The organism is Streptomyces sp. NPDC127106, from assembly GCF_042677605.1.
Classification (GTDB): domain Bacteria; phylum Actinomycetota; class Actinomycetes; order Streptomycetales; family Streptomycetaceae; genus Streptomyces.
Map to the genome: position 1 here is coordinate 34,826 of NZ_JBHXTC010000001.1, position 56,914 is coordinate 91,739.

General features: G+C 73.5%; 51 protein-coding genes and 1 pseudogene (1 of these 52 only partly in view). 35 read left to right on the top strand and 17 right to left on the bottom strand.

Annotated features, from left to right (window positions below):
- Positions 1-142 precede the first annotated feature (142 nt).
- Positions 143-1,210 (bottom strand): M12 family metallopeptidase, encoded by a 1,068-nt coding sequence (locus ACFVGY_RS00150; RefSeq protein ID WP_385668447.1) that lies wholly within the window; start codon positions 1,208-1,210, stop codon positions 143-145.
- Positions 1,211-1,572: 362 nt separating this feature from the next.
- Here ACFVGY_RS00150 and ACFVGY_RS00155 point away from each other — a divergent pair, with 362 nt between their 5' ends.
- Positions 1,573-2,415 (top strand): NAD(P)H-binding protein, encoded by an 843-nt coding sequence (locus ACFVGY_RS00155; protein ID WP_385668450.1) that lies wholly within the window; start codon positions 1,573-1,575, stop codon positions 2,413-2,415.
- A 40-nt stretch (positions 2,416-2,455) separates the two neighbouring features.
- On the opposite strand, the gene ACFVGY_RS00160 is transcribed toward ACFVGY_RS00155, so the two are convergent.
- Positions 2,456-4,840, bottom strand: coding sequence for a phosphoketolase (locus ACFVGY_RS00160; RefSeq protein WP_385668453.1), 2,385 nt, complete (start codon positions 4,838-4,840; stop codon positions 2,456-2,458).
- A 570-nt stretch (positions 4,841-5,410) separates the two neighbouring features.
- Here ACFVGY_RS00160 and ACFVGY_RS00165 point away from each other — a divergent pair.
- The 7 genes from ACFVGY_RS00165 to ACFVGY_RS00195 all read left to right on the top strand — a co-directional run bounded on the left by ACFVGY_RS00165 (position 5,411) and on the right by ACFVGY_RS00195 (position 13,475).
- Positions 5,411-5,770, top strand: coding sequence for a peptidoglycan-binding protein (locus ACFVGY_RS00165; protein WP_385668456.1), 360 nt, complete (start codon positions 5,411-5,413; stop codon positions 5,768-5,770).
- Between the two features lie 304 nt (positions 5,771-6,074).
- Positions 6,075-7,136 (top strand): sugar ABC transporter substrate-binding protein, encoded by a 1,062-nt coding sequence (locus ACFVGY_RS00170; RefSeq protein ID WP_385669811.1) that lies wholly within the window; start codon positions 6,075-6,077, stop codon positions 7,134-7,136.
- A 232-nt stretch (positions 7,137-7,368) separates the two neighbouring features.
- Positions 7,369-8,307: an NUDIX domain-containing protein gene (locus ACFVGY_RS00175; protein ID WP_385668459.1), complete on the top strand. Its 939-nt coding sequence runs from the start codon at positions 7,369-7,371 to the stop codon at positions 8,305-8,307.
- 124 nt (positions 8,308-8,431) lie between these two features.
- Complete coding sequence (locus ACFVGY_RS00180) at positions 8,432-10,909, top strand: NUDIX domain-containing protein (RefSeq protein WP_385668462.1); 2,478 nt, start codon at positions 8,432-8,434, stop codon at positions 10,907-10,909.
- 11 nt (positions 10,910-10,920) lie between these two features.
- Positions 10,921-11,691: a PIG-L deacetylase family protein gene (locus tag ACFVGY_RS00185; RefSeq protein WP_385669814.1), complete on the top strand. Its 771-nt coding sequence runs from the start codon at positions 10,921-10,923 to the stop codon at positions 11,689-11,691.
- Positions 11,692-11,776: 85 nt separating this feature from the next.
- Positions 11,777-12,772 carry a GlxA family transcriptional regulator gene (locus tag ACFVGY_RS00190; RefSeq protein WP_385668465.1) on the top strand — a complete coding sequence of 332 codons (996 nt, stop codon included), beginning with the start codon at positions 11,777-11,779 and terminating at the stop codon, positions 12,770-12,772.
- Positions 12,773-12,866: 94 nt separating this feature from the next.
- Positions 12,867-13,475, top strand: coding sequence for an isochorismatase family protein (locus ACFVGY_RS00195; protein WP_385668468.1), 609 nt, complete (start codon positions 12,867-12,869; stop codon positions 13,473-13,475).
- A 101-nt stretch (positions 13,476-13,576) separates the two neighbouring features.
- Here the strand turns inward: ACFVGY_RS00195 and ACFVGY_RS00200 are convergent, their stop codons facing one another.
- On the bottom strand, positions 13,577-14,263 hold the full coding sequence (locus ACFVGY_RS00200) for an esterase/lipase family protein (protein ID WP_385668471.1): 687 nt from the start codon (positions 14,261-14,263) through the stop codon (positions 13,577-13,579).
- A 138-nt stretch (positions 14,264-14,401) separates the two neighbouring features.
- The gene (locus ACFVGY_RS00205) at positions 14,402-14,848 is read right to left on the bottom strand and encodes a PPOX class F420-dependent oxidoreductase (protein ID WP_385668474.1); all 447 of its coding nucleotides are present in this window, start codon (positions 14,846-14,848) and stop codon (positions 14,402-14,404) included.
- 276 nt (positions 14,849-15,124) lie between these two features.
- Between ACFVGY_RS00205 and ACFVGY_RS00210 the strand changes: the two genes are divergently transcribed.
- Entirely contained in the window at positions 15,125-17,887 is a 2,763-nt protein-coding gene (locus ACFVGY_RS00210; protein WP_385668477.1) for an ATP-binding protein, read from the top strand.
- On the opposite strand, the gene ACFVGY_RS00215 is transcribed toward ACFVGY_RS00210, so the two are convergent.
- Entirely contained in the window at positions 17,839-18,393 is a 555-nt protein-coding gene (locus tag ACFVGY_RS00215) for a GNAT family N-acetyltransferase (protein ID WP_385668480.1), read from the bottom strand. The two genes, ACFVGY_RS00210 and ACFVGY_RS00215, sit on opposite strands and share 49 nt — an antisense overlap.
- Positions 18,394-18,699: 306 nt before the next feature.
- On the opposite strand from ACFVGY_RS00215, the gene ACFVGY_RS00220 reads away from it, so the two are divergent.
- From ACFVGY_RS00220 to ACFVGY_RS00230, 3 genes are all read left to right on the top strand, one after another.
- Entirely contained in the window at positions 18,700-19,242 is a 543-nt protein-coding gene (locus ACFVGY_RS00220) for an EF-hand domain-containing protein (protein WP_385668482.1), read from the top strand.
- Positions 19,243-19,355: 113 nt separating this feature from the next.
- Positions 19,356-20,273 carry a class A beta-lactamase gene (bla, locus tag ACFVGY_RS00225; RefSeq protein WP_385668485.1) on the top strand — a complete coding sequence of 306 codons (918 nt, stop codon included), beginning with the start codon at positions 19,356-19,358 and terminating at the stop codon, positions 20,271-20,273.
- 52 nt (positions 20,274-20,325) lie between these two features.
- Positions 20,326-21,246, top strand: coding sequence for a DUF6891 domain-containing protein (locus tag ACFVGY_RS00230; RefSeq protein ID WP_385668488.1), 921 nt, complete (start codon positions 20,326-20,328; stop codon positions 21,244-21,246).
- A gap of 89 nt (positions 21,247-21,335) precedes the next feature.
- Here the strand turns inward: ACFVGY_RS00230 and ACFVGY_RS00235 are convergent, their stop codons facing one another.
- A complete protein-coding gene (locus ACFVGY_RS00235) occupies positions 21,336-23,060 on the bottom strand; it encodes an acyl-CoA dehydrogenase family protein (RefSeq protein ID WP_385668491.1) in 1,725 nt (574 codons plus the stop codon).
- Positions 23,061-23,097: 37 nt separating this feature from the next.
- On the bottom strand, positions 23,098-23,670 hold the full coding sequence (locus ACFVGY_RS00240) for a PadR family transcriptional regulator (protein ID WP_385668494.1): 573 nt from the start codon (positions 23,668-23,670) through the stop codon (positions 23,098-23,100).
- 229 nt (positions 23,671-23,899) lie between these two features.
- On the opposite strand from ACFVGY_RS00240, the gene ACFVGY_RS00245 reads away from it, so the two are divergent.
- Positions 23,900-24,790: an alpha/beta fold hydrolase gene (locus ACFVGY_RS00245; protein WP_385668496.1), complete on the top strand. Its 891-nt coding sequence runs from the start codon at positions 23,900-23,902 to the stop codon at positions 24,788-24,790.
- Positions 24,791-24,810: 20 nt separating this feature from the next.
- Here ACFVGY_RS00245 and ACFVGY_RS00250 read toward each other — a convergent pair whose 3' ends face one another.
- Positions 24,811-26,304 carry a hypothetical protein gene (locus tag ACFVGY_RS00250; protein ID WP_385668499.1) on the bottom strand — a complete coding sequence of 498 codons (1,494 nt, stop codon included), beginning with the start codon at positions 26,302-26,304 and terminating at the stop codon, positions 24,811-24,813.
- 231 nt (positions 26,305-26,535) lie between these two features.
- On the opposite strand from ACFVGY_RS00250, the gene ACFVGY_RS00255 reads away from it, so the two are divergent.
- Complete coding sequence (locus tag ACFVGY_RS00255) at positions 26,536-27,510, top strand: tyrosine-type recombinase/integrase (protein WP_385668502.1); 975 nt, start codon at positions 26,536-26,538, stop codon at positions 27,508-27,510.
- A 76-nt stretch (positions 27,511-27,586) separates the two neighbouring features.
- On the opposite strand, the gene ACFVGY_RS00260 is transcribed toward ACFVGY_RS00255, so the two are convergent.
- Positions 27,587-28,156 (bottom strand): TetR/AcrR family transcriptional regulator, encoded by a 570-nt coding sequence (locus ACFVGY_RS00260; protein ID WP_385668505.1) that lies wholly within the window; start codon positions 28,154-28,156, stop codon positions 27,587-27,589.
- Positions 28,157-28,398: 242 nt separating this feature from the next.
- Here ACFVGY_RS00260 and ACFVGY_RS00265 point away from each other — a divergent pair, with 242 nt between their 5' ends.
- The gene (locus ACFVGY_RS00265; RefSeq protein ID WP_385668508.1) at positions 28,399-28,950 is read left to right on the top strand and encodes a hypothetical protein; all 552 of its coding nucleotides are present in this window, start codon (positions 28,399-28,401) and stop codon (positions 28,948-28,950) included.
- A 139-nt stretch (positions 28,951-29,089) separates the two neighbouring features.
- On the opposite strand, the gene ACFVGY_RS00270 is transcribed toward ACFVGY_RS00265, so the two are convergent.
- The gene (locus ACFVGY_RS00270; protein WP_385668511.1) at positions 29,090-32,146 is read right to left on the bottom strand and encodes a Tn3 family transposase; all 3,057 of its coding nucleotides are present in this window, start codon (positions 32,144-32,146) and stop codon (positions 29,090-29,092) included.
- A gap of 457 nt (positions 32,147-32,603) precedes the next feature.
- Between ACFVGY_RS00270 and ACFVGY_RS00275 the strand changes: the two genes are divergently transcribed.
- Positions 32,604-32,981 (top strand): VOC family protein, encoded by a 378-nt coding sequence (locus tag ACFVGY_RS00275; protein WP_385668514.1) that lies wholly within the window; start codon positions 32,604-32,606, stop codon positions 32,979-32,981.
- Between the two features lie 107 nt (positions 32,982-33,088).
- Positions 33,089-33,244 (top strand): DUF6131 family protein, encoded by a 156-nt coding sequence (locus ACFVGY_RS00280; protein WP_385668517.1) that lies wholly within the window; start codon positions 33,089-33,091, stop codon positions 33,242-33,244.
- Positions 33,245-33,443: 199 nt separating this feature from the next.
- Here the strand turns inward: ACFVGY_RS00280 and ACFVGY_RS00285 are convergent, their stop codons facing one another.
- Positions 33,444-33,869 (bottom strand): subtilase-type protease inhibitor, encoded by a 426-nt coding sequence (locus ACFVGY_RS00285; RefSeq protein ID WP_385668520.1) that lies wholly within the window; start codon positions 33,867-33,869, stop codon positions 33,444-33,446.
- A gap of 474 nt (positions 33,870-34,343) precedes the next feature.
- Between ACFVGY_RS00285 and ACFVGY_RS00290 the strand changes: the two genes are divergently transcribed.
- The 5 genes from ACFVGY_RS00290 (at position 34,344) to ACFVGY_RS00310 (ending at position 38,677) form a co-directional block, all read left to right on the top strand.
- Entirely contained in the window at positions 34,344-34,844 is a 501-nt protein-coding gene (locus ACFVGY_RS00290; protein WP_385668523.1) for a hypothetical protein, read from the top strand.
- A 226-nt stretch (positions 34,845-35,070) separates the two neighbouring features.
- Positions 35,071-35,721, top strand: coding sequence for a hypothetical protein (locus ACFVGY_RS00295; RefSeq protein WP_385668526.1), 651 nt, complete (start codon positions 35,071-35,073; stop codon positions 35,719-35,721).
- 72 nt (positions 35,722-35,793) lie between these two features.
- A complete protein-coding gene (locus ACFVGY_RS00300; protein ID WP_385669817.1) occupies positions 35,794-36,000 on the top strand; it encodes a ferredoxin in 207 nt (68 codons plus the stop codon).
- On the top strand, positions 35,993-37,384 hold the full coding sequence (locus ACFVGY_RS00305; protein WP_385668528.1) for an NAD(P)/FAD-dependent oxidoreductase: 1,392 nt from the start codon (positions 35,993-35,995) through the stop codon (positions 37,382-37,384). The genes ACFVGY_RS00300 and ACFVGY_RS00305 overlap by 8 nt, the downstream gene beginning before the upstream one ends.
- A 30-nt stretch (positions 37,385-37,414) precedes the next feature.
- Complete coding sequence (locus tag ACFVGY_RS00310; protein WP_385668531.1) at positions 37,415-38,677, top strand: cytochrome P450; 1,263 nt, start codon at positions 37,415-37,417, stop codon at positions 38,675-38,677.
- Positions 38,678-38,727: 50 nt separating this feature from the next.
- Here ACFVGY_RS00310 and ACFVGY_RS00315 read toward each other — a convergent pair whose 3' ends face one another.
- Positions 38,728-39,843, bottom strand: a complete 1,116-nt coding sequence (locus ACFVGY_RS00315; protein WP_385668534.1) for an oxygenase MpaB family protein — start codon at positions 39,841-39,843, stop codon at positions 38,728-38,730.
- Between the two features lie 202 nt (positions 39,844-40,045).
- Positions 40,046-40,885, bottom strand: coding sequence for an alpha/beta fold hydrolase (locus tag ACFVGY_RS00320; protein WP_385668537.1), 840 nt, complete (start codon positions 40,883-40,885; stop codon positions 40,046-40,048).
- Between the two features lie 278 nt (positions 40,886-41,163).
- On the opposite strand from ACFVGY_RS00320, the gene ACFVGY_RS00325 reads away from it, so the two are divergent.
- Positions 41,164-41,622, top strand: coding sequence for a GNAT family N-acetyltransferase (locus tag ACFVGY_RS00325; RefSeq protein ID WP_385668540.1), 459 nt, complete (start codon positions 41,164-41,166; stop codon positions 41,620-41,622).
- A gap of 203 nt (positions 41,623-41,825) precedes the next feature.
- Entirely contained in the window at positions 41,826-43,007 is a 1,182-nt protein-coding gene (locus ACFVGY_RS00330; RefSeq protein ID WP_385668543.1) for an MFS transporter, read from the top strand.
- A 43-nt stretch (positions 43,008-43,050) separates the two neighbouring features.
- Here ACFVGY_RS00330 and ACFVGY_RS00335 read toward each other — a convergent pair whose 3' ends face one another.
- On the bottom strand, positions 43,051-43,587 hold the full coding sequence (locus tag ACFVGY_RS00335) for a DUF2165 domain-containing protein (protein WP_385668546.1): 537 nt from the start codon (positions 43,585-43,587) through the stop codon (positions 43,051-43,053).
- Between the two features lie 183 nt (positions 43,588-43,770).
- Between ACFVGY_RS00335 and ACFVGY_RS00340 the strand changes: the two genes are divergently transcribed.
- Positions 43,771-44,052 (top strand): DUF6400 family protein, encoded by a 282-nt coding sequence (locus ACFVGY_RS00340; protein WP_385668549.1) that lies wholly within the window; start codon positions 43,771-43,773, stop codon positions 44,050-44,052.
- A complete protein-coding gene (locus ACFVGY_RS00345) occupies positions 44,039-44,281 on the top strand; it encodes a hypothetical protein (RefSeq protein WP_385668552.1) in 243 nt (80 codons plus the stop codon). The genes ACFVGY_RS00340 and ACFVGY_RS00345 overlap by 14 nt, the downstream gene beginning before the upstream one ends.
- Before the next feature lie 57 nt (positions 44,282-44,338).
- Here the strand turns inward: ACFVGY_RS00345 and hemC are convergent, their stop codons facing one another.
- Positions 44,339-45,274, bottom strand: coding sequence for a hydroxymethylbilane synthase (hemC, locus tag ACFVGY_RS00350; RefSeq protein ID WP_385668555.1), 936 nt, complete (start codon positions 45,272-45,274; stop codon positions 44,339-44,341).
- 169 nt (positions 45,275-45,443) lie between these two features.
- On the opposite strand from hemC, the gene ACFVGY_RS00355 reads away from it, so the two are divergent.
- The 6 genes and pseudogenes from ACFVGY_RS00355 (at position 45,444) to ACFVGY_RS00380 (ending at position 52,691) form a co-directional block, all read left to right on the top strand.
- On the top strand, positions 45,444-46,895 hold the full coding sequence (locus ACFVGY_RS00355; RefSeq protein ID WP_385668558.1) for a hypothetical protein: 1,452 nt from the start codon (positions 45,444-45,446) through the stop codon (positions 46,893-46,895).
- Between the two features lie 109 nt (positions 46,896-47,004).
- On the top strand, positions 47,005-48,267 hold the full coding sequence (locus ACFVGY_RS00360; protein WP_385668561.1) for an AAA family ATPase: 1,263 nt from the start codon (positions 47,005-47,007) through the stop codon (positions 48,265-48,267).
- The gene (locus tag ACFVGY_RS00365) at positions 48,264-49,562 is read left to right on the top strand and encodes a VWA-like domain-containing protein (RefSeq protein ID WP_385668564.1); all 1,299 of its coding nucleotides are present in this window, start codon (positions 48,264-48,266) and stop codon (positions 49,560-49,562) included. The genes ACFVGY_RS00360 and ACFVGY_RS00365 overlap by 4 nt, the downstream gene beginning before the upstream one ends.
- A 129-nt stretch (positions 49,563-49,691) precedes the next feature.
- A complete protein-coding gene (locus ACFVGY_RS00370) occupies positions 49,692-50,105 on the top strand; it encodes a rodlin (protein ID WP_385669819.1) in 414 nt (137 codons plus the stop codon).
- A gap of 157 nt (positions 50,106-50,262) precedes the next feature.
- Positions 50,263-51,899 (top strand): annotated as a pseudogene (locus ACFVGY_RS00375) (FAD-dependent monooxygenase).
- A 54-nt stretch (positions 51,900-51,953) separates the two neighbouring features.
- A complete protein-coding gene (locus ACFVGY_RS00380) occupies positions 51,954-52,691 on the top strand; it encodes a glucose 1-dehydrogenase (RefSeq protein ID WP_385668567.1) in 738 nt (245 codons plus the stop codon).
- Between the two features lie 34 nt (positions 52,692-52,725).
- On the opposite strand, the gene ACFVGY_RS00385 is transcribed toward ACFVGY_RS00380, so the two are convergent.
- Positions 52,726-53,634, bottom strand: a complete 909-nt coding sequence (locus tag ACFVGY_RS00385) for an aminoglycoside phosphotransferase family protein (protein WP_385669822.1) — start codon at positions 53,632-53,634, stop codon at positions 52,726-52,728.
- 131 nt (positions 53,635-53,765) lie between these two features.
- Positions 53,766-54,080 carry a hypothetical protein gene (locus ACFVGY_RS00390; RefSeq protein ID WP_385668570.1) on the bottom strand — a complete coding sequence of 105 codons (315 nt, stop codon included), beginning with the start codon at positions 54,078-54,080 and terminating at the stop codon, positions 53,766-53,768.
- 274 nt (positions 54,081-54,354) lie between these two features.
- Here ACFVGY_RS00390 and ACFVGY_RS00395 point away from each other — a divergent pair, with 274 nt between their 5' ends.
- From ACFVGY_RS00395 to ACFVGY_RS00405, 3 genes are all read left to right on the top strand, one after another.
- Entirely contained in the window at positions 54,355-54,972 is a 618-nt protein-coding gene (locus ACFVGY_RS00395; protein WP_385668573.1) for an acyltransferase, read from the top strand.
- 516 nt (positions 54,973-55,488) lie between these two features.
- Positions 55,489-56,664 carry a hypothetical protein gene (locus tag ACFVGY_RS00400; RefSeq protein ID WP_385668576.1) on the top strand — a complete coding sequence of 392 codons (1,176 nt, stop codon included), beginning with the start codon at positions 55,489-55,491 and terminating at the stop codon, positions 56,662-56,664.
- Positions 56,661-56,914 carry the beginning of a WecB/TagA/CpsF family glycosyltransferase gene (locus tag ACFVGY_RS00405; protein ID WP_385668579.1) on the top strand. It continues 520 nt past the right edge of the window, so only the first 254 of its 774 coding nucleotides appear in the window; its start codon is at positions 56,661-56,663; the stop codon falls past the right edge of the window. The genes ACFVGY_RS00400 and ACFVGY_RS00405 overlap by 4 nt, the downstream gene beginning before the upstream one ends.

Genomic DNA, 56,914 nt, shown 5'->3' on the forward strand with positions numbered 1-56,914 from the left:
CCCGCCACACATTCCCGGACGCCGTTGTGGGGCGGCCCCCGGCGCCCCCCGGGGGGGGGGGGCCCCGCGGCGGGGGGGGGGGGGGGGCGGCCCCCCCCCCCCCCCCACACCCATATGCGCAGCGGCTGCGAGCGGTTCACCGTCACCAGCACATGAGGGCCGCCTTGCCCGGGCCCCAGGTGGAATACAGCCGGGCGCGGACCACGTAGGTGCGCCCCTGGAAGAGACGTACCTTCAGGCGGCCGTTGCGGTCGCTTCCGCTGTCGTCCGTTCCCGTGTGGTAGCGCAGTTCGCCGTTGACGTCCTCGAACAGGACCATCACGAAGTCGTGGCTGCCGAACGTGCCGATCTCGTACGTCCGCGTCTCCGCGGGCGCGAGCGTGAAGTCGGCCTGCTCCCCCGGTGAGAGGCCCAGCTCGACCGACTGCAGGGGGTGGAGCTCCGGCGGCTTCGCGTCGATGGCCGGGTACCACTGGCGGACGTACTTCTTGTCCTGCTCGGAGATCCGCACGGGCCCCGGAATTCCGCCCCGGTACTGCTCCGGGCGGACGATCAGGCCCGCCGGGAACGGGTATTCCATGACGGAGAGCGGGTCCCACGTCGAACCCTCGACCTCGTTCGCGGACAGTTTGCGCAGGATGTTGTGGAAGGTCTTGTCCCGTGACCAGAAGTTGGGCGGGCCGCCCAGCGAGGCGTAGACCTTCTCCTCGTCCCATTCGATGCCGGCGAACGGGTTCTGGTGCTCGTGGGCGAAGCCGAGGGTGTGCCCGATCTCGTGCCGCGCGGTCGCCTTGCCGTGCGGCGTGTCGGTCAGGCTCCAGCCGAACCTCATCGTGGGCTGCGGCGGCGGGATGGCCAGGACGTCCCGGCCGACGTACGACCACGAGCCGTCGCCCCTGCGGAGGCTGATGCGGACCTCGGCCTCGGAGAACCGCGTCACCTCGCGGAACTCCAGCCCGATGCCCGCGTCCTTCCACTCCTTGAAGGCGCTCCGGATCTCGTCGAGCTGGTTCGCATCGAGGGCGACGCCGGGCTCGTTGAGGAAGCAGTAGTGCAGAACGGTGCCGTTCACCCACTTGGCCCGGCCGACCACGATGGCACGCAGCCTGTCGGGGCCGAGGTCGGGGGGCAGAACGGGTTCGATGCGCGGAGGTTGTGAGCAGTACGGCGGGACGTCCGCGACGGACGCCTCGGCGAGGTTCTCTGCCATGACCGTTCACTCCTCGGTGATGTGCGGTGTGAGGTTCCGGTCGGCGTTGTCGAGGGGTGTTCAGATGGTGCGGGTCAGCCGGCACGGGGGAGGCTGTCCGCAACGGAGAGCGGACAGCAACCCACCTGGCTGCCTCAGATTTGAGGCTACTCCTCGACATGGGCAATCTCAATCAAAGGCGTTCACGGGCGCATGGTTGCACTTTCAAGGGGAAACGCGTCGAACGGTTCAAGCGCACACCACTGCCGCCGCTCCCTGCGGAGGGCCCCCGCACACACGACGACTGCGCTCCTTGACCTGAAGTGCGGTTGGGTTTCTAGCGTTTACTCCGACGGATCATCTGATGACGACAGGAGATGCTCGTGATGCTCGTGACGGGAGCCACCGGAAACATCGGCCGTGCCCTGGTGGACGAACTTCGTTCCCACGGTGCCGGGCCGGTCAGGGCGCTCACGCGTGATGCGGCCCGGGCTTCGTTCCCGGAGGGCGTCGAGGCGGTACGGGGCGACCTGGCCGACGCGGCCTCGGTGAGGCCCGCGCTGGAGGGCGTGCGCTCGCTGTTCCTCATACCGGGCCTCGGCGGCCCGGATTCGGACGCCGCAGTCCTCCACTCCGCCCGCGAGGCCGGTGTGGAGCACGTGGTGCTGGTGTCGTCCATCACCGTGCAGACCCATCCGCACCTGGGCCCCGCCGCTCAGCACGCGGCCGGCGAACGGCTGCTCCAGGACAGCGGGATGGCCTGGACCGTCCTGCGCCCCACGCAGTTCGCCTCCAACGCCCTGTGGTGGGCGCCGTCGATCCGCGACCGGCACCCGGTCCGGGTGGCCTACCCGGACGTCGGGCTGCCCACCATCCACCCCGCGGACATCGCATCGGTGGCGCGGGCGGCGTTGACCGACGCCCGCCACCGGGGCCGGACGTACGCCCTGACCGGCCCGGAGCGGGTGACGGCGCGGCAGCAGGTGGCCGCCGTCTCGGCCGTGCTGGGGCGGGAGGTGGCCGTGACCGGGATCGGCCGGGAGGAGGCCCGCCGTGAGATGGCCGCGTTCCTGGGGGACGAGGTCGCGGACGCGGTCCTCGACGTGACGGGCGGCGACGTCAACGAGGAGCTGCTGAGGGTCCGCGACACCGTCGCGCGGGTCACCGGTTCCCCGGCGAGGCCGTTCCACCGGTGGGTCGCGGAGAACGCCGCCGCCTTCCGCTGAGCCCGGGCCCGCGGCGCCCGCCGGCGCCCGCCCCGCCCCCTCAGCCGTCCCAGGACCAGTCGGCGACCTCGGGCAGGTCCGTGCCGTGCTCGCGGATCCAGTCGTGGTGGCGCTGCCGGATCTCCTCCATGCGCTGGCGTACCGCCGCGGCGCGCACCGCGAGGCCGGGGACCCGGTCGACGACGTCCATGACCAGGCGGTAGCGGTCCAGGTCGTTGCGGACGACCATGTCGAACGGCGTGGTCGTCGTGCCGATCTCCTGGTAGCCGCGCACGTGCAGGTTGCGGTGGCCGGTGCGCCGGTAGGCCAGCCGGTGCACGAGCCACGGGTAGCCGTGGTAGGCGAAGATCACCGGCCGCTGCGTGGTGAAGAGCCCGTCGTACTCGGCGTCGCCCATACCGTGCGGGTGCTCCCCGGCGGGCAGGAGACGGGCGATGTCCACGACGTTGACCACGCGTACGGCCAGGTCGGGCAGGTGCCTGCGCAGCAGTTGGGCCGCGGCCATCACCTCCTGGGTGGGGACGTCCCCGGCACAGGCGAGCACCACGTCCGGCTCCCGGGAGCCGTCCTCGGTGCCGGCCCACTCCCAGATGCCGGCGCCCCGCGCGCAGTGGGCCTTGGCCTGGTCCATCGACAGCCAGTCGAAGCAGGGCTGCTTGCCCGCGACGACCACGTTGACGTAGTCACGGCTGCGCAGCACGTGGTCGGCGACGGACAGCAGGGTGTTGGCGTCCGGCGGCAGGTAGACGCGGACCGCTTCGGGGCTCTTGTTGAGGACGTGGTCGACGAAGCCGGGGTCCTGGTGGGAGAAGCCGTTGTGGTCCTGCCGCCACACGTGCGAGGTGAGCAGGTAGTTGAGCGAGGAGATCGGGGCGCGCCAGGGCAGCCGGCGGCTGGTGCGCAGCCACTTGACGTGCTGGTTGACCATCGAGTCGACGATGTGGACGAAGGCCTCGTAGCAGGAGAACAGTCCGTGCCGGCCGGTGAGCAGGTAGCCCTCCAGCCAGCCCTGGCAGGTGTGCTCGGACAGGATCTCCATCACCCGGCCGTGCCGTTCCAGGTGTTCGTCCACGTCGAGGACCTCGGCCTGCCAGGCCTTGCCGCTGGCCGCGTAGACGGCCTGGAGGCGGTTGGAGGCGGTCTCGTCGGGGCCCACGAGGCGGAAGTCGCGCCGGTCGGCGGTGGCCCGCATCACGTCCTGGAGCATGTCCCCGAGGACACGGGTGGGTTCGTGCTGCGTCGCGCCGGGCTTGTCGACCGCCACGGCGTGGCGCTCCAGCGGCGGCAGGGGCAGCTCGCGCAGCAGGAGTCCGCCGTTGGCGTGCGGGGTCGCGCCGAGCCGGCGCGTGCCCTGCGGGATCCCGGCCAGTACCTCGGGGAGCGGGGCGCCGTTCGCGTCGAACAGCTCCTCGGGCCGGTAGGAGCGCATCCACTCCTCCAGCTGCCGCAGGTGCTCCGGGTTGTCCCGTACGGCGGCCAGCGGGACCTGGTGGGCGCGCCAGGTGCCCTCCACGGGCAGGCCGTCCACCTCGGCGGGGCCGGTCCAGCCCTTCGGTGTGCGCAGCACGATCACGGGCCAACGGGGCCGGTCGGTGCTGCCCCCGGTGCGGGCGGCCTCCTGCGCGGCGGCGATGCGGTCCAGGGCCGTGTCCACGGCGCGTGCCATCGCACGGTGTACGGCGGCGGGTTCGTCGCCGGTCACGTGGATCGGGTCGTGGCCGTAGCCGTGCATGAGGGCGTCGAGTTCGGCGCGGGGCAGCCGGGACAGCACCGTCGGATTGGCGATCTTGTAGCCGTTGAGGTGCAGGATCGGCAGGACGGCCCCGTCGTGGACCGGGTCGAGGAACTTGTTGGAGTGCCAGGCGGCGGCCAAGGGGCCGGTTTCCGCCTCGCCGTCGCCGATCACACAGGCGACCAGCAGGTCCGGGTTGTCGAGGGCGGCGCCGTAGGCGTGGGAGAGCGCGTAGCCGAGTTCGCCGCCCTCGTGGATGGAGCCCGGGGTCTCCGGGGCGACGTGGCTCGGCACGCCGCCGGGGAAGGAGAACTGCCTGAAGAGCCGCGCCATACCGGCCGCGTCCCGCGTGACGTCCGGGTAGACCTCGGTGTACGAGCCCTCCAGCCAGGAGTTGGCGAGGACGGCCGGACCGCCGTGGCCGGGGCCCCAGACGCACAGGGCGTTCAGGTCACGGGCCTTGATGACCCGGTTGAGGTGGGTGTGGACCAGGTTGAGTCCGGGCGAGGTGCCCCAGTGGCCGAGCAGGCGCGGTTTGATGTGCTCAGGGCGCAGCGGCTCGGTCAGCAGGGGGTTGGCCATGAGGTAGATCTGACCGACGGCGAGGTAGTTCGCCGCGCGCCAGTGGGCGTTCAGGGCGGCGAGCTCTTCTTCGGTGGGCTCGGCGGTCTCCGGCTGCGTGTCGGCGGACATCACGACTCCTCACGGTGTCGGGGCGGCGGCGGTGACGGTGGCGGTCGGCGGTGACGGCCCACGGTGTCGGTCGGCGGTGGCCGTCGTGCCGTCCTGCTGTGGACCGACTACCACCTTGTGCGGCCGGCGGCGTGCCCGACAGGGCCGTTCGGGCCACACCACCGGACGGAGTGGACCCGCACGGCCGTGCACGCCACCCGTGCTCCGCCGGTCGCCGGCGGCAGCGACGGTGGTGGTGCAGCGGCGGCGGCGGCAGCAGCAGCAGCAGCAGCAGCGAACGACAGAAGGCCCCGGTCTCCACGAGGAGACCGGGGCCTTGATCGAGCGCTGGGCAGGCCTTGCACCTGCATCCCCCCACAGGAAGTGGGGTGCCTTTCCTTGGACCACCAACGCCAGTCCCACCACCGCGTCGTGCGGCGGCGAGCTCGAGATCGATCATAGCGCACCCCGGACCTGCCCGGACACCGCCGGTGGCTGCTCCTGCGGATCGGGCGTCCGCGACCAACAATGGGACTACGCCCCGTCCGCAGCGACGGCCGTCGGGGCCGAGGCCTGGCGAGAGGAGCCGCTTTGAACCGCCGGATCGCTTCCGCCCTCAGCATTGCCGCGCTCGCCGCCGGAGCCCTGGGCGTCACGGCGCCGTCGGCGAGTGCGGCGCCCGGAGGATGCGCGTACACATCGTCGCCCCATCGGCCGACCCTGACGCACGGCAGCACGGGAGCGGCGGTGAAGCAGGCGCAGTGCCTGTCGAACATCTGGGGCGGAGTCCCCAAGCTGGCCGTCGACGGTGTTTTCGACCGCCGCACCCAGGCCAAGATGAAGTGGATCCAGGGCTGTCACGGCCTCGCCAGGCAGGGCACCGTCGGCCCGAAGACCTGGGCCGTCCTCTACGACCCCGTTCCGGACTGCTACGACCCTTACCCCGGGTAGCGCCCGGGCCCCGCGGCACCTTTCGGACCAGCCAGTTCCGTTTTCCGGCAAGGCGTTAAGCGCCATTCACAAGTTGAACTTCCCCCTGAACCGCCGATCGATGAAATGCGGGAATCGGACCGAATTGCACGAATCGGTTGCCGATGGCAACGTTGCCATCTCGTTAATAATTCACTTCTTGACGGTGGCCGTTACGCACAGTTGACTGCCTCTACCTCGGCCGCAACGACACGGCCCTGTCATGGAGGTTTATATCGTGAACGCGCATCTGGGCCGTGCCGCCGTTGCCGTCGCCGCTTCTGCAATGGCCGTCTCGCTCACCGCCTGCGGCAGTGCGGAAGACGGTGACGGAAGACCGGGGGACTCCGCCAAGGGCGACGAGATCAAGGTCGGCCTCCTGCTGCCGGAGAACCAGACCGCGCGTTACGAGAAGTTCGACAAGCCGCTGATCGAGAAGGAGGTCGCCAAGTTCACGCGCGGCAAGGGCAAAGTGATCTATGCCAATGCCAAGCAGGACGCGGCCACCCAGAGTTCTCAGGTCGACACCATGATCACCAATAAGGTGGACGTCCTGATCATCGACGCGGTGGATTCCAAGGCCATCGCGGGCGCCGTGAAGAGGGCCAAGGACGCCGGTATCCCGGTCGTCGCCTACGACCGTCTCGCCGAGGGCCCGATCGACGCCTACACCTCCTTCGACAACGAGGACGTCGGCCGGATCCAGGGCAAGGCGCTGCTCGAGGCACTCGGCGACAAGGCCAGGGACGGCCAGATCGTCATGATGAACGGTTCGGTCACCGACCCGAACGCCAAGCAGTTCAAGTCCGGCGCGCACTCCGTCCTCGACGGCAAGGTGAGCATCGGCCGCGAGTACGACACCATCGAGTGGAAGCCGGAGAACGCCAACGCCAACATGGCCGCCGCCCTCACGGCGCTCGGCAAGGGCCGGATCGTCGGCGTCTACTCCGCCAACGACGGAATGGCGGGCGGCATCATCACCGCCCTCAAGGCGGCCGGGGTCACCAACCTGCCCCCGGTCACCGGCCAGGACGCCGAGCTGGCCGGCGTGCAGCGGGTCGTTGCGGGCGACCAGCACATGACCGTCTACAAGCGCTACGCCCCCGAGGCCGCGGCCGCCGCGGAGATGGCCGTCGCCCTGGCCAAGGGCGAGCGGATCGACGACATCATCAACCAGAAGGTCGACAGCCCCACCACCAAGGGCGTGCCCGCGGTGCTCGTCCCGGGCATCGCGCTCACCAGGGACAACGTCAAGTCCACCGTGGTCGACGACGGGGTGTACACGGTGGCCGAGATCTGCACCGACAGGTACAGGGCCGCCTGCGAGGAGATCGGCCTGAAGCTGTAGGCAGGTCCCGCGGGGTTCCGCGCGCGCAGGGTGGCGCGGCCGTCAGCCCTGGTCCGAAGTCCAGGGTGACGCCGCTTCCGGCGGGACGCGCTGGTGGCGGAGCCGGGCGTCACGCCGGATCCGGACAACCGCCGGGCCCCGGCCGCGTTCGGGGCGTTCCGGGGGCTTGTCCGGGGGACGGCTGGGCAGCATGTCCATCGCCCTCCCGGCCCGTTGGAAGGAATCCCGAGCGATGCGTTCTGCTGCCCCAGGCGAACCACGCGGAACCGCTGCCCTGCTGGTCGACTCACGCGGCCGGTACCTGCTGCACCTCCGTGACGCGAACAAGCCGCACATCTGCCATCCCGGCACCTGGTCCCTCCCCGGCGGCGGCCGCGAGGCGGGCGAAGCCTGCCGGGACGCGGTGGAGCGCGAACTTCTGGAGGAGACCGGCCTCGTGCTGCCGCTGGAGCCGTTCGCGGTGGTCGATGCCCACGGCCCCGAGGGGGCCGAGGGCCGTATCGAGGTCTACCTCGGCCACTGGGACGGCGACGCCGACGCACTCCCCCTCACCGAAGGGATCATGTTCCGGCATTTCGACGCCGACCGGATCCCCCACCTGACCATGTGCCCGTGGGCGCAGCAGGTCATCGACCTGCACCAGAGGGCCGAGTCACGGCTACCGGCGGTGGCGAGGACCGACGACCGGACCGGTGGCGGCCGCGGTCGTGGTGGGGCTGGGCGAGCGCGGCCGAACATCATCGGTGTCAACCTCTACCTGGAGCGCAAGGGCACGGTGTTGCTCGGACTGCGGCACCCGGACACCGCGTACCCGGGTGCCGCGCACCACTTCCTCGCCGGACACTGCGAGCAGGAGTCCGCGGTGAGGTGCCTGGTCAGGGAGGCGGAGGAGGAAGTCGCTCTCGTGATCGACCCGGCGGACGTCGAACTGGCCCATGTCGTGCACGTGGTGGACCACCCGGGCGGACAGCCGCGGATGCAGCTCGTCTTCCGCGCCCGCCGGTGGCGGGGAGAGCCCGAGGTGCGCGAGCCGGACCGCTGCGCGTCCTGGGGCTGGTGGCCCGCCGACGCACTCCCGGAGCCGATCGTCCCGTACGCCCGGACCGCGATCGAGGGGATCCGTGCGGGCCGCTCGTACAGCGAGCTCGGTTGGGGCCGAGCATCATCGTGATTCCGTAGGACCGGTACGGGGGGTGCCGTGCCCCGGCGGGAGCGCTGCGCGCTGCCCGTCGACGTCCACCTGACACGAACGGAACACTCATGCGAACACGACCACGGGAACGGAGTGCACCGGCATGAAGTCCAGCCCGACCGCGCAGGACTGGGACGACCACTACGACTCCGGACGTGGCTTCCGGCCGCTGAGCGGAACCGAGAAGGACATCCTCCGCGAACGGCTCCTCCCTCGGCGGCCCCGGCCGGACGGCGCACGGGGCGCGCGGGCCCTGGACGTCGCGTGCGGAACCGGTGAGCTGGCCCGCTTCCTGGCCTCGGCCGGATACCGGGTCGACGCGGTCGACTTCGCCGCGGCCGCGATCCGGCGGGCGCGTGACGCGTCGCCGCCGGGCATCGCCTACCACTGCCTCGACGTGGTGAACGGCGACCTCGCGGCGCTGGCCGAGCCCGGTGGCCCCGCCCCCCGCCACGGCCCGGACTCCGGCCCCGGGCCCGGGTTCGACGTGATCACTGTGCGGCGGGCGCTGGCCCATCTGCCCGACCGCACCCGGGTCACCGCCGCCCTCGGCCGGCTGCTGCGGCCGGACGGCACGCTGTGCGTGATCACCCCGCACGCCGACCGGCAGCCCGCCCGGCTGCGCGGGATCTGCCTGGACGACGCCGAGATCGGCATGCTCACCGACGGGTGGGAGCACGCCGAGCGGACCGAGGCCGACGGCTCCACCGTGCTGCTGCTGCGCGGCCCCGGGGCCCGGACGGTCGGCTACCGGGAGAAGCTGCCGCCCGGGCCGGCGGCGCTGGCCGGGGTGGCGGTGGTGGTCACCAATGCCCACGGGCAGGTCCTGCTCGGCTGGAACCCGGCCCGCGGGGTGTGGGAGCTGCCCGCCGGAAAGGTCGAGCCCGGTGAGGCGTTCGAGGCAACGGCGGTCCGCGAACTGGAGGAGGAGGCCGGGCTGCGCGCGTCCGCGGACCGGGTGGTGCTGCTGGGCACGCTGTGCGACTCCGCGCACGGTCTGGCCCGGGTCACGGAGGTGGCCCGGCTCACGGGGTACGCGGGCGAGCCGATCGTGAGGGAGCGGGAGCCGTTCTCCCGCTGGGAGTGGCACACCCCGGCTGACCTGCGTGGTCTTCCGCAGCCGCTGTTCACTTCGACGGCGCAGGCCCTGAACGTGGTGTGGCCCGGCCTGTTGCCGGGTGTGCCGGGTGCCCACCACACGCCCCGGCCCGCCGGGTCCGCGGTCCTGCGGTTCGGGGAGCCTCCCGCGGCTGCGCGGCTGCGCGCCCTGTTGGTGGCGGGCCTCGTGGAGGAGGGCTGGGCGGACATCCCGGAGCTGCGGGAGGCGTTCGCCCGGGTACCCCGGCACGCGTTCCTTCCCGAGCAGCCGCTGGAACGTGCCTACGCCAACGGGGCCGCCGCCGACGGGGCCGCCGCCAGCGGGGCCGTCGCCACCGTGGGCGTCGAAGAGCCGGGTGACCCGGGCCGCCGGACGGGCCCGGTGTCCCGGCCCGAGATGCTGGCCGTCATGCTCCGGCGCGCCGACCTGCGTCCGGGCCACCGCGTGCTGGAGGTCGGGGGCGGCGGCTACGACGCCTGCCTGATCGCCGAGCTCGTCGGTGAGAGCGGGTCCGTGGTGTCCGTGGAGACCGATCCGTCCGTCCACGCACGGACCGTTCGCTTCCTGGAGGAGACCTGGTACGCCGACCGCGTACGGCCCGTCCTCGGTGACGGCGCGCACGGGGTCCCGGCTCCTGTGCTGCCCCCGGGCGGGTTCGACGCCATCGTGGTCACCGCTGCTGCCGACGACGTGCCGAGTGCGTGGCGCGACCAGCTCGCCGAGGGCGGGCGCCTCGTGCTCCCGCTCCGCCTCGGCGGCCGCACCCGGGCGATCGGGTTCACCAAGCGCCGCGGGGTGCTGTTCGCCGCCGCCGTCGGCCCCTGCGGGTTCGTGCCGGTGCAGGGGGTCGGGCGCCGGGACGAGTCCCCCGTGCCGATCGGGCGGACCGGGTACGGGATCCGCTGGGAGGACACTCCGCCCCTCCCGCTCGACGGAATCGAACGGGCCCTTGCGGGCGGCGAGGCCGTCGAGCAGTGGACCGGCGTGACCGTACGCGACGACGAGTCGCTGGAGGTCCTGCAGCTGTGGCTGGCCACCACCCTGCCCGGGTTCTGCCGGCTCACCGGCGACCACGAGCGGCCCGGCATCCTCCGGCTGCCGGAGGGGCAGGGTGCCGCGGCCGTGGCCACGGCCGGAGCGCTGGCCTGCCTGGTGCAGCGCCGTGTCACACCTGACACGTCCTCGGGCGTGTCACGCCGGGAGTTCGGGGTGCAGGCCGTGGGCCCGGACGGCAAGGCGGCGGGGGACGCCATGGCCGCCGCGGTCCTGGCCTGGGACCGGGAACTCCGCGGGCACGGTGCCGCGGCCCCCGCCGCTGCCCCGCTCCCGGTCCTGACCCCGGTCCTGACCCTGGCCCTGCACCCGGCCGGCACCCCGGACGGCCGGCTGCCCGCCGGGCACGTCGTGGACAAGCCGCGCTGCCGGATCGTGTGCCGGTGGCAGCCTGCCCGCACGGGCGGACCCGAGGAGGTCGGGCCGTGAGCACGGCCGACGTGTCGTTCCCCAGCCTGCTCGCGGTCTTCGCCCATCCCGACGACGAGTCCCTGGTCGCCGGCGGTGTCCTCGCCCAGCACGCCGCAGCCGGAGCCCGGACCGGCGTGGTCACCGCCACGTGGGCGTCGGACAGCCACCGGGCCGCCGAGCTCGGCGAGGCGCTGCGGATCCTCGGGGCGGGCCGGCTCCGGATGCTCGGGTACGCCGACGCCCGCGTTCCGGATTCGGCGCCCGGCAGGCCGCGGTTGCTGGACGTGCCGCTGGACGAGGTCGTGGGGCGCCTCGTCGGGCACCTGAGGGACTTCCGGCCGGACGTCGTCGTCACGCATGACGCGTACGGCCAGCTGACCGGGCACCCCGACCATGTCCACACGCACCGCGCGACCCTGCTGGCCGTACACGCCGCCGGACTCGAGCACCACTACCCGGAGGCGGGCCGGCCGTGGCAGCCGCGCGCGCTCTACCTGGCCACCCATCCCCACTCCGGCGTCGGGGACCTGGGCCCGCTCCTGAGCGGGGTGGGGAAGCCGGTCCGTTCCGTACCGGACGACCACGTCACGGCGGCCGTCGACGTCCGGCCCTGGCTGGAGCGGAAGTGGGCTGCCGTCCTCGCCCACCGGAGCGAAGTGGAACGCACCCGCTCGCTCCCCGGGATCCTCTCCCGCCTCCCCGTCGCGACGCGCCGACGGATCACCGCCACCGAGTACTTCACCCGGCTCGACACCCGTCCCGGGGGCCCTGGACGACGACTCGCGCGACTGGACGCCTGACCGGGGCCGGGCGAGGAACCGGCATGTCCGGATGTGACAGAACACCGTCATTGCGGCCGCATGCGACGGGCGTGACGATGGGTGCATGTCCACGACCCGCCGCGTCGTCATCGCGGTCTTCCCCGATGTCGACCTCCTCGATGTCACCGGCCCGGCCGAGGTGTTCGCCCTGGCCAACCGGGAGACCGGCGGCCGGGCGGGCTACCGGGTCCAGCTGGCCGGCCCGGTCTCCGGGGCGGTCGCCACGTCTGCGGGGGTGCGGCTGGTCACGGACCTGACGTTCGCCGAGGTGGCCGGCGCGCTGGACACGCTGCTGGTGCCCGGCGCCGTGGACCTGCACCCCGGCGGTCCGGTGGCCCGGATCGACCGGGACGTCGTGGCCTGGCTCAAGACGGCCGCACCGCTGGCCCGGCGCGTGGCGTCGGTGTGCGTGGGCGCGCACCTGCTGGCAGCGGCCGGACTGCTGGACGGCAGGACGGCCACCACCCACTGGTCGACGGCCGCGCAACTGGCGGGCGACCACCCGGCGGTGACGGTCGACCCGGACCCCATCTTCGTACGGTCCGGCAACGTGTGGACCGGAGCCGGGATCAGCGCCTGCATGGACCTCGCGCTGGCGATGGTGTCCGAGGACCTGGGCGAGGAGGTGGCCCTGGCGGTCGCGCGCCAACTGGTCATGTACCTCAAACGGCAGGGCGGCCAGAGCCAGTTTTCGGTCCCGTTGAGCCGGCCCGCCGGCTCCCGCAGGGACATCGACGAGCTGCGGACGTTCATCTCCGACCACCCGGACGCGGACCTCTCCGCGGCGGCCCTCGCGGAGCGGATGCGCCTGAGCGAACGCCACTTCGCCCGGGTCTTCCGCCAGGAGACCGGCACCACCCCCGGCGCCTACGTCGAAGCCGCCCGCGTGGAGGCGGCCCGCCGCCTGCTGGAGAGCACCGACCAGCCGCTGGACCGGGTCGCGGCCGCCTGCGGACTGGGCTCGGTGGAGACCCTGCACCGGGCGCTGCGCAAGCAGATCGGCACCACCCCGGCGGTATACCGCCGACGCTTCCGCACCACCACCATCACCCCCCACTGAAGCCCGCCCCTTCCCACGAGCGGACTCGGCCCGGTCTTGCCGCGAGCCCGAACCGCCCGCGATCACCCCTGCCCACCGACAAGGAGAACCTGCCATGACCGCTTCCGCCCGCCTGCGTGACGTGATCGGCCTCGACGACCGGCTGCCCCGGCTCGCCGACACCACCCTCATCCTGATCGACTTCCAGAACACCTACCGCAGCGGCGTGATGGCCCTCGAAGGAGCCGAACCGGCCCTCGCGGCCGGGGCGCGCCTGCTGGCGGCCGCCCGCGCCGCGGGAGCCCCGGTCATCCACGTCGTCAACGACGGCGGGGAGGGCACCCCGTACGACATCCGTGCCGAGATCGGCGCCATCAGTCCGGAGGTCGCACCCCTCGACGGCGAGCCGGTCGTGGTCAAGCAGCTCCCGAACGCCTTCCAGGACACCGCCCTGGAGCGGACCCTGCGCGAGCTGGGCGCGGGCAAGGAGCTGGTACTGGCCGGCTTCATGACCCACATGTGCGTCGCCTCCACCGCCCAGGGCGCGTTCACCCTCGGCTACCGTCCCACCGTGGTCGCCGAGGCCACCGCCACCCGCGCGCTGTCCGCCCCCGACGGTACGGTCCTGCCCGCCGCCACCCTCCAGGCCGCGGCCCTGACCACCATCGCCGACCTCTTCGGCCCCGTTGCCCCGACCGCCGACGCCCTCGTCCCCACCGCGTAACCGGCGGGAGGGGGATCTGCCCTCCGGCCTGCTGCCGCGCCCGGCAGATCACCTTGCACACCGTTGTGGTGGACGGGGCGCTTCCCCCGGGCGGCGGCGGATCAGCTGATGTGCGCCTTGACCTGCTCGTAGACGGTCCTGTCGGTGGGAAACGCGGTGTGCTGCAGGCACGGGGTCACGGTGTTCACCGCGCCGGTGAGGGCGACGGTGCTGTCGGGGTTGACCACGAGGTCGCAGGGCGACCTCCAGGTGGCGTAGCGAGGGGTGCCGGGTGTTTCGTCGCCGGTGTTCAGCGCGGTGAGGAAGGGGGAGCCCGGCCGCATGTCGGCGCAGGCGGCGCCGCCGCACAGGTAGGCGGCGTTCGTACCGTGGTTGGGTCCCGCGAGGGAGACCCAGGCGTCCACCTTCCCGTCGGCCGCCAGGTTCTTGAGGTAGTGACGGGAGGAGAGGGAACCCATGGAGTGGGTGACGAGGTCGACCCTGGCGGCTCCCGTGGCCGCCAGAACGCGGTCGATCTCGGTGGCGAGTCGGGTTGCGGTGGTGGTGTTCGACTGGCTGGTCGGGTAGCTCCACCGGTTCAGGTGGCCGGCCGGCCAGCCGTCGGAGCGGAACCGGTCGGCCATCGTGGCCCAGATCGAGCCGTCGCTGTTCCAGCCGTGTACGAAGACGACGGGATCCGGGGCGGCGGCCGCGGCCGCCGCCGCGGGCGGAACCGGGCAGGCCGCGAGGGCCGTGGCGAGGGCGGCGGCGGTGAGGAGGGCACTGGCGCGGGGCGGGCTCGGCTTCACGGGCAGCGTTGTAGCGAGCCCGCCGGGGCCGTGGCACGGGTCGGGCGGGCACGTCACCCGCCCGGCCGTCCCGAATTCACCCCGGAAAGGTTTCTGCCGGACGGACGGACGGACGTACCGACCGACGGCCGGCGGGGATCAGCCGAGGACGGCGCCGTACAGGTGGTCGACCGTCATCGTCATGAGGACACGGCGGTCGGACACCATCACGGACCGGTACTCCTCCCAGTCCGGGTGTTCGCCGGCGGCGCGGCGGTAGTAGTCCACCAGCGCCTCCACCTCGGGGCCGTACGGGTCGGTGCCCGGGCCGGTGAGGGTCGCCACGCCCTCGGCAGCGGCCCAGGCCCGGCCGTCCGGGCTGGTCACCTCCAGGGTGGCGCGCGGGTCACGGCGCAGGTTCGCGGTCTTGGCGCGGCCCTCGGTCGTCGAGACGTAGAGGGTGTTGGTCTCCCGGTCGTAGCTGGGCATGACCGGGGAGAGCTGCGGGCGGCCGTCGGACTTGATGGTGGCCAGGATGCCGAGCCGGCTCTCGGCGAGGAGGGCGCGCAGGGTGGGCTGGCTGGGTTGCGTGTCGTCCGTGGTCACGGTGAGGCCTCCGGCGGTGTGCGGAACTGCTGGGGTCAGGGCACCGTAACCGCTCCCGCCGGACGGTGCGGGCCGCCGGGGCTGCGCGTCGGCCGTTCGGATAGGACTCGCCCCCCCGGACGGACAGCCGTCGCGACAGGGGCCGTGCGGCGCCCCTGCCTTCGGGTTGGCCCCCTTCCTCCCCCTGGAGCACGTCCGCGCCGTGGGCGGTCGAACCGCGGTGCGCAGATCCGGTGACCGGTCCGCAGCTTCCGCGTCCTGCGGGATACTGCACGGGTGGGAAGCGACTTCGTCGGGCGCGCGGCCGAACTGGCGTGCCTCGCACGGCAGATGGATGCAGCGGGGCAGGGCATCGGATCCGTGGTTCTGGTCACCGGGCCGGCCGGTATCGGCAAGAGCACGCTCGCCGCCGAGGCGCTGCGCCGCCACGCCGGTTCCGCGGGCCTCACCGTCGTACGGGGCCACTGCCCGAGGGGGGCGGTGGCGCCGCCGCTGTGGCCCTGGCGGCGCGCACTGCGGCTCGCCGGAGCGCAACCGTGCCCGCCCGTGCCGGCTCCGGAGGCGGGGACCGCGACCGCGCAGGCCGCCGCGGCCGCGGCCCGGTTCCTCGAACTGGCCGGGATGGCCGAGGCACTGGCCGAAGCGGCTGCGAAGGGGCGCGGCCTGGCCGTCGTCCTGGAGGACCTGCACTGGGCCGACGCCGCCAGCCTCGACCTGCTGCGGCACGTGACCGGCCTGGCCGCCGAGTGCGGGCTGCTCGTGATCGGCACGTTGCGCGAGCCGGTGCCCGAGGACGCCGCCGGGGCGCTCGCGGAGCTGCGCCGGTACGGGGCCTCGGTGCTGCGGCTGGCGCCGTTCACACCGGAGGAGGTCGCCCAGTGCCTCGGCGGGCCGGAAGCCGCCGCGGAGGCGTACCGCCGTACGGGCGGGCTGCCGCTGCTGGTCGCGGCCCTGCGCACGCACGCCGCGGACCTGGGCGCGGTCGTCGGCGGCCTGCTCGCCGGTCTGGGCCCCGACCAGCGCACCGTCGTCCGGGCCGCGGCCGTGCTGGGCGGGCAGCTGGACGCCGGCCGGCTCGCCCCGCTCCTGCCGGAGCTGGGCGAGGGCCCGGTCGGCGAGGCGCTCGCGGCGGCCTGGCATGCCGGGGTGCTCACGGCCGCGCACACCAACGACACCGGACGCACCTACCGGTTCAGCCACGACCTGGTCCGCGACGAGGTGCTCGGGCGGACCGATCCGGCGACCCTGCGCGGCCTGCACCGGGCCGCCGCACGGGCGTTGGAGGCGTCCGGGGACCCCGCCGACGCGGCGCGGATCGCGGCGCACTGGCGCCGGGCCGGCAGCGAGCCCGGCTACCGTGCGGCGGCCGCGCACTGGTCCCGGATCGCCGCGGACCTGGCCCGGGGCCGACACGCCTACGCCGATGCCGCCCGGCATCTCGCCGACGCCGCCGCCGCGTTCGACACCCGGGATCCGGGACGCGCGCCGGCGCTCCTCGCGCTGGCCCGCGGCGAGTACCTCGCCGGCCGCTACGACGTCAGCCTGCGCCACTGCGCGGAAGCGTCGGAGGCCACCGGCGCGGCCACCGCCGCGGACCGTCCGGGCCTGCTCGCCGAGGCCGCGCTGGTGGTGCAGGGGGTCACCTTCCCGCACGCCTCGCAGACGATCGCCCGGCTGTGCGAGGCGGCGCTGGTGCACGCCGGGGCCCTGCCCGACCGCGTGCGGGCCCGGCTCCTCGCCCAGCTCGCCACCGCCTCGGCCGACCTCGGCTCCCCCGCCGCGGCGGCCGCGCACGCCCGCGCCGCCCTCGCCCTGGCCTCGGCCGCCGGGGATCCGCCGGCCGAACTCGACGCGGCCCGCGCGGTGGAGAGCACCCTGGCCCACCCGGACGACACCGCCGAACGCCTCCGTCTGGGCGACCTGGCCGTGGCCCGCGCCGAGCAGCTCGGCGATCCGCTGGCCGCCGTGCTGGGCCACGAGTGGCGCGTGCAGGCCGGGTACCTGCTCGGACGGCCGGGCCTGGTCGACGGCGCGATCCGCGCCATCGGGGCGATCACGGACCGCTGCGGACTGCCGCTGGCCCGCTGGCACCTGCTGCGCGTCCGCGCCGCCCGGGCCGCGCAGGAAGGGCGGTTCGCCACCGCCCGCGCGTGCAACGCGGAGGCCGCCGCGCTGGCCGTGGCCGGCGGGGACCGCACCGCGGCCACCATGGACCACGTACTGCGCCAGCAGCTGGCCCATCTGCGCGGCGACCCCGCCGAAATGGACGAGGCGATGTGGCACGACCTCGACCGCGCACCGCGGAACCCGCTGTTCCTGTCGTTACGGGCGCGGGCCCTGTTCCTCGCCGGACGGCCGGCCGAGGCACGGGAGGCGTACGCCCAACTGCGTCCCCTGCTGCCCGTCCCGATGACGAACCCGACGTGGCCGGCGGTGCTGCTGCACCTGGTCGACCTGATCGCCCTGACGGGCGATGCCGAAGCCGCCCGGACGGTGTTCGCCCAGCTCGTGCTGTTCGCCCCGTACCCCGGGGCGGTGGGCACGCCCACGGCCTGGTTCTCGGGCTCGGTCAGCCGCGAACTGGGCCGTCTCGCCGCGGTCTTCGGCCGGCCGGCGGAGGCGGAGGACCACCTGCGTACGGCGCTGCGCCGCAACCGGGCGCTGGGCGCCCACCCGTACGTGGCGCTGACCTGCCTGGACCTCGCCGCCGTCCTGCGCGACCGCGACGCCCTCGCGGAGGCCGCCGCCCTGGCCGGGGAGGCCCGGGAGATCGCCGACCGGCTCGGCCAGCCCGGCCCGTCCGCGGCGGCCGTACGCCTCGGGGGCGAGATCGGCGTCCTGCGGGCCGGGGCCTCTCCCCTCACGCGCCGCGAGCGCGAGATCGTGGTGCTGGTGGCGCAGGCCTGGTCGAACCGCCGGATCGCCGGAGAGCTGGTGCTCTCCGAACGCACGGTGGAGACCCACGTACGGAGCATCCTCGGCAAGTTGGGCTACGCGAACCGCACCGAACTCGCCGCCCGCTGGACCGCGCCGGACTGACCGATCGCTCGGGGGAGGGTGCGTTCGCCGGGTGACGGGGATCCGCCGGGTGACGGGGATCCGGGCGGGCCCGGCCGCCACATCGCCGTAGTCACCAGCGGGCCGACCGTCAGGCGGCGGAGCGTGGTGAAGCCGAAGCGGCGGTAGAGGCTGGCGTTCGCGTCGTCGGCGGTGGTCAGGAAGATGCCGTCGGGGGCGGGAGTGGTGCGGAGCAACTGGTCGAGGAGCTGCCGTCCGGCGCCGCGCCCCGCGGAGCCCGGCTCCACGCCGATGAACTCCAGCGTCCAGGCCCCCGCAGGAGCCGCGGCCTCCGTGGCGTGCAGGTAGCGCAGCGTCCGGGTCAGGGCGCGGGGGCCGCAGTGCGCCAGGGTGCGGGCCGCGAAGGCCGCCCGGGCGATGGCCGGGGGCACTGCGGCGGGCGGGGTGAGGACATGGGCGACGGGGCGGCCGTCGCCGTCGGTCAGCAGGTGGCGGCGGGCTCCGGGGAGCGTGGCGTGCGTCCGCACGGTGGCGGCGAACCAGGCCCGGCGGGCGCGGGCGGATCCGCCCGCGATCCATGCCGTGGCCGGTTCGCGGGCGAAGGCGGCGGCGAGTACGGGTGCGCACCGCCCGGGCGGCGGGGGCGTCGTCGCATTCCAGGCGGCCGAGGCCGCCGTCGTCTCCGTCCTCGCCCGTGCTCGCGTCAGACATCGCGCCGCCTCTCCAGCGCGGTGTGTGCCACCAGTACACCCACCTGGTTCACCGATGCCGGGACACGCCCCCGAGCGCGTCAATCGGGCGGCTTGCGAGCTGCCGCCACCTACGCTCCCGGCATGAGCGTCAAGAAGGCGGCGGTGGCCGACGAGATCTTCGACCGGTTGGACACGAACGGGGACGGCGTGCTGACCGCGGAGGACTACCGGACCAGCGCGGAGCAGCTGCTGCAGTCGTACGGCATGGGGCCCCACTCGCCGAAGGGGCGCGCCCTGATCGAGGCGAACCAGGCGCTGTGGGAGCGGCAGGCGGAGCTGGTGGACCGCGACCACGACGGGAGGATCGACCGGCAGGAGTACCGGGAGTGGTTCGATTCCCTGCCCGCGTCGGAGGCGACCTCGGGCGCACCCTCCGGCTCGTCCGAGGTGATGGCGGTCCTGCACGCGCAGTTCACCGTGGCCGACCGGGACGGGGACGGGCTGATGGACCTCCACGACTTCACGATGTGGCGGGAACTCAAGGGAGTGCCCGGCCGGGACGCCACCGCCGCGTTCGGACTGATCGACTCGGACGGCGACGGCGCGATCGGCTGGCAGGACTTCACCAGGTCGGCGGCGGCGCACGGGCTGGAGGCACTGCTGTACGGGCCGGGACGGGGATAGGGCGCCAGCAGCGGCCGATCCGCCGGGCCGACCCCGGGAACCGCAATGATCTTGATTGGCGTCCTTCCTGTCACGTGACCGACCACCACGAGCAAGACAGAGGAGACGCTGACGTGAACACACAGGGAGCAACACCGTCCCGTCGTGCGCTGCTGACGGCGGGGGCGGGGGCGGCACTGGCCGTGGCACTGCCGGCGGGCCCCGCCCGTGCCGCCTCGCCGCACGGCTCCGACGGCGTCGTCGCACAGCTGCGGCGGCTGGAGCGCGACCACGGGGCACGGTTGGGGGTGTACGCCCGGGACACCGCCACCGGCCGGACCGTACTCCACCGCGCCGACGAGCTCTTCCCCATGTGCTCGGTGTTCAAGACCGTCGCCGCGGCAGCCGTGATGCGGGACCTCGACCACGACGGCACCTACCTCGCCAAGCGCATCCACTACACGCTGCAGGACGTCCTGGACGCCGACGGCGGTGACATCACGAAGCAGGAGAAGAACATCGCGAACGGCCTGACGGTGGCCGAGCTGTGCTCGGCCGCCATCGCCCAGAGCGACAACGCGGCCGCCAACCTCCTGCTGCGCGAACTCGGCGGCCCCACGGCGATCACCCGCTTCTGCCGTACCCTCGGGGACCGCACGACCCGGCTGGACCGGTGGGAGCCCGCGCTGAATTCGGCCGAGCCCTCGCGGGTCACCGACACCACCAGCCCCCGCGCGATCGGACGGACGTACGCGCGGCTCGCGCTCGGCGACGCTCTGTCCCCGCGGCACCGGGAGCAGCTGAACCGGTGGCTGCTGTCGAACACCACGAGCAGCGAGCGGATGCGCAAGGGCGTGCCCCCGGAGTGGGCCCTCGGGGACAAGACCGGCGCCGGTTCGTACGGGACCAACAACGACGTGGGCATCGCCTGGCCGCCGGGACGGCCGCCGGTGGTGCTGGCCATCCTCACCACCAGGCCGGAGGCGACCGCTCCGCGGGACAACGACCTGATCGTCAAGACCGCGGACCTGCTGACGAGGACCCTGGTCTGACGGAGGCAGGGGCCCGGCGCCGTTGTCAGTGGTGCCTGGCACAGTGGCCACCATGCTCGACATCACGATCCTGACCGAACCCAGCTCCCGGCACGTCCGGCCCACCGAGGGGGAACTCGCGGCGCTCGTCCACCGGATCGGCGGCGAAGACGACCACTTCCTGGTCGTCCAAGCGGTTCCGGACCTGCCCGACCTCTTCATCCAGGTGTGGCACCGCACCGGCGAGGACTACACCCTGGAGCACCGTGCCGGCAGTCCGGACCGGCACTTCCAGACCTCCGTCCGGAGCCCCGAGGTGGTCGTGTCCGCCATCACGGCCTGGGCGGGCGGACGCCGGGACGGCTGGGACGCCGGGCTGTCCTGGGAGGGGCTGGAATTCCCGCCGGTCGAGCCGGCGCCGCCGCTCGACCTCGACGAGGAGGAGCGGCGGCTGCTGGAGGACCAGGTCCGCGACGTGCTCGCGGCCGGCTACGCCACCCGGGCCGAGCTCGCCGAAGCAGCCGAGGAGTACCTGGTGTCCGGGGACCGCCGGCCCGTCTCCCGGGCCCAGGCCGAAGCGCTCGCCGACCGGATGTGGCGGGAGCGGGTCGAGGAACAGGCCGGCTGGGAGGGCGAGACCGACCCGGAGCGGCTGTCCCGGGCCTTCGCCGAGCTGGAGGCGGCGGGGATCACGGCCCGCGAACACTTCAGCTGCTGCCGGACCTGCGGCACCAGCGAGATAGGCGCCGTGGGCAGCCCTGACGCCCGCGGTTTCGTGTACTTCCACATGCAGTGCACGGACGGCGCGGCGGCCGGACACGGCCTGAACCTGCTGTACGGCGGCTTCGACGGCTCGCCCGAGACCACCGCCGCCGTCGGCCGGGAGGTCGTCGCCGCCCTCGCCCGCGCGGGCCTGCCCACCTCGTGGAACGGAGACCCGGGCGAGGCGGTCACGGTCACTCCGCTGACCTGGAACCGACGGCTGATCGGCTGAGCCGGAGGAAGGACCGCGGCAAAGTCCGCGGCGCGGCTGCGGGCGGCCTCCACCGCACGGTGTGGGGAGGCCGCCCGCTTCCCGTGCTGTTACGGGGCCATCTCGTAGGCCCCGGACAGGGCCTCGACACGGGACCAGACGCGAGCCGCGCGCGCCTCGTCGACGACGGGGCGACGGACCGCGCCCAGCGCCCAGGCCTGCTGCTCCGCCGTGGCGGAGTCCTTGCCGTACAGCTCGACGGCGTGGCCGGAGAAGTCGCGGACGAGGACGGAGAACAGCTCGTCGAGGACGTCCTGGTCCAGGCCGGTCAGGCGGGCCTGCTCCAGGATCAGCTGGGCGTGCACGACCAGCGCGAACAGCTGGCCGACGGAGAGCAGGAAGTCGAGGTCGCGGCTCTGGTCCTCGTCGGGGGCCGTGGTGGCGACGAACTCGCACAGGGCGTCGGCCTGCTCGCGGAACCGGGCCACGTTCGGCACCTCGGCGTACCCGTCGAACGCGGGCCGCCAGTCGTGGAAGCGTACGGAGCCGAGGCCGCGGGCCGGGCCCTGCCGGAACAGGAAGTCGTCGTCGGCCGCGTCGAGGCGGGTCGGGACGGCCGGGTACTCGACCGGCTCCAGCAGGTGGTTGCGCATGAACTTGAGGATCAGCGCGAGGTTGACGTGGACCGTGCCCTCCAGCTTGGGCAGGCCGCGGATCTCGACGGCCGCCTGGGCGAAGTAGTTGTCCTTCTCAAAGCCCTTTGCGGCGATGACGTCCCACATGAGGTCGATGACCTTCTCGCCCTCCGTGGTCACCTTCATCTTCGTCATCGGGTTGAAGAGGAGGTAGCGGCGGTCGTCGGGGCCGGCCGTGCGGAAGTAGTCGACGGCGCGGTCGCTGAACAGCTTCATGCCGACGAGGCGGACGTAGGCGTCGGCCAGCTCGCGGCGCACGTGCGGGAAGGCCGTGACGGGGCGCCCGTAGAGGATGCGGTTGTGGGCGTGGGTGACGGCCTCGTACATCGCGTGCTCGCAGATGCCGATGGAGGCGGTGCAGAGGTTGAACTTGCCGACGTTGACGGTGTTGAGGGCGGCGTCGAAGGCGGCTCGGCCGGTGTGCAGGACGTCCTCGGCGGCCACCGGGTAGTCGTCGAGGCGGAACTCGCTGACGTACTTGGAGGAGTCGACGACGTTCTTGACGAGGTGGTAGTTCGGGTGACGGCTGTCGGCCGCGAAGAAGACGTAGGCGTCCGGGCCCTCCATGTCGGTGCGGCGGCCGAAGACGGAGACGAGTCCGGCGGCGTTGCCGTTGCCGATGTAGTACTTGGAGCCGGTGGCCCGGAAGCCGCCGTTGCCGTCCGGCTCCAGCAGCATGTCGGTGGAGTAGATGTCGGCGCCGTGGGACTTCTCGGAGAGGCCGAAGGCGAACACCTCGCCCTGGGAAAGGAGTTCCGCGGCGTGGGCCCGCGCGGCGGCGTTGTCGCTCTGCCAGACCGGGCCGAGGCCGAGGATGGTCACCTGCCAGGCGTACCAGTAGTCGAGGCCGTAGAAGCCGAATATCTCGTTGAGGGCGGCGATGCGGGCGGTGTCCCAGCGCTTGTCGCCCTCGCCGTCGCCGGCCGCGGAAGCCGGCGTGAGGAAGGTCGCGAACAGGCCCTCCTTGGCGGCGAACGCCAGGAAGTCCGCCAGCCAGGCGCGGGAGCGGTAGTCCTCGATCAGCTTGCGCTTGCCCCGCTCCTCGAACCAGTCGACGGTGGCGCGCAGCAGCCTGCGCGTCTCGGGGTCGAAGTGCGCCGGGTCGTAGGTGTGCGGGTTGAACAGCAGCGGATCGGTCATGGAGGTTCGCCTTCCGAAGGGTTGGGTGCGGTGCGGTTCAGTCGGTCGCGGCCGGCGGTGCCGCGCCGAGCCGGCGGAGGGTGCCGAGGACGTCGTCGAGCCAGGCGATGGTCATCCGCTCGTAGGCGATGCCGCCGCGCAGCACGACGTGTTGGAGTTCCCGGCCCGCGTCGAGCGGTGCGGGGGCGTCGGGCCCGGTGAAGTCGCGCTGTTCTCCGGCGAGGTAGTGGGCGAGGCGTTCGCCGTGCGCCCGGCGGTGCCGCTCGACTTCGTCGATCAGCCCGGCGGGGTCGTCGAAGGCCGCTCCGCGGATCTTCACGGCGAGGTCGTGGCGGAGGCTCTCGGGCTCGATCGGATCGTGCAGCCACCGGGAGAGGGCGGCGCGGCCGGGGCCGGCGACGGAGTACTCCTTCTTGTCCGGCCGGCCCTGCTGCGGGACCTCGCGGACGGCGAGCATGCCGTCAGCTTCCATGCGCTTGAGGACGCGGTAGATCTGCTGGTGGGTGGCGGTCCAGAAGTAGCCGATGGACCGGTCGAACCGGCGGGCCAGCTCATAGCCGGAGCCCGGCTTCTCCAGCAGGGAGACGAGGATCGCGTGGTCGAGCGCCATGCGAGGATCCTGCTATGCAACTCGTTGCATAGACAAGCGGGCGGGGTCAGGTGAGACGCGGCTCACCCGGAACCGGGCGGCGGGGCGGGTCACGGGCGACGGTGGGGTGGCCCCGCAACAGCCCGGCCCGTGCTGCGTCCTCCCCGGAAGAACCTTCGCGGAGAGCGATGAGTTCGGGCGGCCTGCTCGGTCTGTCCTTCGTCACTGCACCGACCCGGAGGAGCCCACCATGACCGAGATCGTGACCCGCACCCTGGAATCGACGGGCGCCACGGTCGCGTACGACCTGCGGCACGGCGCGGACGCCGGAGCCGGGCGGGTGGCCGGCCGGCCGCCCGCCCTGTTCCTCATCGGCTCGCCGATGGACGCCGCCGGGTTCGGCACGCTGGCGTCGTACTTCACCGACCGGACCGTCATCACCTACGACCCGCGGGGCGCCGGCCGAAGCCTCCGCACCGACGGCGCGGCGGAGACCCTGCCCGAGGAGCACGCCGAGGACCTGCGGCGGGTGATCGAGGCCGCCGGGACGGGCCCGGTCGACGTGTTCGCCAGCAGCGGCGGCGCCGTCAACGGTCTGGCCCTGGTCGCGCGCCGCCCGGAGCTGGTGCGGACCCTCGTCGCGCACGAGCCGCCGACGGCGCAGGTCCTGCCGGACCGGGAGGCGGCGCTGGCGGTGTGCGAGGACATCCACACCACCTACCTGCGCGACGGGATGGGGCCGGCGATGGCCAAGTTCCTCGCGACGGCCATGCGAACGGGCCCCTTCCAGGAGAACTGGCGGGACGAACCCGTCCCGAACCCGGCGGACTTCGGGCTGCCGTCCGAGGACGACGGCTCGCGCGGGGACCCGCTGCTGGGACAGAACATGCGCGGCTGCACCTCGTACCGGCCGGACTTCCCGGCGCTGCGCGCGGCCGGGACGCGGATCGTCGTCGTGGCGGGCGAGGAGTCGGAGGGGCAGTTCCCCGCCCGGGCCGCGGCGCGGGTCGCGGACGGGCTGGGCATCGGGCTGACGCTGTTCCCGAGCCACCACGGGGGCTTCCTCGGCGGCGAGTACGGCCAGCACGGGGACCCGGAGGCGTTCGCCCGGGCCCTGCGTGACGTACTGGACGGCGGCTGACGGCCGACCCGTGGCCGCCGCTACTGACTGCCGCCCTTGAGGCGGCGGTTGACCTCCTCGTTCACCCGGCGGTTGAGTTCGGCCAGTTGCTCGGGGGTGTAGGCGGTCAGGTCTCCGACGTCCGGCGGCGCGTCCGGAGCCCGTTCCTTCGGTTTGCCGTCCTCGCGGCGCCCCAGTTCCTGCTCCTCCGGCGAGCCGGGGGCCGCGTACGCGCACCGGATGAGGGCGCCGTCGGCGGCCTTCAGGCAGGACACCTCGCGGCCGCCGACCTGGCCCCTGCCTTCCACCCGGTAGCGGATGTTCTGTTCGCTGCCGATGGTGGCGGTCCAGGTGGTGCCGCCGGTGGGCACGACCTCGAACACCTGGTCGTCGTTGTAGCAGCAGACGTCCCGGTACTCGGCCTTGACCAGGGCGACGATCGCCTTCGGCGAGGGCCAGGTGGGGTCGAGCCGGTGGACGGTCAGCGGGGCGAGTCCGGTGCCCCGGTGCCGGGTCGGGACCGTCGCCACGGCCACGACGGAGCTCGCTTCGCCCTGTGGGGTGAGCGGGGTGACGTACGCGCTGCCCCCCGACCCGTCGCGGTGCCGCAGGGTGAACTCCGACTCGTTGCCCTCGTTGGCGCCGTCCTCGGAGGCGTCCCAACCGCTGCGCTCGAACCACCAGTCGGCGAAGCTGCCGACCGCGGCGGTCGCCTCCCGCTGCCGGGCCGCCAGACTCGTCGGATAGGAGGGTCCGGGGACGTCGACCGTGTCGGTGGTGAGGGCCAGCTGTCCGGTCCGCCCGTTGTAGAGGGCGACTCCGGCGGGGCGTTCCGTCACCACCAGGATCCCGGTCTGTCGTTTGAGGGGGACGACCACGAGGGGGGTGTCCCCCGAGCACGTCACGTAGGCGTCGGAGGCCTCGAAGCGCACCCACCGCTCCCTGGCGGAGATCTTCCGGCCCAGGTTGTGGCCGAACCAGCCGCCGATCCGCGCGTCCGCCACGCCGACGTCGAAGGCGCAGCGCTGCTGGGCGCGGCCGGTGCCGCCGAGCGGGACCTCCTGGACGAGGCCGACCTCGTACCCGGTCAGCCAGCCGCGCCGCTCCACCAGGGTGGCGAACCTGTCCGCGTCGGGCAGATAGGTGATGTCTGCTATCTCACCGGTGACATCGCCCAGATGAGGGGCGGCCTGCGCCTTGCCGACCAGGTACGGCGACCGGGCCGCGAAGTCGGGCACCGGCTCGGCGACGATCTGCGCACCGGCCATGTAGGCGCGGTCCTGCAGGTACGACCCGTAGACCAGCCACGCCACCGCGAAGGCCAGCCCGGCGACGGCGCCCAGGCAGCCGAGGGTCTTCACCCCGTCGCCCGCCGGCGCGCCACGGTTCGTGCGACGTGTTCGGCTGACCAGCCACGGCAGGACGGCGAGCCCCGCGACCGCCACCGCGGCCGGCGCCAGCCGGGCGAACGCCTTCCGCAGCTCCCACACCACGATCGTGCTGAAGTACGGGGCGTACAGCGGTGCGAGCACCACGAGCAACACCAGTACCGCGGGTATGGGGGCTGAGGAACATCGGTGTCAGATCGTGCGCTAAGCCTTCGTCGACCCTGGTGGGCGGCTGACGGGGGTGTCGGCTCCGGGGCCGGTCTGAAGTCGTCCCTCAGATAACACCCCAATATCTGCGGTAGCTTGATCCGTCACCTGCGGTGACGTTCTCCGGCTGCTACGTGAAGCGGCCCTGTTATCTGCGGCAAGGGGTAAGTGGTGCCCAGCGTTGCACAGCTGCCGACCGGGAAGGCGCTGACCGTCCGGGCGGCGGCCGACGTGTTCCTCGAATCGCTCGGAAACCCGAACACGGTCCGGAACTACGGGATCGGGGTCGGCAAGACCGCCGAGCGAATCGGCGAGGGCCGGCCGCTGGCGTCGGTCGCGGACGACGAGATCGGCGAGGCCCTCGAACTGCTCTGGGGCACCTCGGCGGTCAACACCTGGAACTCCCGCCGGGCCGGGGTGCTGTCCTGGCTCGGCTGGTGCCGGGAGCGTGGCTACGAGGGGCCGGCGGTCCCGGCCTGGGCGAAGCGGCTGGCGGTGCCGGACTCCGAGACCCCGGCCCGCTCGAAGATGGCCATCGACCGGCTGATCGCCCGGCGCGAGGTGCACCTTCGGGAGAAGACGCTGTGGCGGATGCTCTACGAGACGTCCGGCCGCGCGGAGGAGATCCTGGGCGTCAACATCGAGGACCTGGACTTCGCCGGGCGCCGCTGCCCGGTCAAGGCGAAGGGCGCCCGTACGAAGGCCCGCCGCCGGGGCCAGGCCCGCGACGACTACGTGCTGGAGACCGTGTACTGGGACGCCGGCACTGCCCGGCTTCTGCCGCGGCTGCTGAAGGGCCGTACCCGCGGGCCGGTGTTCGTCACCCACCGCAAGCCCGGCCCCGGCAAAGTCGCCAGCCCGCGCGACGTCTGCCCCGACACCGGGTTCGCCCGGCTGTCGTACGGGCAGGCCCGTGCCCTGCTGGACGAGCACACGGCCGTACGCGGGCCGGGCACCGGCTGGGATCTGCACGAGTACCGCCACTCCTCCCTGACCCACCTCGGCGAACAGGGAGCGTCGCTGCTGATGCTGATGGCGAAGTCCCGGCACAAGAAGCCGGAGAACGTCCGCCGGTACTTCAAGCCGTCCCCGGAAGCGATCGCCGAGCTCACCAGCCTGCTTGCACCGGGCGACAGCCGCCGCTGAGTGCGCAGTTGAGGGTGGTCGAACAGATGCGGTGAGAGCCGGGGCGGGTCGGTGGTGAGCTGGTCCTCCATACCCTTCAGGGAGCGGGGTGCAGGCTGCCGAGGGTGAGGGTGACCAGGCGGTCGACCGCGGCTTGGGACGGCAGGGCGGAGGCGGCGGTCAGGGCGTGCAGACAGTACGCGGCGAGCTCCGGGGCCGGTACGTCGTCGCGCAGGTCGCCTGCCTGGGCACCCTCGGTGATGAGGGTTTCGAGCATGTGGGTCAGGTGCTGCTCGGCGTGGTTGACGTGTGCGCTCTGGTGGAGGAGGGCGGCGAGCTCCCCGCCGTGCCGCTGCGCGGCCAGTGCGGCGAAGGCCCCCGCGACGGCCGCAAGGCGCTGGGCGGCGGTGCCGGGGCGGTGTGCGGCTTCGGCGAGCTGGCGGATATGGGCGTCGACCTGCCGTTCGTGCCAGGCGACGAGGACGGCTTCGGCGTCGGGGAAGTACTTGTAGAGCGTGGCGCGTCCGATGCCGGCGCGTTCGGCGAGCTGCGACATGGTCACCGCCCGCAGGCCGCCGCTCTCGATGAGCTCGGCGGCCGCGTCGAGGATGGCCTCCCGCACTGCGTGGCGGTGCGCGTCGATGGTCTCGTTCCACAGCTTCGGCACCCACCCAGGATACGGATGTCCACGAGCGATACGCTATGCAAGAGATAGAGACAAGGTGTCTCGTAAAAGCTGTCGCACCGCCTGGAGGGCGTCATGTCTGCGTCACCGCATCGTTCCGGCGAACCCGGCGAGGAGGAAGGTGCGCCGCGCTGGGTGAAGATCTCCGCAGCGATCGCCATAGCCGCGGTCGTCGTGTTCGTGATCGTGCACCTGGCCGGCGGCGGCATGGTGGGGCACGCGCCGTGAGCCTCTTCTCGCCCGCGCTCCGCAAGACCGTCCTGACCGCGCATGTGACTGCTTCGCTCGGCTGGCTGGGTGCGGTGGCCGCCTTCCTCGCACTCGCCGTCGCCGGGCTGACCAGCGCCTCGCTGCAGACGATGCGGGGGGCGTACGTCGCGATGGAGCTGGTGGGCTGGTGGGTGATCGTGCCGCTGAGCGTTGCCACGCTGGTCACCGGAGTGGTGCAGTCGCTGGGCACGGTGTGGGGGTTGCTGCGGCACTACTGGGTGATCGCGAAGCTGCTGGTCACCGTGCTGGCCACCCTCCTGCTTCTGGTGCACATGCAGCCGGTCGGACACCTGGCCGACGCCGCCGCCCGCGCCGCCCTGTCAGGAAGGGAGCTTGAGGGCATGCGAATCCAGCTGGTCGCCGACGCCGCAGCCGCGATCGTGGTCCTGCTGACCGCAGCCGGGCTGTCGGTGTTCAAACCCAGGGGGCTGACCCGCTATGGCCAGCGGCGTCGCCGAGCGGATCAAACCACACCCCTGCGGGCGGCGCAGACGCCCACGGCCTGAGCAGCGCGCGGAATCCGTCCACCACAACGGGGCTCGCGGCTCGTCCGACCACGCGTCTCCACCTGGGCCTGGCCGGGACGCTCCGAGTGATGCACACCGCCGATCGCCCGGAGTCTCAAGCAGGGTGGCGGCCAGGCCGTCATTCGTCCTCGGGGGCGTTCTTGTCGCGGAGGGGCCGCATGCCGCCGGGCAGGTCGGGGAGCTGGAAGGAGTACCGGCCCAACATGTTGACGTGGTGCCGGACGAACGGCGAGAGGCGCGCGACGTCCTCGTCCCGGACATCGAAGCCGTCGGCGCGGAGCTGGGTGACGGCGGCGTCCATGTACCGGGTGTTGAAGAGGACCAGGGCGTTGAGGACGAGACCAAGGGCGCCAATCTGGTCCTCCATCCCGTCCTGGTAGCGCTGGTAGAGCTGCCCGGCCCGGCCGTGGAAGATCTTCCGGGCGAGCGCGTGACGGCCTTCCTGGAGGTTGGCCTGCACCTTGATCTGACGGCGGTAGCCGGGCTCGTCGGCCAGGCGCAGGATGTGCAGGGTCTTCGCGATCCGTCCGTAGTGCGCGATCGCGTCGCCGAGCGGGGTGGGCCGTCCGTCGCGCGAGAGCATCCGGATCACGTCGTAGGCGCGGACGGCGCCGGTGTGGATGGAGCCGATGATCCGCAGGATGTCCTCCCAGTGCCGCTCGATGCGGGCGAGGTCGATCCGGCCGCGGGCCGCGTCCTGGAAGGCGCCGTAGTCGGCCGTGCGGTCGATGCGCCACATCTTCTGATCGGGCAGGTCGGCGAGCTGCGGGGCGTACGCGAACCCGGCGAGGGTGAGCAGGCCGAAGACGATGTCGGAGTACGAGGCGGTGTCGGTGACGATCATCTCCGGACGGCGGCCGCCGTCGCGGTCGTAAAGAACGTCCAGCACGTACAGCGAGTCGCGTGGGGTGCCGGCCACGACCTTCCCGCCCAGACCCGCCGCCTGATCATTGATCATGTTCAGCCAAGTTGCCCCGCCCCGGCGGCCGAAGAATTTCGGGTTCGGCCGCGCGTACACCGAGGGCACCGGCACGACAAACCGCATCCCGTCGACCGAGGCGACCAGCCCGCCGCCCCACGCGCTGACGAGGCCGATGGACGCCTGGTGCTCGATCAGCGTGGCGTTCGCGGCCCGGTACGTTGCGAGCCGCAGGTAGGTCTGGTCGACGTGGGACAGCCGCCCGTACTTCAGCGCGTCGGCCCCTCCGATCACGGGGGTGTAGCCGACGTTGCAGCCGTGGGCGACGAGCAGCGCGGCGATCGTGACGTGCAGGTCTCTCAGCCTGGCCTCGCCGCCGGTGACCGACGTGAACGCCTGGTCGGCGCCGGTCCACGAGAAGACCTCCAGCAGCACCTCCGGCAGGTCCACGCGCGGCAGCATCGCGTTCACCGCGGCCCGCAGATCAAGCAGGGTGGCCGGTTCGGGCTCCGGCTCCAGTGCGGCGAAGTGCAGCCGGCCGTCGTCGTCGAAGACGATCTGCGCGTTGTCCGGCAGGCGCCCGGCGACCTCCCGGTACGTGCCGTCCAGCAGCGCCGCCCGCATCGCAAGGTGCTCGCCCGCCTCCCCGGGCAGCCCGAGCGAGGCCAGCACGGTCGGCCTGGCCTGCTCCCACGCCTCACCGGCCAGCAGCTTCGCCCGCGGATCGCCCCACTTCGAGGAGTTCTTCGCGAACACCTGCTTGCTCCGCAGCATCCGGTGCAGCTGCTCCAGGACGCAGAAGGTGTACGCCTTCCAGTCCACCGTGCCCAGCTCCAGGTGCGGAGCCGAGAGCACCAGGCGCCGCCACGAGCCGACCAGCAGGCTGGTGTCGATCTCGGCCGGGCCGACCTTCTTGCGACCCATGAGGTCCGGCAGCGACTTGAGCGCGTCCAGCACGGCCTCGCCCTCGGGGGCGGCGCCGAAGTCGACGACCGAGACCAGGAGCTTGAGGAAGGGCCGGACAGTGCCGAACCGGCTGACCAGCATCGACCGCCACGCCTCGTCCGCGTCCGAGTCCAGCGGCGGGGTCAGCTCGAACAGCGCGGCGATCGCGGCGGCCAGCTCGTGCCGGGGCACGACCGCCTCGATCCGCTCCCACATCGCCTCGAACGACTCCACCGCCGGCCCTGTGACTTCGCCGGTGTCGGTGTCGACCAGCTCGCTCGTGGTGTCGAAGACGACCTGGAACGCGGTCGCCAGCTTCGCTGAGGCCCGTTCGACGCGCGGCAGCGTCTTCATCTTCTCCTTGACGGTCTCGCGCTCGGCCTTGGCCAGCAGCTTCGTCGCGATCAGCACCTCCAGGAGGTCCAGCGCGTCATCGACGGCCCGGGTCGTCAGGTAGACCGTGGTGGCCAGCAGGGTCGCGAGCCGGCGGGAATCGCCGTGACGGCGCAGGAGCGACGCCTTGCCGTCCACCCCGTACCGGGACAGTTCCGCCAGTCGCCGCGGCGGAATCGCCGAGACGTCCAGGTCCCCCATGCCAAGGGCGGCGATCTCCTCCACGCGCTGGAGCGACCACTTCATCTGCGGGCCCGACACCCGTACCGGGCCGCGTCGCAGCCGGTCCAGCTCCGAGACCCGCTCTCCGGGCGGGACGGTCAGCAGCGAGTCCAGCACCGCCCGCTGACCGACGTTCAGCAGCCCGTACAGCGTGTCCCACAACCGCTGGTTCGCCGCCTCCCGCACCGTGCCCACCAGCCGGGCCAGCCGGCTCGCCCCCGGCAACAGCACCCGGCCCTCGCGCAGCCAGCCCGCCGCCGCGTCGAACAACGCCTTCGGCCCGTCGCCGGTCGTCCACGCCCGCGCGTCCAGCCACGCGACCAGCTCCTCGCGGACCTCGGCGAAGTCCCGCCACCCTCCGGACTCCTGGATCTCCCCGGCGTGCGTACGGGCCGTACCGTCGCGCTCGCCGTACAGCTTCAGGCACGAGGCATCCGCGATCTCCAACTGCTCGGCCAGGTACTCGGCCACCTCCGCCGGCACCTGCCGAGGATCCGGCATGAACCGGCCCAGGAACCGCACACTCGTGAGCTGGACAGCGAACCCCAGCCGGTTGTGAGCCCGGCGCTTGGCCTGCACCGCCTCCCGGTCCGCGTCGTCCAGGAAAAAGTACCGCTCCAGCTCCGCCCGCGAGGGCACCTCGTGAAACGACCCGTACCGGGCCGCCTGCTCATCCGTCAGGAACTCGACCGCCACAACAGCTCTCCGAAGATCGAAAACAACGACCATCGAAGGCTCCGACGCTCAATCACCCCAGGTCAAAGCCACAACCGGACCGGAGAACCCTTAGCGCACGATCTGACACCGATGTTCCCCAGACCCCGGTATGGCGATACGCAGAATCCGGCCCATCAGTGCCCTCCCCAGCCTGCCCCCAACCGGCCCTCCTCATTGTGGCCCGCCGGCCGGGCCGTGTCCGGTCCCCGCCGAAATCGCCCGGGCGGCCGGGCGATCATGATGCTTCCGACTGTCGCGCGGGGTGGGGAACTCCTGTCCCCGAACGCGTCGTTTCGCCCCCGCCCGAACGGTCGAGATGCCCGGCGCGGAGGCCGTGCGCGCGCCCCGGGCCGGAGGGACGATGGACGAGGAGGGCCGCACCTCTGTGGCCGGACCTGACCCGAAGGACGAACCGAACCCGAAGGAGGGATGCGCCATGCTGGCGGACAGCAGGGCATTCAGCGGCTTCTCGGTACGGCGGATCGAGGACGTCAAGGATTTCTACGGCTCGACGCTCGGGCTGCGGGTCTCGGAGGACGGCGGGATGCTCTTCCTCCACCTGGCCGGCGGCAACGACGTCCTGCTGTACCCGAAGGACGACCACGAGCCCGCCACGTTCACCGTGCTGAACTTCCCCGTGCCGGACATCGACGCGGCGGTCGACGGCCTGGTGGAGCGGGGAGTGGCGTTCGAACGCTACGAGGGCTTCGACCAGGACGAGAAGGGGATCGCCCGCGAGAACGGCGGCGGCCCCGAGATCGCCTGGTTCAAGGACCCCGCCGGCAACATCCTCTCGGTGCTCAAGGAGCAGTGAGGCCCGGCCTCCTCTCCCGCGGGAAAGGGATTCCCTCAACCGGCAGGCATGCCGCGCCCGATCGGTGGTAGACGCAGGGAGTCCCGTAGGGGGGCGAGGAGGTTCTCGTGATTGTGCTCGGAGTGATTCTGCTGATCATCGGCCTGGTGTTCGGGATCTCGATCCTGTGGACGCTCGGCCTGATCCTCGTTCTGATTGGCGTGGTGCTGTGGGTGCTCGGTGCGGCCGGGCACGCCGTGGCGGGCCGCAGACACTACTGGTGAGGAGCGGGTCCGCACAGCGCTCCGGCTCCTCGGTGCCGCGCCCCGGTGATCTGCGCCGGTGAGGGCGGGGATGAACTCGGACGGCCGGGGGCGGTGGGTGACGGCGTAGTGCAGCCGGTCGCCCTGCCGCCGTCGGCCGTTTGCGTTCCGGCGCGCGGGGAGGGTCCGGCCCGTGGCGGTCGGGCCGGGTGCGGGGGGATCAGAACACGAAGACCGGGCTGCCGTTCAGGGTCGCGTTCATGACACAGGTGTTGGAGAAGGTGCTCTTCCAGGCGACGTGGCCGCCCTCCCACACACCGTCGACGGTCACGGTGACCGGGTCGTAGTGCATCGGACACGCACGGTCCGGGTTCGGGGCGGACAGCAGGCGGTCGAGGTTGCCGTCGGTGGACTTCAGCGCCGCGCAGGCCGCCTTGGGGTCGGAGTGCGTTCCCTGGGCGCTCGGCGCGCAGCTCAGGGTGGAGGCGCGCAGGAAGGTCGCGGTGGCGGGGTCGTCCCCCTTGGCGACGGCGAAGACCAAGGCGGACGGGGCGTACAGGCTTGCGGGCTTGGCCTCCGCGATGCCCGTGGCGCCGGCCACGCAGAGGAGGGCGGCGGCGGGGACGGCAGCGAAGCGGTAACGCACGACAGGACCAACTTTCGATTCAAAGGTTGAGCGCGATACTTTCTTGCGATATCGCGTTTCGGCGTGGCCGAGTCTGCCGGACGTGAAGGCGGGTCGCATATGCACCACCGATTTACGGACACGACGTTCGGATATCGGATACCGACCGGACGTTCGGCCAGCTCACGCGCGGTACGACCCCTGCGTAGCCGGCCGCCGACGGGACGTAACGGCGGCGCCGACGTACTGGATGCGGCTTCCTGACCTGCTGTCGGCCGCGCGCGGTTCACCGAACGGCCATCCAGCTTGACCGGATCGGTGCGGTTCGCCGCCCCGACGGGCCTCCCGGAAGAGCTCCCGGAAGAGCTCTCGGAAGCGGCAGGGCCCGGAGCTCCCGACGTCCTGCGGGTGCGGGCCGGGCTTCGATGGGGGAAGCTGGCGGTGGCCGCGGCACAGCCGTCGCCGCGGCGGCACGCAAGGGCAAGGAGGGGTCTCGTGGACACAGCGGGCACCCGTCGACGCACCGGCGCCATCGCCGCCCGGGCACGGACCGCGGCACTCCTGTGCGCGGCAGCCGCACTCGCCGTCGCATCCGTGCCGGTCGCGCACGCAGCGGGACCGGGACCCGCACCGGGTTCCGCCCCTGTCCCCGCGCCGGCACCGCTCGTGGTCGTCGACTGCTTCGAGGAGCCGCAGGTGCGCCCCGACGAGTACCTGCTCGCCTGCGGCGACGGCAACAACCGCCTCGTCGGGCTGCGTTGGCACACCTGGGGCCCGACCACGGCGAGGGCCACCGGCACCGACATGGTCAACGACTGCCGCCCGTACTGCGCGGCCGGCCGGTTCCGCCCGTACCCGGTGCAGGTCACCCTCAGCCACCCGCAGCCGTGGTCCGACCAGCCCGGTACGCACCGCTTCACCGTGATCCGCCTGGTTTACCCCGAGGCCGCACCGGAGCCGGTGCCGCACGACGTGACGTACAAGCTCGTCTACTGAGCCGCGGCCGCGACGCCAGCGACCGTCATCCTCCGGCGACGGGTCGTCGGGCGGGTCGGTGTGCGCGTGGATCACGACGCCCCCGAGGACGGCTGCCAAGAGGGCACGGAGTCCGGCCGTGCCAGCCAGCCAGCCCGCCCGCCCGCCAGCCGCCGGATCACCCGGGCGGGCGGTCCCGCTGGCAGCGGGGCGGCCGGGGCGGCTTGCTGGGGGGATGAGACAACACGTGCCGGGCAGGTCCCGGGAGAGCGGTCTGAGCACACCGCGGGCCGCGGGGTCCGCCGGGGTGGCCTTCGCCGTGCTGCTGGGAGCGGCGATCGTCCTGGTCCGGACGGCGCTGCCCTCGGGAGCCGCCGGGGAGGACCTCGTCCTGGACGAGGACGGGCGGACCGCGCTGACCGCTGCGGTCCACATGGTCCCGTTCGCCGGCATCGCCTTCCTGTGGTTCATGGGGGCCCTGCGGGAGCACACGGGGGAGGCCGAGGACCGGTTCCTCGCGACCGTGTTCCTGGGCAGCGGGCTGGTGTTCGTGGCCGCGCTGTTCGGCGCCACCGCCGCGGCGGGCACGGTGCTCGCCGCGGCCGAGCCGGAGGCCTTCGGCCGCCACTTCGCGTACACGCTGCTGACCACGTACGCCATGCGGATGGCCGCCGTCTTCGTCTTCGCCACCTCGGCCATCGGGCGCAGGCTGGGTGTCCTCCCGCGCCCGCTGAACGCCCTCGGGTACCTCGTCGGGCTGGTCCTACTGGTGGTGGGGGCCTCCGTGCCCTGGTCGGAGCTGGTCTTCCCGGGGTGGGCCCTGGTCATCAGCCTGTACGTGCTGCGCGTCGCCCGGCGCGGGCCGCAGCGCGCACGTCACTCCGACGGCTCCGCCTGACGGGCTGTGCCCGGCGGTGTCCCCCAAGCTGGGCCGGGGAGCCGAGGGGGCCACCGAAAGGACCGTACCTTGCTGAGGCTTGTCGTCGACCTGAACCGGTGCCAGGGGTACGCGCAGTGCGCCTTCCTGGCACCCGACGTCTTCGCGATGCACGGGGACGAGGGACTTCTCTACGATCCGCAGGCGGAGGCCGCCCAGCGCGAGCGCGTGGCCCAGGCCGCCGCGGCCTGTCCCGTCCAGGCGATCCTCGTCGAGGACCTGGAGGGCTCCGATGCCTGACACGGCGCTGGAGCAGCTCAAGAGCAGCGGCCGGATCGTCGTCGTGGGTGCCTCCCTGGCCGGCCTGCGGGCCGCCGAAACCCTCCGCGAGAAGGGGTTCCAGGGCTCGCTCACCATGATCGGTGACGAGCCGTACGAGCCGTACGACCGTCCGCCCCTGTCCAAGCAGGTGCTGCTCGGCAAGTCGGCCGCCGAACGCACGACGCTCCCCCGCCGCCGCGCGATCGACGCCGAGTGGCGACTCGGCGTGGCGGCGAGCGGCCTGGACATGGCGGGGAAGCGGGTCAAGCTGGCCGACGGCGACGAGGTGCCGTACGACCGGCTCATGATCGCCACCGGGGTGCGGGCCCGACCCTGGCCGAACCCGGCGGAGGCCGAACTCGACGGGGTGTTCGTCCTGCGGACCCGCGACGACGGGGCGGCGCTCGCCCGGCGGTTCGACGCGGGACCGCGCCGGGTCCTGGTCATCGGAGCCGGGTTCACCGGGTCCGAGATCGCCTCGGCCTGCCGTGAGCGCGGGATCGAGGTCACCGTCGCCGAACGCGGCTCCGCCCCGCTGGTGGGCGCGCTCGGCGGGGTCATCGGCGACGTGGCCGCCGAACTCCACCGGGAGCACGGCGTGGACCTGCGCACCGGGGTCATGGTGACCGGGCTGGAGGGCGATTCCACCGGGCGGGTCCGGGCCGCGCACCTGTCGGACGGCGCCACGGTGGAGTGCGACGTGGTCGTCGTCTGCCTCGGTGCGCAGCGCAACACCGAGTGGGTGATGGGCTCCGGGCTGGGCGCGGGTCCGCGCGGCATCGCCTGTGACGCGGGCTGCCGGGCCTTCGACATCATGGGCATCGTCACCGACGACATCTTCGTGGCCGGTGACGTGGCCCGTTCCCCGCACCCGCTGTTCGGCTACCAGTTCCTGTCGCTGGAGCACTGGGGCAATGCCGTCTGCCAGGCGGAGACCGCGGCCCACAACATGCTCAGCGAGAGCGCGGACCGACGTCCGCACATCTGGGTGCCGGCGTTCTGGTCCTCCCAGTTCGGCGTGAACATCAAGTCCGTCGGCGTGCCGTCCATGGGCACCGAGATCATGATCACTCAGGGTGCGCTCGCCGAGCGCCGGTTCACCGGGGTGTACGGGTACCAGGGCCGGGTGATCGGTGCCGTCACCTTCGACAACGCGCGCTGGCTGGAGTTCTACGAGAAGCAGATCGAGCTGACCGCGCCGTTCCCGCCGCCGTTCCCGACCATGGACCGGCGCTCCGAGGGGAGCAAACCGATGGACGCCGACTTCCCCGACCCGTCGGTTCCCACGCACGGACCGACCGTGACCCTCAGCGGATACTCGCCGGCCGACCGGCGGATGACGTTCACCCCCGCCGGGCACTGACCGACCCGCGCGCCCTCCGGAGGAACCGCCATGAAGCAAGGCATCCTGACCGACATCCTGGACTACGCCCACCGCGCCAACCCGTATCCGCTGTACGAGGAGCTGCGCAAGACGCCGGTCTACCACGACGGCGAGGGGCCGTACGTGGTCAGCACGTACTACGAGATCCGCGGCCTGCTGCACGACCCGCGGCTCAGCTCCGACGCGCGCAACCGGACGGCGGGCGGAGCGGACCCGCTGGGCGACGAGGACGAGGGCGGCGAGGGCGGGGCCCTGCCGCCCAGCTTCCTGAAGCTGGACCCGCCCGAGCACGACCGGCTGCGCCGGCTGACCAACCGCCCGTTCGGGCCGCCGCACGCGCCGCACCGGATCGAGAACATGCGCGGGGACCTGGAGGACACCGTCAAGGGGCTGATCGACGACATCGCGAACGGGACGTCCGGGAGCGGCGAGGGCACCGAACGCATCGACGTCGTCGACCAGTTCTCGTACCCCTTCCCGGTGACGATGATCTGCCGGCTGCTCGGCGTGCCGCGCGAGGACGAGGCCCGGTTCCACGTGTGGGCCGACACCCTCGCGGCGAGCCTGGACCCGGATCCGGACGCGGACGCGCAGGCGCGGGAGAAGGTCATCCACGACGCCCGGATGGAACTCGGCATGTACCTGGCCGGGCTGATCGAGGAGCGTCGGAAGAACCCGCAGGACGACATGCTGTCCCAGCTGGCCGTCGGCCACGGCGACCTGGCCATGTCCACCATGGAGCTGCTCAGCACGGCCGCGCTGCTGCTGATCGCCGGCCACGAGACCACCGTCAACCTGATCACCAACGGCATGCTGACGCTGCTGCGCAACCCGGAGACCCTCCAGCGGTTGCGTGCCGAACCGGGGCTGGTGGTGCCGATGGTGGAGGAGTTGCTGCGGTTCGAGCCGCCGGTGCAGATGCTGCCGCAGCGCACTCCGCTGGTCGACATCGAGGTGCGCGGGGTGACCATCCCCAAGGGGTCCCCGATGTGGCTGATGCTGGCCGCCGGCAACCGGGACCCGCAGCGGTTCGAGAACCCGGACCGCTTCGACCCGGACCGCAAGGACGTCCAGCACCTGGGCCTGGGCAGCGGCATCCACAGCTGCTTCGGCGCCCCGCTGGCCCGGCTGGAGGCGCAGCGGGCGCTGAGCGAGCTGGCCCGGCGGCTGGAGAACCCGCGCCTGCTGGAGGACCCGCCGCCCTACCGGCAGAACGCGGTCCTGCGCGGGCCGCGCCACCTGTGGATCGCCTGCGACGGCATCCGGCCCTGACGGAGCCCCGGGGAGCAGTCGACCGGTCGGCCGGCCGCACCCCGGGCGGGTCAGGAGGAGGCGGGGGTGAGGCCGGTCGGGACCTGCCATTGGTATCGGCGACCCTTGTTCGTCAGGCGCAGCCCCTGCTTCAGGACGGCCAGCCCCAGTACGTCGGAGGCCTTGGCGGCCAGCGGCACCGTGTCCCCGGCCGTGCCGTGGCCGCAGCCGAGGAGCGATTGCGCGTCCAGCGCGAGCTTGGTGAAGTCCCCGGGCGGGACGGACACGACGTCGGCGGCCCGGTCGCCGGCCAGGTGGCGGACGAGGGTCGGCCCGACCCCGGCGAACGCCGGCCCCGGCAGGCATTCCCTGATGAAGTCCAGGACGCCCTTGGTCAGGGCCGTCCCCGGCTGCGACGGGCGCTGCTGCCGGCGCAGGATGGTGCCCATCAGCGCGGATCCCCCCTCGAAGGCGACGGGGTTGACCCGCTCGTCGACGCCGAGGACGTGCCCGATGACCCGCCAGATGTGGAAGTACGCGTCCCGGTCCTCGACCGGGAGGTCCACTCCGAGCCGGGCCAGGCCCTGGGGAACGACCACCGAGAAGCTCATCAGCGTGCCGGCCAGGTCCTCCTGGTTGACGGGCAGGCCCCAGGCGGTGTCCCAGTCCTCCAGCCGGGAGACGTGGTAGCGCATGGTGGCGTGCAGCAGCCGGATCTTCTGCGTCGAGCGCAGCCCGCGCCCGTGCGGGCCGAGACCGCCGGCGTCGAGGACGTCGACCACGAACTGGGCGGTCTCCATCAGCCGGCGGTACACGCCCGTGGTCAGGCGGGTGGAGCGGTCGAGGACCTGCGCCCCGTTCGCGCAGCCGTAGCACAGGGGCAGCGAGGCGCACAGCAGGGTGGTGCAGATGTGGCCCCGATAGCGCCCGAGCAGGTCATGGCCGCGATCGATGAGCGCGGGGTCGGCCCAGGCGGGCAGGACGGCGCTCTGCTCGAAGTACTGCTGCAGCTTCGGCGGGAGCCCGGAGGGGACGGTGTCGCTGTTCTCGCCCGTCCCGAGGAGGGCGGTGCGCACCTCGCCCTCCCGACCGAGTGCGTAGACCTCCTCGATCGCGGCGTCGGCGAGCGGATCGCCGGCCTTCCGCGTCGGGGTGAGCAGTTCGTCGGTCCACTGGCCGGTCGGCATGCACGTCTCCCAGGACTCGGCTCGGCTGGCGCGACGGCCTCCCGCACCGGGGCCGGCACGGGTGCCGGCCCCGGTGCGGGAACCGCCCGCCGACGTGCATCGTTGTAGCCGGGGCGGGGCACCGGGACACGCTGCCGCGGGCCCGGTCATCCGTCCGGCCCCAGCCGAATCGATCCGCCCGTGGCCCGGACGGGTGAGCGGCTCAGCCGCCCTGGGCGGTGTGTTCGAGGATCAGCTCGGCGAGCTGCGGTACGGCCGACTCCGGCAGGGCGTGGCCGAGGCCGGGGACGGTGGCCACCCGGGCGCGGCCGAGGAGGCCGGCCAAGTGCCGTGCGTGGGCGGTCCCGGCGACGGGGTCGCGGGGTGAGTCGATCACCAGGGCGGGGACGGTGACGGCGGCCAACTCCGGTGCCCGGTCGAGGCCTTCCGTACCGGCCCGGGCGTGGGCGGTGGGCGAGTCGTGACGCCCGGAGTGCTCGATGATCCGCTCCTCCGACCGCCGGAACTCCTCGGGGTCGAAGGGGATGTCCCCGCCGTTGAGGACCCGCCAGTGCTCCACCCGCCAGTCGAGCTCGGCGGCCCGGTCGCGCGGCTCGGCCATCGTGTTCCACACGGCCAGGACCTCCGGGGCGATGTCGCTCCCGGCGGGGCCGCCGTCCAGGGCCATGGCCCCGATGAAGGTGGCCGTGCGGATCCGGTCCGGGTGGTCGAGCAGCAGCAGCTGGGTGAGCAGGCCGCCCATGGACATGCCGACCACGTGGGCCGCGTCGACGCCGAGGGCGTCCAGTACGGCGACGGCGTCGCCGGCCAGGTCGGTGACGGGGTACGGATGCTCGTCGAAGCTCCAGGTGGAGGCTCCGGTGTCGCGGTGGTCGTAGCGGATGACGCGGTGGCGGCGGGCGAGGGCGGCCACGAGGGGGTCCGGCCAGGCCAGGCCGGAGGCGTTCGCCCCCATGACGAGCAGCAGGGGCGGGGCGGCCGGATCGCCGTGTTCCTCGACCCACAGGGTGATTCCCGGGGCAACTGTGATCTTGTGCTCCATCGCGCAACCATCGCTGACGCAGCGGCCGTTGTCCAAGGAAAAACCCCGGCCGCGCCGTGTTCGGTCCCCGGACGCGCCGCGGCCGTGGGCGTGGGCCGGGCACGGTGGGCGGCTTCGGCGCATTGTCCGGCGCGGCACATCGGGAGCAGCGCTTTTCGACACCCCGGAGGCAGCCCGGGCGGGTGCGTCTCCCGGATGATCGTCTCCTGGCACCGCACCGGCATCGAGAAGGGCCCGTGCGGGTGCGTCCGTCGTCTCGAACCGGGGAGTGTGGGGCCATGTCGGCCGGAATCAAGGTGCGCGCGGTCCGCGCGGAGGACTTCGCGGCGTGGCGCGCCCTCTACCGCGGGTACGCCGACTTCTACCGGGTCGAGCAGACCGAGGAGATGGCCGGCCGGGTGTGGTCGTGGCTGAACGACCCCGACCACGAGGTGCAGGGCCTCGTCGCCGAGGACGCCGAGGGCCGGCTCGTCGGCCTCGCCCACTACCGGCCGTTCGCCCGGCCCCTGTCGGCCACCGTCGGCTGCTTCCTCGACGACCTCTTCGTCGCCCCCGCCGGCCGTGGCTCGGGCGCGGCGGACCTGCTGCTCGGCCGACTGCGCGAGATCGCCGCCGAGCGCGGCTGGAGCGTGGTGCGCTGGATCACCGCCGACGACAACTACCGGGCGCGCGGCAAGTACGACCAGGTGGCCAGCCGGACGATGTGGGTCACGTACGACATGGCCCCCGGAAGCTGATCCCGGGCGTCCGTTCGGGTGATCACGGCTGTGGTGGCTCCCGGACGCCCCGGCGGCCGCGAAGAATTTCCGGACGGAGGCATCCCCCTTCCCCGCCTCCGGAAGGAGCAGCAGCGATGCCGGGCCCTGCGGACCCCCTGCCGGCGCGGGAAGGCTGACCCATTCCCCCGGCCGCCCCCTCCGCCGACCTGCCCACCCTCGGCGTGGTCCTCAGGACGCCGCACGTCGCGAGGCTGCTCGCCGGCGCCCTGCTCGGGCGGTTGCCGTCGGGCATGGCGCCCCTCGCCCTGGTCCTGTGGGCCGCGCAGGCGGCGGGATCGGTCGCGTTCGGCGGTCTGCTCAGCGCCGTGTACGTGTTGGCCTCGGCCCTCGTCCAGCCGGTCAAGGGACGGCTGCTGGACCGGTACGGGTGCGTCCGGACGATCGGCCCGCTGGCCGCCTTCCACGCCGGCTGCCTGGGGCTGCTGGTGTGCGGGCCCGGGGCGGACCTCCTCTCCGCCACGGCGGCCGCGGTCGTCGCGGGGGCCTGCACGCCACCGCTGGAGACGAGTCTGCGAACCCTCTGGCCGGCCCTGCTCGCCGGCCCCGAGCAGCAGCGGACGGCCCTGGGCATCGACATCGGCTCCCAGGGGCTGCTCTACGTCGCCGGACCGCTGCTGACCAGCGCCCTCGCCGCGGCTCACGGCCCGGCGGCCGCCGTCGCGGCGACCGGCCTGGCGAGCCTGGCCGGCACCCTCCTCGTCCTCACCTCGCCCTTCCACCGCCGCCGGGCCGCGCCCGCGCCCGTCCCGCGCGGGGGCCCGGCCGCGCCCCTGCCGACCCGGGACATGGTCACGCTGTACCTCGCGCTCACCGGGACCGGGGCGGCGATCGGCTCGATGAACGTGTGGGCCGTCTCCGCGGCCGACACCTTGCACTGGCCCGCCCTGTCGGGGCTGATCCCGGCCGCCTTCTCCGCATCCGCGTTCCTCGGGGGCCTGGCATACGGGCGGGGCACCCGGCGCGGAGTGCCGTTGCGGACGCTGCGGCTGTCCGCGGCCGCGTTCTGCGCGGGGTGGATCCCGCTGGCCTGCCTCGACGGTCCGCATCCGGGTGTCGGAGCCGTGGCCGCGGTCACCGTGCCCGGGCTGTTCCTCACGCCGGTGGTGGGCTCCGCCTTCCTGGCCCTGGGCCGGCGCGCCCCCGCGTGCCGTGCCAACGAGGTCAACGCGTGGCTCGTCCAGTCCATGGGGGTGGGCAGTGCGATCGGCAGCCTCGTCGCCGGAAGCCTCGCCGGGCAGCCGGCCGCGGGGGTGATCGTGCCCGCCGCCGGGGCCGCCGCCACTGTGGTCTGCCTCGTACTGGGGGCCGGACTGGGGCCGGCACGGCCCGGCGCACCTCACTGAGCCGGCCGCGCCCGCCTCCCGTCGCCTGCCCGCGGCCGGTGCCCTAGCGAGGACCGGCCGGGCGGACGTACATGCTCAGGAGTGCCGAGACCGCCAGCATCAGGTTCCGGTGCGCGGCGTCCAGCCCGTTCCAGTCCGCGGATTGCCACATCACGAACCACTCCCCTCCGACGGCCACGAAGCCGAGCCCGAAGAGGAGCACGACCATGACCAGGCCGACGGTGCTCAGGGCCCGCGCCCGCGCGCAGTCCCGCCGGTGCAGCCCCCGCGCCCAGTGGGCCACCGCCAGGAGGAGCACGCCCGCGGCGGCGCACTCCCACCCGATGATCAGGACGTACACGGTGGTGTGCACCGCCGGCGAGTCGATCGCGCGCCACATCAGGTCCGGATCCTCGAACGTGGTGTCCATCGCCAGGACGTGCCGCACGAACTGCCGGTTCGTCCCGAAGTCCGTCAGGTTCCCGACGGCCGCAAGGGCCATGACCGCGGCCACGGTCAGCGTCAGGGCCGCCGCCGCGAGCTCCGGCCCCGCACGACCGAGCCGGCGCCACCGCGCCGAGGCGTTCCCCTCCCCCGCCACCGTGCCCTCCCTCCTCCGACACCGCCCGGACACCCCGCCCGGGCCGGGTTGCCCGCATGTGCACCGGCCCGTCCCTACCCCGTTCCGGGTTCCGGCAGGCGCCGTCCGGCCACCGACCCGGGGCTGTGACTCCGCACACCCTCCCTTGACCCGGGAAAGAAGGCTTACCTAAGTTCCTGAGGTATGGCCCCCCACGACCTGCCCCACGACCCCGCCGGCATACCTGACGGCCCGGGCACGACCGGCTTCGACCTCGACTTGGCCGCGCACGAGCTGCTGCGGCGCGCCCAGATCCTCGACGCGCTCGGGCCCGACTGGGACCCGGTCGAGGTGATGCGCGGCGAGGAGGAGGCGTACGACCTGCTGTACTCCGGCCTCGACGCCGAGCAGCAGCGGGTGTACGAGGACCTCGTCGCGGCCGGAGTGCTCCCCCGGCGCGAAGGCGGCGGCCGTGCTCCCGCTTGATCCGCAGGCCGACCCGGGCCGCCGGGCGTGGGTGGCCTGCCCGAACTGCGACGACGCCCGCGGCTGCGAGCCGTGCGAGACGCGGCGGACGTGCTCGGTGCACTGGCGGTACCTGCTGACGAACACCGGCAGCCTGCTGCACCTGCAATGCCCGGGCTGCACCCACGTCTGGGTGCACGAGAGCGGCTTCGGCGCCACCCGTTCCGCATGGAACCGGCTCACCGGCTGACCGCTTCCTCCACGGCCGGTTCCCTGGCCGTGGCACGGTCCGGGGGCCCGTCGGGGTTCAGTGGGGGATCCCGTCGATCAGTTCGCGCGCGCCCTGGCGGAGCAGGGCCACGGCGACGGACGTGCCGAGCGTGGCCGGGTCGAGCGGTCCGGCCCATTCGTGCGCCCGCAGGACCCGCTTGCCGTCCGGGGTGAACACCTTCGCGTACAGGGCGAGCTCGCCGTCGCGCTCGGTGGAGGCGTGTCCGGCGATCGGTGCGTTGCAGTGGCCCTGGAGCACGTGCAGGAGCATGCGCTCGGCGGTGGCCTCGCGGTGCGTGACCGGGTCACCGAGGCCGCTCACCGCCTCGATGAGCGCGGCGTCGTCCTCGCGGCACTGGAGGGCGAGGATGCCGGCGCCGATCGGCGGGCACATCCGCTGCGGTGACAGGACCTCGCTGATCGCGTCCCGGCGGCCGATCCGCTCCAGGCCCGACACGGCGAGGAGGAGGGCATCGGCGTCGCCCGCCGCGAGCTTGTCCAGCCTGCGGTTGGCGTTGCCGCGGATCGGCACGCAGCTCAGGTGCGGGTGGCTCGCGGCCAGTTGGGCGGTCCGGCGGACGGAGGACGTGCCGATGCGCGCGCCGGCCGGAAGCTCGTCGAGGGTCAGACCCGCGGGATGGACGAGGGCGTCGCGGACGTCGTCGCGCTTCAGGAACGCGGCGAAGACGGTGCCGGCGGGCAGGGGACGGTCCGCCGGGACGTCCTTGACGCAGTGCACGGCCAGATCGGCCACTCCGGCCAGCAGCGCGGCGTCCACCTCCTTGGTGAAGGCGCCCTTGCCCTCGACGGCGGCGAGGTCCCCCATCCACTTGTCCCCGGTCGTCTTGACGGCGACGACCTCGGTGGCAGTGTGCGGGTGGAGCACGGCCAGTTCCCGGCGGACGCGCTCCACCTGGGCGAGGGCCATGGGCGAGTCGCGGGACACGATGCGGATCAGTTCGGGCGCGGACATGGCGGCCACCCTAGACCCCGCAACGCGCCCGCTGCGCCGCCCGGCGCGCAACGGCCGTACCCGGCCGGGAAATTGCCTGGCAGCAGCGGGGCGGGTGCGTTACGATCACCGCGATGACCACTCACTGTGTTGACAGATTGGGGGTCCCGTCCACGTCAGGTGAGTGCTGATGGCCACTCACACCGTGAACGGGGATTCCCGTACTTCCTTCTGGCTGCGCGTGCGCGAGTACGCCGTGCCGCCCTCCATGATCGAGACCGCGACCGCCCGCCGCCGCGCCGGGGACTGGGCGGGGGCCTGTGCCGCCTCGGGTTTCGACGTCGATCTCCAACTGCGCGCCGTGGCGCGTGCCCGGGGTCAAGAGCTCGCCTCCCTGATCCGGGCCGATCTGCGCCGGCTGGCTCCCGACCTGCTGCGCTGGCACATGCCGCGGATCGCTCCCGACGGGCTGCTGCGACCGGGCCTGACCGTGCCCCTGGCCCGGTACGGTGCCGGTGGGCAGGACGGCGAGCGGCCCGTGTACCTCGTAGTGCGGACCCCGCCCGCCTGGGCCGATGCCGGCCAGCGGATCAGCCTCGCGCTGTGGGACGGTTCCGGGTCCGCCCTGGACACCGGTGCCGGACGCCATCCGCACCCCCGACCCAGCCAACGGTTCCGCCTCGACCTGCACCGGCACCTGTGGGATGCGCGGCGCGCCGGTGAGCTGCGGCTCCGGTCCGGGGCCGACCGGCCTCCCCCCGACGGCGGCTCGGCGGATCCCGCTGTGGGGCCCCTCCCGGCGGGGACGGTGCCGCAGGGGCGGCGCTGCGCCGTCGACCGGTGGGCGGCCGAGGCGCAGATCCTGCTCCGTGCCGAGGGGCGGACCGGCGGCGGTGTCGCCGTACGCCTCGGAGGCCGGCAGCGGCTGGTGCTGGAGCCGGATCCGGGGCCGGGGCCGGCCGTGGCCGGGGCCGGCGCCATCGGGGCAGGCCCGCCCGTGCTGCGCGTGTCCGCTGCGGTCCCGGACCGCGGCGGGCCCGCACTGCCGGTCCTGCCCGACGCGGCGACCTGGACGCTACCCGACCTGGAACTGCTCCGGTCCGGTGCGATCGAGGCCGAACGGCTCCACCCGCTCGTCGCCGCGGCGCTCGTACCGGCAAGTGCGTCCGCGCCGGCCGGGCCGCCCCGGACCGCGGTCGACCCGGCAGGACGGCCGCGCCTCGTCGAATGCCGGGGCTCGCGGCACCGGATCGGCTTCGTCGACGGGGTCCTCGCGCCGCTGGACCACGAGCCGGAGCAGATCCGGCGCGAGGAACTGCTCGTCGCGCTGGGCGGGCCACCGCTGCCCTGCCTCCAGGCCATCGACGAGGCGCACCGCCGCCCGGACTGCCTCGCCGGTGTCCGCGAACGCCTGGACCACGGCGACACCGCCGGGGCGCTGGCCGTCGTCGAAGCACTACTGGGCCCCGACGCCGTCCTGCGCAGCGGCCCGCTGCGCGACGCCCTGGAGGCGGCCGCGCAGCAGCGCATCACGTACGGGCTCTTCCGGGCCGGGCTCGTCGGCCCCGGACCCGACCGCGTCCGCCCGGGCCGCTCCCGCCCCCGCAACCACCGGCCGCGCCCGCGGCACGCCTCCGCCTGACCCGAAACTCCTCCCGTACCGCTGCGCCGCTGCCGGTTCGGGGTGCGCCCGAGCGCGCCCCGGCGGCATCCGGACCCGTATGCGTACTCGACCCACAGGTGACCCGAACATGTCCTCACACCTTTCCTCCGCCGTACCCGGCACCGACCCCGCCTCCCCCCTCGGCGTCGCCGCCGAGCTGCTGGCCCTCCTGCGCGACACCACCACCGAACCCCGCCCCGACCCACAGCTGGAGGCCCTGACCCTGGCCGTGGCCGCAGACCTGCCGGTCCTGCTGTGGGGCGAGCCGGGCATCGGCAAGACCGCGGCCCTCACGCAGCTCGCCGAGTCCCTGGACCTGCCGCTGACCACCGTGATCGCCAGCGTGCACGAACCCTCCGACTTCTCCGGGCTGCCCGTCATCGGGGACGATCCCGCCCGCGACGGCGTCCCGATGGCCCCGCCGGACTGGGCGGTCCGGCTCGTACGGGCCGGCCGGGGGCTGCTGTTCCTGGACGAGCTGTCCACCGCGCCACCGGCCGTACAGGCCGCCCTGCTCCGCCTCGTGCTCGAACGACGGATCGGCGCCCTCCAGCTGCCGCCCGGGGTCCGGATCGTGGCCGCCGCCAATCCGCGGGCCTCGGCCGCCGACGGCTGGGAGCTGAGCCCGCCGCTGGCCAACCGGTTCGTCCACCTCCAGTGGATCCACGACCAGGACGTCGTCGTACGCGGCCTCGGCGGGACCTGGCCGCGGGCCACCCTGCCCCGGCTCGACCCGGCCAGGCTGCCGGAGGCCGTGGACGTCGCCCGTCGCGCGGTGTGCGGGCTCCTCGCCGCCCGCCCCACGCTCGTCCACCGGCTGCCGAGCAGCGAAACCCGGCGGGGCAGCGCCTGGCCGTCACCCCGCAGCTGGGAGATGACCCTGCACCTGATCGCGTTCGCGACCGCGGCCGGCTCCTCCCGGGAGGTGCTCTCCCTGCTGGTCAGGGGGGCCGTCGGGGACGGCCCGGGGCTGGAGCTGCTGGCCGTCCTGGACCGGATGGACCTCCCGGACCCCGAGACGCTGCTCGCCGACCCGGCGGCTGCCGTCCTGCCCGAGCGGGGCGACCAGCGGCAGGCCGTGCTCGACGGGGTGGTGGAAGCGGTCCGCAAACGTCCGGAGAAGTCCCGCTGGGACGCGGCGTGGGCGCTGCTCGTGCGGGCGATGGAGACCGGCGCCCCGGACCTGGTCGTCGTCCCCGCGACCGGCCTCGCCGCGCTGCGCCGCACGGACTGGGACGTTCCGGAGGCGATCGAGCGGCTCGCCGGGGCGGTGTCCCTGTCCCGGCGGGCCGACCGCGCGGCGGCCCGGGTCGCGGCGGTCGCCGGCGCCGGAGCCGGGGACGGCCGATGACCGGGACGAGAGGCACACGCGGCGCGCCGGGAGCAGCACACCTGCCGGACGCTCCGCGCGGACTGGACCGCGACAAGCTGTTCGCCGCCCGGTTGCAGGCCGTCCGGGCCCGGCCCTATCTGGCGACGGCCCTGTTCGCCCTGCACACCGTGGAGTCGCGGCGGGTGCCGACGATGGCCGTCGACCGGCACTGGCGGTGCTACGTCTCACCGGCGTTCGTGGACCGTACGCCGGTGGAGGAGCTGGCCGGCGTATGGGTGCACGAGGTGTCGCACCTGCTGCGCGACCACCACGGACGCGGCGACCGGGTCGCGAAGGAGCGCGGGCTGACCGGCCCGGGAGACCGGCTGCGCATGAACATCGCCGCGGACTTCGAGATCAACGACGACGTGTTCGGCGACGGGCTGGCCCGGCCCGCGGGCGCCGCGGACCCGAAGTCCCTGGATCTGGACGAAGGCCACCTCATGGAGGACTACCTGCGCTGGTTCCAGCTGGGGCCGCACACCGAGGACCTGGCCTGGCTGGACTGCGGCAGCGGCGCCGACGGCCTGGAACGCGCGTGGGACCTGGGTCCGGACGGCGCGGACGGCCTCGGCACGCACGAACAGGACGCGGTGCGCTTCCGGGTGGCCCAGGGCATCACCGGCCGGCCGGGGAACGCCCCGCAGGGGTGGCAGCGCTGGGCGGAGGAGGTGTTCCACCCGCCGCAGCCGTGGCGGGAGTTGCTGGGGGCGGCAGTGCGGTCGGCGGCCTCCGCGGCCGGGGCGGGCGACGACTACACGTACGGTCGGCCGGCGCGGCGCTCGGCGGCGCTGCCCGGCGCCGTCCTGCCGAGCCTGCTGCGCAGACCGCCCCGGGTCAGCGTGGTCATCGACACCTCCGGGTCGGTCAGCGACGCCGAACTGGGCAGTGCACTGCTGGAGGTCGCCGCCATCTCCCGCGCCGTGGGGGGCCGCCGCGACCTGGTCACCGTCGTGCCGTGCGACGCAGCGGCCCGGATCGCGCACCCGCTGTGCCGGGCCGAGGGGATCCCGCTCGTCGGCGGCGGGGGCACGGACCTGCGGACGGGATTCGCCAGGGCACTGCGCGCGAGACCCCGGCCGGACGTGGTCGTGGTCCTGACGGACGGTCAGACGCCCTGGCCGGACACCCAGCCGCCGTGCCGGACGGTGGTGGGCCTGTTCCCCCGCGGCCCGAGGGCATGGCAGGTGGAGGAGGACCCCGACTACGAGCCGGACACGCCGCCCGCATGGGCACAGGTCGTGGAGATCGGCTCCTCTCCCGGCGGCCGGTGACCCGCTCCGCGACCGGTCACGGGACCCGGATCACTCCTGCGGGTGGAGGAGCGGAACTTCTGGCTGTGGGCACGGTTCCTGTCCACGTACGAGCAACACCGCTCCCCCCTACGACGAACAGGGAACACCATGTTCAAGAAGGCCGCGAACACGGTCGCCGTCGCCGCCACGATCCTCGGCGCCGGCGCCGCCCTGGCCTCCCCTGCCATGGCCATCGGCAACGACAACGGCGTCAACACCGTCAACGGCAACGACTCGGCCCAGATCTACGGCAACCAGAAGACCGAGGGCGCCATGAGCCCGCAGGCCTCCCTCATCCAGGGCTCCGCCAACAAGCCGTGCATCGCCCTGCCGGTGAAGGTGAACGCCCAGTCGCTGCTCGCGCTCCTCGCCAACATCGGCGTCCAGGACGTCAACGTCGCGTCCAACCCGATGAACCAGCAGTGCGCCGAGAACTCCACCCAGGCCAAGGGTGACGAGACCCTCTCGCACATCCTCAGCAACATCCCGGTCCTCTCCGGGAACCTCTCCGCCGGCAGCTGACCGACCGGCACGGGCCCGACCCTGCACGGGCGCCCCCGCGGCCATCGCCGCCGGGGCGCCCGTGGCCGTTCTCCGGGCCCTCCGGTCGCCGGTCGGGGGACGGTGGCCGACCATGGAGGGGCAGTGCAGTCCGGGGGGCTCCCCGCGGGAGAGGCCGATGGCGGACACCGATGTGCTGATCGTGGGCGCCGGCCCCGTCGGACTGACCGCGACGGCGGAGCTGCGCCGGCAGGGCGTGGAATGCCGCGTCATCGACCGACTGCCAGCGCGCCTGCCGTACGTCAAGGCGGTCGGGATCCAGCCGCGGACCCTGGAGCTCTGGGACCGCATGGGCATGGTCCGCGCCGCCCTGGAGGCCGCCGTGCCGATGCGGGGCCAGCTGGTCTACGCGGACGGCGTCGCGCAGGGGCGTTTCGAGCTGCGGCTTCCGCCCGAGGTGCCGTACGGCTTCGCCGCACTGCCCCAGTACGAGACCGAGCGCATCCTGGAGGAGCACCTGGCCCGCTTCGGTACCGGGATCGAGCGCGGCGCCGAGCTCGTGTCGTTCACGCAGGACACGGACGGGGTCCGGAGCCGGATCCGGACGGCCGGCGGCGGCGAGCAGGAGGTCCGGTCGCGGTTCCTCGTCGGCTGCGACGGCGCGCACAGCACGGTCCGCAAGACGCTCGGCCTCGGCTTCGACGGGGGAGCGTTCCCGGAGGAGTACATGCTGGGGGACGTGGAGGTGGACTGGGGCCTGCCGGCGGGCTACGGCGTACGTGCCGTGCACCACGGCGCCGACGGGGCCGTCGACGACATCCTGGTCTGCATCCCGCTGCCCGGAGACCGCCGCTACCGCATGTCGATGCTGGTCCCGCCCGAACTGTCCGCCGACGGCGGCGGCAGCGGCATCAGCGGGCAGGGCGCGGGCGACGGGATCGCCCACGGGCTGGAGGGCGGGCGGCGGCCCGGGATCGAGCACATCCAGGCCGTCCTCGACCGGCTCTCGCCCGAGCCGGCCACAGCGTCCGCCCTGCGCTGGTCGTCGGTCTTCCGCATCAGCCACCGCCTGGTGGACAGGTACGCCGACGGCCGGGTGTTCGTCGCCGGCGACGCCGCCCACATCCACCCGCCGACGGGCGCCCAGGGGATGAACACCGGTATCCAGGACGCCTACAACCTGGCCTGGAAACTGGCCCTCGTCCTACGGGGCAGGGCACGCCCCGGGCTACTGGACAGCTACCACGCGGAGCGGCACCCGGTCGGCGAAGAGGTCGTCGCCCGCACGGTCCGGCACGCCGCCGGGGGTGTCCAGGCCGACCCGGAGGACGCCGCCACCCTCGTGCTCCGCGAGGCGCAGCTGCTGGTGGCCTACCCCGACAGTCCCGTCGTCGGCCCGGGCACCGCGGCCGGGCACGGCCCGCGCCCCGGCGACCGGGCGCCGGACTGCGGCGGGCTGATGGGTGACATCGCGACCGTACCGCTGCGCCTGTACGACCTCCTGCGCGACCGGGGGCACGTGCTGCTCCTCTACGCCGAGACCGTCGCGGTGCTGGGCGCCTGCGCCGAACTCGCCGACGCGGCCCGCCGGTCGGCCGGCGGCGCCCACGCGGACGCACCGGCCGTCTGGCGGGCGTGCCGCTGCCGGTCTACCTCGACGGTCGCGGCGAGTTCCGCCGGACGTACGGGACCACCGGCTCGGCCGCCTTCCTCGTACGCCCGGACGGCTACCTGGGCACGCGCGTCGCCCCGGTCACGGCGCCGGAGGCGGCCGCGGATCTCGCGACCCACCTGGCGCGCGTCTACCGCGCGTGACCTGCGGCCCACTAGGCTCCCGGTGCACCCGGAACGCGTAGCTTCGGAGGGGCCGTGCTCAAGGGCAGGAACGCAGTCGTCACCGGTGGGTCGCGGGGCATCGGCCGGGCCGTGGTCGAACGCCTGTGCCGCGACGGGGCGCACGTGGTCTTCACCTACGCCACCCGCGAGGACGCCGCCGCCGAGGTCGTGCGGACCGTGGCGGCGAACGGCGGCCGGGCCCGCGCCCTGCGCGTGGACCTGGCACGGCCGGAGGGCCCGGAGCAGCTGATGGAGGCCGCCGAGGCACACCTCGGCGGCCTGGACATCCTGGTGAACAACGCCGCCCTGGCCCTCACGCCGACCCCGCTCGCCGAGACGGACGAGACGGTGTTCGACGAGGTGATGGCGGTCAACGCCCGGTCGGTCTTCCTGACCACCCGATACGCGGCCCGCCGGATGCGCGACGGGGGCAGGATCGTGAACATCTCCTCCCTGAACACCGTACGGCCCGCCCCGGGCATCGGGCCGTACGCCGCCAGCAAGGGCGCCGTCGAGCAACTGACGGCCGTCGCGGCCCGGGAGCTCGGGCCGCGCGGCATCACCGTCAACACGATCTCCCCCGGCGCGACGGACACCGAGCTGCTGCGTGGTACGAACCCGCCGCAGGCGCTCGACGCCGTCGCCGGGATGACCCCCCTCGGCCGGCTGGGTCAGCCGGCCGACGTGGCGGACGTCATCGCGTTCCTCGTCGGCCCGGACGGCCGCTGGATCACCGGCCAGAACCTGCGGGCGACGGGCGGCCTCGCCTAGGCCGGCGTCGGTGCACGGCGACGTCGAGCGCCCTTCAGGAGCCGGGAGCCCGGGGCGGCTCGGGGTCGGCGAGGACCTCGTGGACGACGCGGCGTGCGGTGGCCGTCATCGTCGGGTTCGTCTCCCGGTAGTAGTTCAGTTCCAGGAGGGCGACGGACAGGGCCCAGCCGCGGCCGCGCGCCCAGGTCGCGTCGTCGACGTCCGCGGCGGCCCGGAAGGCGTCCCGTGTCCCGGCGGGGAGGACGTACCAGGCCGGGAGCAGGTCGACGGCGGGATCGCCCAGGCCCGTGCAGCCGAAGTCGATGACGGCGCCGAGCCGGTCCCCGGCCAGCAGCAGGTTCCCGGGCTGCAGGTCGGCATGGATCCACACGGGCGGGCCGGGCCACTGCGGGGCCCGCAGCGCGGCCTCCCAGGCGGCGGTCACCGCGGCGCGGCCGGCGTCGACGTCGGCGGGGGTCCGCAGGCCGGCGATCGCGGCACGGGTGGCGGCGTCCCGCGCGGCCAGGGTCTCGCTGCGGTAGGAAGCGAACCCGCCCGCGGGGTCGATCCGGCGCAGCGCGGTGACGAAGCCGCCCAGGTCCCGGGCGAGCGCAGTGGGCTCGGCGATCGCTCCGGCGGCCGGGACCTCGCCGTCGAGCCAGCGGTACACGGCCCACGGGAAGGGGTAGCCCTCGCCGGGGGCGCCCTGGCCCAGCGGCACGGGAACGGGGACCGGAAGGGACGGCGCGAGCCGCGGCAGCCAGGTGCACTCCCGCTCGATGTCCTCGGCCGCCCCCGCGGTGCGGGGCAGGCGCACGACCATCCGCTCGCCGAGCCGGTACATCACGTGCGAGGTGCCGTGCCGGTCGACGGGCTCCACGGGCAGACCCGCCCAGCGCGGGAACTGCTGTGCGATCAGGCGGTGGACGAGCGAGGGACCGGTGTCCGGCTCGTCCGTGTGCATCTTTGCTGCGGGCACGGTTCCCTTTCCGGCAGGGGGAGTTGCGCGTACCGGTCCATCCGACCGCCGCCCCGCCCCCGCCGTCAACGCATTTCCCGCGGGACCGGGGCCGACTGCCGACTGCCGACTGCCCGTCAGCTGCCGTCCTTGGCGTCGGAGTCCCAGACGAGGTGTGCGGCGCGTACGACCCGGCTGTGCCGGCCGCCCATCCGGCCGGTGCAGCGCACCAGGTAGGAGCCGTCGAGCTGGCGGTAGACGAGCCGGCGGCGCTCCTGGAGGAAGGTCCCCACGGTCATGGTGCGCGCGGCCTGCTCCAGGGCCCGTTCGGCCTCCTCCCGGGTGCCCTCGAACGCGCTCAGGGTTTCCAACTGCCCGCCTTCGTCCCCCTGGTACTCCGCCAGCTTCTCCGCGGTGATGATCCAGCGGTGGCGCTGTATGCCGTCTTCCATGTACTCCCCTGATCCCGGTGCCTGCTGATCCCGGTGCCCGTTGCTGCCGTTGACGCGCAGAGTATCCGGTGCCGGTTGCCCGTCACCTGTTGCCGGTCGCCGCAGCGGCCGGCACGGGCGGCTCCTGGGCCACGCGGGGCGCGGCGGGCGCCGAGTCCGCTGCGTGAACAGTCGGTTGATGTGCCGGGCGGGGCGGGTCGCAGGTGCATATGCTCCTCCGTGCGCCGGTCGCGGCGCGTGTCCGAATGCCTCGCGAGCGTAAGGGGACCGCCCCGTGAGTGTCCGAATTCAACCCTCCTCCCAGGTCGACGGCACCGCCGAACTCGGGGACGGGACCACCATCTGGGATCTGGCGCAAGTCCGGGAGGAGGCACGGCTCGGCCGCGACTGCATCGTGGGGCGCGGGGCGTACGTGGGACCCGGTGTGCGGATCGGGGACCGGGTGAAGCTGCAGAACTACGCACTCGTCTACGAGCCCGCCGAGCTCGGCGACGGGGTCTTCATCGGGCCGGCCGCCGTTCTCACCAACGACTTCTACCCCCGGTCCGTCGACCCCGACGGCAGGCTCAAGCGCGGCGACGACTGGGAGGCCGCCGGGGTGGTGGTGGCCGAAGGGGCCTCCCTGGGGGCCCGTTCGGTGTGCGTGGCGGGGGTGCGCGTCGGACGGTGGGCGCTGGTCGCGGCCGGGGCGGTGGTGTCACGGGACGTGCCCGACTTCGCTCTCGTGGCGGGGGTGCCGGCCCGCCGGATCGGCTGGGTGGGCCGGGCCGGGGTCCGCCTGGTGGAGCGCGGGGTCGAGCCGGGGGTGTGGGAGTGCCCGCGCACCGGCGCGCTGTACGAGGAGGCGGACGGGGCGCTGGCCGAGCGGGACGGTCGGCCGGAGAAGGGCTGAACTCCGCCCCGGCCGGCCCGGTCGCCCCGGTCGCCCCGGCCGTGGGCCGGGCCGGAGCCGCGGCGGAAGCCGGGCCGCGAGGCCCAGCTGACGGCCCGTCGGAATTTGGGCCACCGGCATTTCCGCAAAACCGCAATCAACGAACACCCTTGGGCATACCTTGTCCCTGTACACGGGTTCTGAGCAGGCAACAGGCCTTGTTCAGTGGGGGGTTGTACACGACGGGGGCATCGCGGACGAAGCGGCGGCAGGCGCGCTGACGCGCCTGCGCGGCGCTGCCGTCCGCATGTGCTCCGGTCCGGGGCATCGCTGGGGGGATCCAGTGGGCGGCTCCGGACGGCCGCGTCCCGGGGGCGTTTCACACCGTCACCGCCGACGCGCGCGCCATCCTGCGCGCTCCCCTCCCCGGAACGGCGATTCAGAGGGGGTAGGTGTGTTGGAGCCGTACAGCCCGGCCCTGCGACAGGGGTCGGGCCGAGGGGCGCGGGGCACCCGCGGAGCCGGGGTGGGGACCCGGTGACCGCCGCACGACGATTAGGAGCACTGGCACAAGAGGACCCGTCGCTGCACGCGCTCGCCGAGCGCCTGCTCGCGCTCGCCGAGGCGGGCCTGCCGCAGATGTACCTGCCGGGCCCGGAGACCTTCGTCTTCACGCGGGCGGGGACCGTCGCACCGGACGGCACGCGCCGGGTGGAGAACCGCGGGACCAGCACCCGGTACGCGGCCATCACCGCCCTCGGCGCGCAGTACCTGCCCGAGGACCGGCAGCAGGCCGTGTTCGGCGGCCACACCGCCGCCGCGTTCACGAACCTGCTGGTGGAACGGCTGCCCGGGGTCGACAACCTGGGCGACGCGGCGCTCATCGCCTGGGCCGCCGCCGAGACCGGCCACCCCAAACTGGCGGACGCCCTCGACCGGGTGGCCTCCCTGGACGACCCCGACCGGCCGCAGTACACGGTCGAGGCGGCCTGGGTGCTCTCCGCCCTCGTCGCCGCCCGGACCGCGCTGGACGTGGAGGACCGCCTGGCGGCAGCCCGCGACCGCCTGTTGGGATCCAGGGCGACGACCGACAGCCCGCTGTTCCCGCACGCCACCGCCCCCGGGCTGGTCCCCGGCTACCGCTCGCACGTCGCCTGCTTCGCCGACCAGACCTACCCGATCCAGGCGCTGGCCCGGCTGCACGCGAGCGGCCCGGACCCGGAGGCCCTCCGCGCCGCCAACATGTGCGCCGCCCGGATCTGCACCCTCCAAGGGGACGGCGGCCAGTGGTGGTGGCACTACGACGCCCGCACCGGCGGCATGGTGGAGGGCTACCCGGTGTACAGCGTGCACCAGCACGCCATGGCCCCGACCGCCCTGTTCGACCTGGCGGACGCGGGCGGCACCGACTTCGGCGCGGCCGTCCGCCGGGGCCTCGGTTGGATGACGGCCGTACCCGAGATCAGCCGGCCCGACGGCACCCCCCGCGAGCCCATGATCCGGGAGGATTACGCGGTCACCTGGCGCAAGGTGTTCCGCGGCGACCCCGCCAAGGCGGTCCGGGCCGCCCGCGGGCTCACCACCCGGCTGGCCCCGCAGGCGCGGCTGGCCCCGCTCGACCGGCTGTTCCGCCCGCTCTCGGTGGACCGCGAGTGCAGGCCGTACGAGTTCGGCTGGCTGCTGCACGCCTGGCTGGGGGGAGTCCAGAGATGAGCCGACGGCAGTCCCTCTTCGGGGTCGCGCTCGACGCCCTGACCATGGACGAGACCGTACAGCGCTGCCTCGACGCGGTACGCCGCGGCGAGCAGATCGAGATCGGCATGGTGAACGCCGCCAAGCTGGTCGCGATGCGGCGCGACCCCCGCCTCGCCGCGGCGGTCTCGGGCTGCGACCTCGTCCTGGCCGACGGGCAGGCGGTGGTGTGGGCCGGCCGGATCCTCGGCGTACGGCTGCCCGAACGGGT

What these genes read in the sequence shown, in the direction of transcription:
- ACFVGY_RS00150 (WP_385668447.1), bottom strand. Translation starts at nt 1,210, where the DNA reads ATGGCAGAGAACCTCGCCGAGGCGTCCGTCGCGGACGTCCCGCCGTAC.
- ACFVGY_RS00160 (WP_385668453.1), bottom strand. Translation starts at nt 4,840, where the DNA reads ATGTCCGCCGACACGCAGCCGGAGACCGCCGAGCCCACCGAAGAAGAG.
- ACFVGY_RS00170 (WP_385669811.1), top strand. Translation starts at nt 6,075, where the DNA reads ATGGCCGTCTCGCTCACCGCCTGCGGCAGTGCGGAAGACGGTGACGGA.
- ACFVGY_RS00175 (WP_385668459.1), top strand. Translation starts at nt 7,369, where the DNA reads ATGCGTTCTGCTGCCCCAGGCGAACCACGCGGAACCGCTGCCCTGCTG.
- ACFVGY_RS00180 (WP_385668462.1), top strand. Translation starts at nt 8,432, where the DNA reads ATGAAGTCCAGCCCGACCGCGCAGGACTGGGACGACCACTACGACTCC.
- ACFVGY_RS00190 (WP_385668465.1), top strand. Translation starts at nt 11,777, where the DNA reads ATGTCCACGACCCGCCGCGTCGTCATCGCGGTCTTCCCCGATGTCGAC.
- ACFVGY_RS00195 (WP_385668468.1), top strand. Translation starts at nt 12,867, where the DNA reads ATGACCGCTTCCGCCCGCCTGCGTGACGTGATCGGCCTCGACGACCGG.
- ACFVGY_RS00220 (WP_385668482.1), top strand. Translation starts at nt 18,700, where the DNA reads ATGAGCGTCAAGAAGGCGGCGGTGGCCGACGAGATCTTCGACCGGTTG.
- ACFVGY_RS00230 (WP_385668488.1), top strand. Translation starts at nt 20,326, where the DNA reads ATGCTCGACATCACGATCCTGACCGAACCCAGCTCCCGGCACGTCCGG.
- ACFVGY_RS00235 (WP_385668491.1), bottom strand. Translation starts at nt 23,060, where the DNA reads ATGACCGATCCGCTGCTGTTCAACCCGCACACCTACGACCCGGCGCAC.
- ACFVGY_RS00240 (WP_385668494.1), bottom strand. Translation starts at nt 23,670, where the DNA reads ATGGCGCTCGACCACGCGATCCTCGTCTCCCTGCTGGAGAAGCCGGGC.
- ACFVGY_RS00245 (WP_385668496.1), top strand. Translation starts at nt 23,900, where the DNA reads ATGACCGAGATCGTGACCCGCACCCTGGAATCGACGGGCGCCACGGTC.
- ACFVGY_RS00275 (WP_385668514.1), top strand. Translation starts at nt 32,604, where the DNA reads ATGCTGGCGGACAGCAGGGCATTCAGCGGCTTCTCGGTACGGCGGATC.
- ACFVGY_RS00305 (WP_385668528.1), top strand. Translation starts at nt 35,993, where the DNA reads ATGCCTGACACGGCGCTGGAGCAGCTCAAGAGCAGCGGCCGGATCGTC.
- ACFVGY_RS00310 (WP_385668531.1), top strand. Translation starts at nt 37,415, where the DNA reads ATGAAGCAAGGCATCCTGACCGACATCCTGGACTACGCCCACCGCGCC.
- ACFVGY_RS00315 (WP_385668534.1), bottom strand. Translation starts at nt 39,843, where the DNA reads ATGCCGACCGGCCAGTGGACCGACGAACTGCTCACCCCGACGCGGAAG.
- ACFVGY_RS00320 (WP_385668537.1), bottom strand. Translation starts at nt 40,885, where the DNA reads ATGGAGCACAAGATCACAGTTGCCCCGGGAATCACCCTGTGGGTCGAG.
- ACFVGY_RS00325 (WP_385668540.1), top strand. Translation starts at nt 41,164, where the DNA reads ATGTCGGCCGGAATCAAGGTGCGCGCGGTCCGCGCGGAGGACTTCGCG.
- ACFVGY_RS00340 (WP_385668549.1), top strand. Translation starts at nt 43,771, where the DNA reads ATGGCCCCCCACGACCTGCCCCACGACCCCGCCGGCATACCTGACGGC.
- hemC (WP_385668555.1), bottom strand. Translation starts at nt 45,274, where the DNA reads ATGTCCGCGCCCGAACTGATCCGCATCGTGTCCCGCGACTCGCCCATG.
- ACFVGY_RS00355 (WP_385668558.1), top strand. Translation starts at nt 45,444, where the DNA reads ATGGCCACTCACACCGTGAACGGGGATTCCCGTACTTCCTTCTGGCTG.
- ACFVGY_RS00360 (WP_385668561.1), top strand. Translation starts at nt 47,005, where the DNA reads ATGTCCTCACACCTTTCCTCCGCCGTACCCGGCACCGACCCCGCCTCC.
- ACFVGY_RS00365 (WP_385668564.1), top strand. Translation starts at nt 48,264, where the DNA reads ATGACCGGGACGAGAGGCACACGCGGCGCGCCGGGAGCAGCACACCTG.
- ACFVGY_RS00370 (WP_385669819.1), top strand. Translation starts at nt 49,692, where the DNA reads ATGTTCAAGAAGGCCGCGAACACGGTCGCCGTCGCCGCCACGATCCTC.
- ACFVGY_RS00385 (WP_385669822.1), bottom strand. Translation starts at nt 53,634, where the DNA reads ATGCACACGGACGAGCCGGACACCGGTCCCTCGCTCGTCCACCGCCTG.
- ACFVGY_RS00390 (WP_385668570.1), bottom strand. Translation starts at nt 54,080, where the DNA reads ATGGAAGACGGCATACAGCGCCACCGCTGGATCATCACCGCGGAGAAG.